Source organism: Flavobacterium sp. (genome assembly GCF_024305175.1).
Taxonomy (GTDB): domain Bacteria; phylum Bacteroidota; class Bacteroidia; order Flavobacteriales; family Flavobacteriaceae; genus Flavobacterium.
Map to the genome: position 1 here is coordinate 6,031 of NZ_JAMWYY010000005.1, position 57,671 is coordinate 63,701.

Genomic DNA, 57,671 nt, shown 5'->3' on the forward strand with positions numbered 1-57,671 from the left:
ACAAATTATAATATTAAAAGGATAGTTATCTTTACATCATAAAAATGAATCATGAAGTTAAACATACTTATCATTTTAAAGTTTGTACTACAGATAGGCGGGATAGCTGGTATACTGTTTATTGTAATGCCATTATATGATTCACATCACGAACTAATGAGCGAAAACGAACGGCTGAGAACATTGAACCGTTTTTATGAACAATTAGGGAGACCAGAGTTTAGCGATCCTAAAAATCAACTTGCAATTAGGGAAAATATTGCGATGTATAAATCTCCTAAAAAAGACATTGAAAATGAGATTGATTACTCAGATCGTATCACTACTCTAATTGTGTTTTTAGCTCTTTATTATGGAATAATTAATGGCTTAGACACTAAAATTGAAAATTTGAAAATAACAGCCAACAATAAACAAGAACTCTCTTAAGCAATATCTTCAACAATATATTTTGTTCCGTTAATCTCGAAACTGCCGCCGGCTTCCATTCCCAAAAGTTTAGCTCCTAAAGGCGACTGCGGCGAAAGTGCTATAACCGTAATACCTTCAACAGTTATTTTAGGAAGCGCGAGACTTACAAACAGATACATTCCGTTAGCTTTTACAAGACTGCCTGAAGCTACTTTTTTATGCACGGCATCAGCGTCCAGTTTGCTGAGAACAGCTTTTTGAGAGAGTATCTCTCCCAGCTTGGCATTGAGTTTTTCCTGCTCTAAATGCATCATAGACAGGGCAGTTTCGTGCTTATCGCCCGCCGAGCCTTTGGCATCGTTAGCGGCATCTTCGGTAAGTGCCGCTATCATGTCGCGAAAGGCATCTTCTTTATCCTGAACCTGCTGCCTGTAGTAGGCTATAACTTTTTGTTTTAAGTGCTGCATGGCTGTTAAACAAAAAACCTACAGGCTGTACCTGCAGGTTTTATTACTAATTTTTTACTGTTATACTATAAATTAAATTTGTAAGAGGCACCTACCATAAACTGGAATCCCTGCACAGGATAATTAACCCACCTTTCATAATCCTGGTTCGCTATATTGTTAAGCCTCAGGAAACCCGAAAGCCTTTCATTATACTGATACCCTACATGGGCGTTAAGGTCGAAAAAGCTTTTTAAGGTTATAAATTCAGGTGTATTAATTAATGGGTCGGTTGTGGGTACAAAAACAACATCATTTCTTTCTCCCACAAAAAACAGGTTAGTTCCGGCAGACCATTTTTCGGTGATTTTCACATCAAGGTTGGCTGAAGCCTTTAGCTCCGGAAGGTTCCATGCCTCAACCTGATCTGTATCGTAGCTGAAATAAGAAGCATTTATTCCGGCAGATACTTTATCTGAAAAATCAGCTTTCAGTTCGCCGAAGAAACTTATAGTACGCAACTCGCCATAGAATATACTAAATGAATTGGCATATTCAAAACCTTCATTATCCATAGCTGGATCAAAAGTGCTGTTGCTGTGTACGAAAAAGGCCCTGTCGTCTTCATTCATGTAAGAACCCTTGATGTTATAGGATACGTTACTGGCAAGCTTGCCTTTTAGCCCTACATAAATATCATATTGCTGGTTTGTAGGCGCTAAAGAAAGCATTGGCGAAATAAATGGGTTTTCTGTTGAAAACTGTTCGTATGAGTTTTGCTTTAGTGTACCCTCTGCCCCGGCATAGGCTACTACAATACCTTCCACTACTTTATATGAGGCTTTAACCTGCGGATACACAAAAAACTTATTGTCATTTTCATCATTTGCCTTACCCATACTGTAAAACAATCCTGCACCCAGGCTTACCGAGAAATCATCACGCTGGAAAAGCACACTTGGCTGTGCCCCAAGGTTAAAGTAATTGAACGTACGCTCTTCGATAATTGCTGCGTTATTAAAAGTAGCACCCACATAATCCATTACCAGGTCAAGCTTTATCTTCTCGTCCATCACACTAAGGTCGAAGGCAGGCTTTAGTATAAAACGGTTCTCTGCCGAATCAAAGCCATCCCAAAAACGCTTGTATTGTATAGAAGCATCGCTAAAAAACAGGCTTTCTTCCATAGTAATATCAGCCCCAACGGTTATAGTGTTATAACCCTGTTGCTCATCTATGCCTGCAATAACCTCATCCGAAAATCCATCAGGCAGCCCGTACCAGTTATACACCCGGTTTTCATAACCCAGGTCGGCATTCCAGCTGTAGCGTTTTTGCCTGTTGCCATAAGTAAGATCTATAGCGGTGTTGTAATATTTGTCATCAAGCACCACACCGTCTATACCACCCTGGCTGCTAAGGTGCCTTAACATACCGCCAACATACTGGTTACGGTCTATGTTTTCCGTTATAAATAATTCGGCGTTAACAGTACCATAATTGCCAATACCCAGTGTGGCATAATTATTATACAGCTTGTCACGCTTTTGAGGCTCTACACCCGCTGCCCTGCCCTTTGCAGGGGTAAATGTAGAAGCCACCGGAAAAGAAAAGATATTATATTCTATCTGTTCTTTCTGGGTGTTCTCGTCATCCTCTATAACAGGTGTTTCTTTTACCTTAAAGGCATCCGACACTGTGGGCGTGTATGGCTTTACCACATTTACTACCTCTGTACCTATATTTTCGTTCTTCTTCTGTGCAAAGGCCCCGCCTACGGCACCAAGCATAAGTGTTATGGCTAATGTATATTGAAATCGTATCTTCATGGCTAATTTAGATGGCTTATATTAAAACTAATTCTGGATAGATGAGTTACGTTTGGCCTCTTCGGCTTTAATGGCATCAAGCTCTTTCTGTGCCTCTTCCACTACATCCGGATAATCGGTAAAGTTCTTTATAACACTCTCTAGTATGTAGGTGGCCTGGAAGCTGTCTTTCATACTGTAAAAGTTTTTGGCCATTACAATAAGGCTCTTAGCACCGAAATACTTGTAACCCGAGTAATCTTTAGAAAGTTTTTGTACCGATGCGTTAGAGGCTTCATACTTGCCTTCTTTATTTTTAAAATAAGCGTCATAATAAAGCGCTTCGGCGGCAAGCTCGCCTTTGGCTATAGTTAGCAGTTTGGCATAGGCCGCCTTAGCTTTTTCTTCGTTATTGGTTTTTATGGCAGAACGTGCAATTATAATCTGCGCATCGCTCTTTATCCTGTCTTCAATCTTGTTGTTTGCCATTACCTTATCGGCATAGGCTACCGCATTGGCATAATCCTTCTGCTCATAATAGCTCTTCATGAGGTTGCTTTGCGCAAAGGTTACGTTCTGCGGAAACTCAGCCTCGGTTTCAAGCCTTTTCAGCACCGGTATTGCCTTTGCATAATCGTTTGCCTTAAGGTGTATCTGCGATAGCCTTGCCAGCGCCTGCTCTGTATATTCGCTCCTTGATTTGGATATTACATATTCATAATGCTCTACAGCGTTCTTCTCAAGCCCATCGGCAAAATATGCCTGTGCCAGGTAGAAGTGTGCTTTAAGTGCCGATATACCGTTAGGGAACTTCGCCAGATAACTGTTTAGTGACGATATAGCCTGCTTTAAGTTGTTTTGCAGGTATTGTTTTTCGGCTGCTTCAAAAGCGGTATTATCAAGGTCAGAATCGCTTACATCAACAAAATCGAGTGTTTTTACCCAAGCCGCATATTCATCAGTACGTCCGCTGTCTACATAAATAAGCCTTGCGGTAGATACCGCCTCCATAGCCTCAGGTGTATTAGGGAATTCGGCAACTACTTTTTTAAACTTATCGAGTGCTTTGGCATCCTGCTCGGCATTATAATAAATAAGGGCCTGCCTCATTATTGCCTTGCTTACATAAGAGCTGCCTTTATAATCGGCAATAAGCCTGTCATACGTTTGTAATGCTTTGGTAGTATTATTTTCGGCAACATAGGTATTACCCAGTTCGTACAACGCATCGTCCGCAAATTTAGATTTTGGGTATGATTGTATGAATTTGGTAAGATCTTCTATCTTCTTCTCATTCCTGTCAACAAAGCCGTAGCTTATCGCCTTTTGGTACAGGGCATAATCGGCATCAATGCCTTTCATCTCTATAGCTTTGTTATAAGCCTCCATTGCAGGCCAGTATTTAGCCGAAACGAAATGGCTGTCGCCCAGGCGCAGATAAGCATCATTTAGCCTTGTGTTGTCGTTCTTGGCTGTATCTATATACGACTGGAAGAACTGTGCAGCCTGCTCATACTCTTTCAGCTTAAAATAAGTATAGGCTATGTTGTAATTGATGTTTTTATATTCGGGTGTGGTTTTACCCTCGCTATACTGCTGGAACTGCTTAAAGCTAAGCAGTGCTTCGCTAAATTGGTCTAAAACATATTCTGTTTCACCTTTCCAAAACGTTGCACGGGCGGTAAAGCGGGCATCGCGCTGCTCTGCTATAGATTTCTTGAATAAAGCAAGCGCCTGCTGATAATTGCCATCTGTATAAAGCTCCATACCCCTGTAAAAAGCTACCTTCTGGTAAGCAAGCCTGTTTTCGGACGATTTGTTTTTCTCGAGTAGTGAAAGAGCCTCCGTATAATTCTTAGAGGTGATATAAGAACTAATGAGCAAATTCTGTATCTCCTGCTTAAACGGTGTTTGCGGGTACTTTGTAAGGAATGCGTTAAGTACTTCGGGCACGCTTTGGTAAGGGTTACCTATTTCATAACTCAGCTTGGCATAGTTAAGGTAAGCATCCTCCTGGATTTTAGCATCAAAATCCATTTCAGATGCATTCTTAAATGCGTTTAGCGCTTCCTGTTTTTTGCCGGTTTTTAAATAGCTTTCACCCAAATGGTAATAGGCATTTTGTGCCACACCATCGTTACCGCCCACTATTTTATTGAATTCCGCTATAGCGTTTTCATAATCGCCCTGCTTGTAATAGGCATAGCCCAACTGGTAAAAGTCGGTATTGTTCCAACGGCCTTTTTTACCTTTATATTCTTTAAGGTATGGTATGGCCTTATCATATTGTTTCAGGTTAAAGTAGCTTTCGCCGATAATCTTGTTTAATTCGCTGCGCTCCTGTGCGCTGCTTTTTGCCAGCTGCGGCTCGCCAAGTTCTATCGCTTTCTGGAAGTTACCCAGTTTAAAGTTCATATCCGCCTGAAAATAGGACATTTTTTCTTTGTACCTGTCCTGGTCTTCCACCTGCTCAAAATACTGTGTAGCTTCTTTGTAGTTATCACCTTCATAAGCAATATAGCCCAAGTAATATTTTGCCTGAGAGCCATATTCTTTGCTGTTAACCACTTTATTAAGATACTTTTCAGCCTGCTTTTTGTCGCCTGCGCTAAAGTAGCTGTACCCTTTCTGGAAGTTATAGCGTTCCCTGTCGGCATTGCTCATGGTGCTTTCCTCTACCCTGTCATACCACTTTAAAGCCTGTGCATATTGCCCCTGCCCAAAGTAGTAGCTTGCCACCTCAACATAAGCCTGGTTTTGCTTAGGGCTTGTGGGGTAGTCTTCCACAAAATCTTCCATAAGCACATCGGCATTCATCTGGTTAAGGCGTATGGCACAATTGGCTATGTAATAAGCACAGTCTGCCTGTACCTCTGTATCGGCCGACTCTTTTTGTGCTTTTTCAAAAAGTATCTGTGCAGCCTGATATTGTTGCTGGTTATAAAGGTCTACGCCTTTTTCAAATTCCTGAAGTTCGTGTGTGTAAATGGTAGATTGCTGTGCCGAGAGGCTCATGCCTATAAGCGGCACCGCAAAAAGAAGCAGCCTGTTTATCTTGCGCATATTTCTTGTTTTGTTAGGATAGCCAAATATATCAATTCTTAATGGTATTTAACGGATGTTTTGTGGCTTTTAGTATGATTTTAGCAATAGCTGCCACCTAAAAAATGCTTTAAAATAAAATTTTGAATACAGCCGCATACTTAGTATTTTTACCAAACTTAAAAAACCTATACCTTATGTACCAACCTGTATTAAAACTTGATGACGTTACCATTTACCAGGGTAATAATGCCGTGCTTACCAACATAAACCTTGAGGTAAACCCGGGTGAGTTTTTATACATAATTGGTAAAACGGGCACAGGTAAAAGCAGCTTTATGAAAACCCTGTATGGCGACCTTCAGCTTAAATCAGGTAAAGGCACTTTTGTAGATTATGACCTTGCCAAGCTGCGCGATAAGCACATACCCTACCTGCGCAGGAAAATTGGCATTGTTTTCCAGGATTTTAAATTGTTACCGGACAGGTCGGTTTACGATAACCTGCTGTTTGTGCTTAAAGCAACAGGGTGGAGCGAAAAGCGCGAAATGGATGTTAAGATAAATGAGGTGCTTGACAAGGTTGGTATGAAGAATGCCGTGCATAAAATGCCGCACCAAATATCAGGCGGCGAGCAGCAGCGTGTAGCCATAGCCCGTGCCCTGCTTAACGACCCTGAGGTTATACTTGCCGATGAGCCTACCGGAAACCTTGACCCGCAAACCAGTGTAGAGGTAATGCAACTGCTTAAAGAAATTAACCAGAACGGCAAAACTATAATCATGGCAACCCATGATTATGCATTGCTGATGAAATTTCCCAGTAAGACCCTTAAATGCGACAGCGGCTCTCTTTTTGAAGTGGTGCAGAAAACGGTTTAATCGTTTTTATCCTTTTTATATACATGGGGGTTTTCTACAATTCCCTTTGTAAATATTTTCCTGATGCCCATGCGCAGCCATGCATCAGCCCGGAGTATTTTATCTGTTAGCTTATTTTCGGGCCTGCCCCTGAATGATGTTACATGAAAGGTATCATCATCATGCACCGGGTTATGCGAAAAGTAATAATTAGACACACAGCACCTGTAGCCATTATGTGTAACAGGAGACACCGAATGTAATGACCTGTTGTGCGTTGCCATAACAGCAAGACGGTTAAATTTGCTGTGTATAGTTATTTGAGGGTTTTTCAAACCATCAGGCCATAGCTCCAGGTTACCGCCATAAGACTCTTCCCAATCAGGGGTAACATAATACAGCAGGTTTAATATACGCCACAGCTTTCGGTCTTTATCGTGTGAGTTATCAAGGTGCGGATTTAAAAACTGTTTGTACCCCATCATAGATATACCGCCGGCATACAGGTTTTCATCCGGTATAGCACCTTTAAGCCCGCAAATTTCGGCTACAAGGTCAACTATTTCCGCATCTTGAAAAGCATAGATTATCTCTTCGAGCAGCGGGTTGTATAAATTCATCTGCGCCGCAACATATTTATCTTCGCGTATGGATTTTTTCAGTACCATATCTTTAGCTTCAGGAAACGCATTATATACCTCTAAAGCAAGTTCTTCAGGCAACAGGTTATCTAGATAAAAATACCCTATACCGGCCTTACTGTATTCATATTGCTGCTTAAGCGTTTGTTTATGCTCTAAAATATTTTGGTATATAATTGCTGAATAATCCTGCCTTTTCATAAAATGAAAATATATGTTTTGCCAAAGATAACGGATAGCTGTGTATTTTTAAACAGTTAAGGCTTTAGTTTTATTACTTTTGCAGGGTATAAAACCCACGGATGCTCTCTGTACTGATACCCACATATAACTATAACATAGTAACGCTTGTAAAGCAGGTAAAGCAGCAATGTGATGCATTGGGTATTTTATATGAAATTATTGCCGCAGATGACTTTTCTGACAAAGAATACACATTAGATAACAGGGTAATAAACAGTCTGACAAACTGTAGGCTGATTGAAAACAGCAGTAATATGGGGCGGACGTACACCCGTCGTTTGCTTGCTGAAACCACTCAATATGATATGTTGCTTTTTCTTGATGCAGATGTACTACCGGTTAAAGAAACTTTCATAAAAGATTACCTTCCCTACATTACTGATAAAGCACTTGCTGTTTTCGGCGGCTACAGCTACACACCCGAACCACCTGAAAAAAACAGGATTTTACGCTATAAGTATGGCCGATGCCGCGAAGAAAAACCGGTTGACATAAGAAAGCAAAATCCGTATGGATTTGTTTTTTCAGGTAACATATTACTGCGCAAAGATGTTTTCATGGAAAATAACTTTAACGGCGAAGGCAAATTTTACGGGCTAGATGTATGGTTCAGCTACAGCCTTTTCAGGTCGGGAGTTCCGGTTATACAAATTCATAACCCAATCTACCATTTAGGAATAGAAGAAAATGAGGTTTTCTTTAAAAAAGCGCTCGACTCTGTTGCCACAAAAAAGCAACTGATGGAAAGCTTCCCTGAAATTGGAATGGTAAACCCATTGATGAAAAGCTACAGGCTACTGAAAAAATACAGGTTAACGGCAATTATTAAAGCAGGTTTTAAACTCACTGAGCCATTAATGCGGAAGATGATACTTAAAAATAATCCGAGCCTTTTTGTACTCGATATTTACCGTTTAGGTTACCTCTGTTCGCTTTAAAAACTTAAACAGCCTGTCCCATTGTTCCATAACAGGCACTATGGCATAACGCTGTGACATGACTATGGCTCCTTTTCCAAGCTCTGTTCTTAAAGACTGATCTTTTATAAGCATACACACCGCATCAGCAAAAGCTTTTATATCGCCATCAGGAATTAGTAAGCCATCCTTATTGTTGGTAATAATTTCCCCGGGGCCAACAGGACAGTCAAAGGCTACTGTAGGAACACCAAAGGCTGCGGCCTCTATTATAACAAGTCCAAACCCTTCGTAGCGGGAAGGTAACAGGTTAATTGCAGCATCGGCATAAGCAATAGCAACATCCTGTACAGTTTTTTTAAAAATAATCCTGTCAAGGCTCAATGCGGCGGCCATAGCTTTGATATCATAATCAGGGTTATCCTCTCCATAAATTTCAATTATCCAGTCAGGGTGTCTCGCCGAAATAATTTTCCAGGCTTCAAATAACCTGTCAAATCCTTTCTGGTAATTATGCCTGCTAAGTACCACAAGTTTTTTTGCTGATAATGAAGACTCTTCATCTGCGTTTATCCATAAAGGATTTGGGATAACATAAACGTTAAGTACGCTTAATTCTGCCGCTCCACATTTGGTTAAGGATACTACAGCATCAAATTTGCGAATTAGCCTGGCTGCAATTTTGTAACCTATTCGGGCTATTCCTTTGTTCTCATTTTCAACATTATATTGTGTAGTGTGGCTTTCGTAAACCAACGGTATATCCTTTACTATCAGAGGGAGCAAAAAACTTTTTATACCATTATCGCACATTACAACTACATCGGGCTTTTCTGTAGCTGCAAATTGCTGAATTAGCTTTTTATAAGAGAAAAAGTAAAACAACAGAGACCGTTTAGGATTAATAGTAATGGTATTAACTTTTGGACTTAAAGGATATTCAATCTTACTATTGCCAAACTGGTTGGTAGCAAGAATGGTAACATCATAACCGTAATGCTCTGCTAAGTAACTCGCCTTTACAGACAGAACACGCTGAATGCCCCCTACCCCTGCTATTTTATTTGTGATGTAAAGCAGTTTCATAGTTTTGACTGCCTGAACTCCTCAAAATCCCTGATATAGTCTTCTTCATTAAAAACATCAGAAGCTATGACAAGGCAAACAGCACCTGATGAAAAATCTTTAAGTTCACGCCATATACCCGTCGGGATAAGTAAGCCTCTGTCGGGTCTGTTGAGCATAAAAGTTTTCTCTTCTTTACCATCATTAACGATAACCTCAAAGCTACCACTAAGCGCTATTAAAAATTCGAGCTGCTCAATATGAGAATGCCCTCCGCGTTCGGCACCGGCAGGTATATCATATAAATAATATACCCTCTTAATATCGAATGGAACTATATCGCCTTCTATAACTGACAGGTTGCCACGGCGGTCTTCTATTTTAGGAAGCTGCATGATATTGCAACTCTCTACTTTATTATTTTTCATACTTCAAAAAATCTGCCCTGCCTTTTTTAGCGGCAGTAATTGCAGGTAAAACCTGGTTTAATCTTATTTTATGTTGCTTTAATTCGTACATAATTTTGCGCAGAACCCAATAGATATAATTGTACCTAAACAATTTAGAAAAGAAAGCCCCTTGTATATAGTATTTATCTTTAACCGCTACTTTTGTATGTGTACTTAAATGAGGATGCACAACAATTGTTTTGGGATAGCTGTAGATATCAATTTTTTTCTGCATAAGGCAACTTAGAAATATAGCTTCTTCTCCCATACCGAATTGCGCGCCTAAACCAAAACGCTCGTCAAACCTACATCCTGTACTTTTTACAATTTGGAGATTTACAGCTATTTCTACAGACATTACATTCAGGCAATCTTTTATATTGATTATCTTTTTTTTAAACTTGGGATATTTTTTAAAAGGACTGCCATTTTCATTCTCTGTTCTGAAGCTAATTAATCCGGCGTTTGGGATTTCATTGAACGCAAGAAGTATATTATCACTAAAATTTTCTTTAAATATTATATCATCATCTGTAAAAATACAAATTTTACCATTTGCATTTTTTAGTGCAAAGTTCCTGCTCTTTGAAAGTCCCTTTTCAAATACGTTAAAAACACGTATGTTATTATGCTGTATATGAAGTTTATTTTCTCCTGTAGTTTGGTTGACTATTAGTAATTTGTACTCCTGATAATCCATAAACGGAAACATGGATTTTAGAAAGACGTCATCCTGCCTGTCCATTGTGGCTATAAGAATTTCAATATCTTCTTTTGTGTACTCTCCCGCCAAAATGTTTTTATATTTACACAAATATAAAAGATTTAGCAGTACAGTTAATGAAAATACTTTTAATAGGCGAGTACAGCAGATTACACAACTCCCTTAAAGAGGGGCTAATAAAGCTTGGGCATGAAGTATATATACTTGGTACAGGTGATGGTTTTAAAAACTACAGTATTGATTTTGATATATCGCCCCGGTTTACTAACAAAAACAAATTCTTTAAAAAAAGCATAAATGTTTTAAAAAAGTTTACAGGAATTGACTTACATAAGGTTGAAACAGCAATACATTTTAAGCGCCTCATACCACAATTAAAAGGTTTTGACCACATACAGCTTATTAATTCTGACGCGCTGCAAACTTATCCCGCTTACCAGATTAAATTTTACAATAAGCTTTTACAAAATAATAGACAGATAAGCCTGTTGATATGCGGTGATGAAACACCTATTGTAGATTATAACCTTAGTGGTAAATTAAAATATTCGGTATTATCACCTTACCTTGAGGACAAAAGCCTTGGAAAGTATTTTCAATATTCCCTTAAATATGCTACTGAAAGCTACAGGAGGCTTTTTGAATATGTTTCGCAACTAAGCAATGTGCTTATAACATCCGATCTTGATTATGAGCTACCCATGCGTAAAATGGGATTTACAACTACATTTATACCCAACCCAATAAATACTGATAAGCTCAATTATATTGAAACCGTTATTAATGAAAAAATTATAATCTTTTTAGGCATAAACAGGCTTAGTTACTTAAAAAAAGGTATTGCATATTTTGAAGAAGCCCTAAAGATAATAAGTACAAAATATGCCGATAAAGTAGAGATAATTGTTACTGAAAATATTCCGTATGCAGAATACATAAAACTATATGACAGCGCCCATATATTACTGGATCAGGTGTATGGTTATGACCAGGGATATAATGCACTGGAAGCAATGGCAAAAGGTAAGGTTGTATTTACAGGAGCAGAGACTGAATTTACAGAACACTACAACTTAAAAGAAACGGTTGCAATTAATGCAGTGCCTGATGCAAAACAAATTGTTTATCAACTTTCTTACCTGATAGAAAACCCAAAAAAGATTATAGAAATTAGTAAAAATGCCCGCAGTTTTATTGAAAGGGAGCACGGTTACATTAAAATAGCAGAACAGTATTTAAAGGCATGGGGATTAAAATAGAACAGCCAGCATGAGCCGGCTGTTAGGATGATTAAAATAGCATAATTACTGCTTTATAAACTTAATTGTTTCTAAATAGTTATTTCCGGATAATTTCACAATATACATTCCTGAAGCTAAATCAGGTATAGCAACTGTAAAGTTACCCAGTTTACCTTTGTCAGCAAATACTCTTTTACCATACAAATCATAAACTTCAATTGAAACGTTTCCGGTAGCATCTCCGGCTAAGCTTATTTCAAATGTTCCGTTGTTGGGGTTAGGGTATAATTTAGTTTTTGTATTTGTTGCAGAAACTTTATCAATAGAGGATGACTTTTCAGCAAAACCTGCCGGCCTGCCACTACCTACACATACCTGAACAGCAGAATCAATTTTCAAATCAACATAACCATCTGCGTTAGGTTTTAAATCTGTATTAGTCAAAACTTCAATTTCATTTTTAGCAGTAAAATCTGCTGTACATTTATCCCTGAAGGTTTGATTAGAGATTGTAAGTTTATTATTGATATGAGCCAGGTTAAAATCAAACCTGTAAAAATCCTGACCATCAATCAAAGCATTACCGGTATCTGACTTCATTTCATAAGTAAACTCAACAGCATCACCTGTTTCCAGTTTACCTGAACCTGATTCTCCTGCAAATGGTTCATTTCCTTGTATACTTTCAAGATTCATAGAAGTTAATTGTAATATATCTTCAACTTCATCAGCTAATAAGCATTCATTTATTGAAAACATTAGTCCAACTGTACCTGCAACATGAGGCGCTGCAGCTGAAGTGCCTCCCGCTTCTTGATATTCGCCTACATTTTCTTCGACCCAAATACCATATCTAAAAATTCTATATCCAGGTGCACAAATATCAACTAGGTCGTTAGTAGTATGAGCATACTCAAGCCCTAAAGGTCCATTCCCTTGATAATCTGTGACAACATTCGGTGATATCATATCTTTAACAAATCTCGAGATTTCTCCATAATTATTCCAATCCCAATATTCTACCTCTTCGCTCCAGTCATTTTTATGGTTAACACTAAGAACAGAAATGACGTGATCGTAAGAAGCAGGTACTGCATAACACACACCACCGGGATACGTATATGAATTATAATTACCGGCACCAGCTACAATTACAACATTTTTATTATGAACTTCATTAATTATACTATTAGAAGTTTGTGGAGCTTGATTAGCAGCACTAAAAATCCAACTAACATTAATAACCTTTGCTCCTGCATACGCTAATTCTAACAAACCGTCTAATCCAGCCTTAGTTATTAATACTCCGCAGTCGGGGCAAACACCTGTAATTCCGTAATTATTATCTCCTTGAGCTGCAGCGATGCCTGTTACAGTTGTTCCATGTGTAGTATTTATGTCGTTATAATCATATGGATAATTTTGATATGGAGAAGGTGTAAGTATAACGGATTTATCTTTCAAGTCATCATCATTAATGTTAACTTTTCCTACTTCGGATATACCTATTAAAACATCATTACTGCCTTTTGTGTAAAACCATGCAAATGGTGCTCCAATATAATCTAGATTAGATAAGTGAGCAACACCATTATTTGCGTATGGGCTACTCGATCCATAATCATTAGTATAAACTTCAGATACTGATTCAATAGTTAAATCAGTTATATCCTCTGCCCATAAATATAGATTTGGAAAACTTTTAATGATATCACTAATGAGAGATTTATTATAGCTGCTAACTTGAAAAATACTTAAATTATCCTCTCTTCTGGATGAAGGAAAAGCCTGAGAAAATTCTATGACTTTATAATTTGAAAAAAAAGATTTCTCTTCAAGATTTGTACCTTTGTAAATTAATAGATTCCCTTCAGATTTAAATTTTGGAGCTTCAGAATAATGAGATAGCTGCACGTAAAAACTATATATTTTATTTTGGCTATACCCTGCTATACAGAATAAGCCAAAAATAATTATAAGTATACTTCTCATAATTATTGTTTTTTAATTTGACTCTTAAGCTCCTGAACCTGTTTGTTAAGCTCAATAGTATAAAGTGTAAGCTCTTCAATTTTTTGCAGTAAAAGCTTATTCATTTCTCCAAGCTCTATACCTTTTTCTTCAACTTCTGCTGCTGAAGGTATATCAATTAAATGTCCTTTCTCTACTATATGCTTTTCAACCTCTTCAAGTGTTGGCAGTTTATAATCTTCTTCAAATACATAGTCTGCCCATGTAGTATATACTTTAACACGATGTGCTCTTATATTACCATTTACAGATAGTCTGTATGTATCTGTACCATCTGAAAATGAAGTTGTACCTATACCTAGAAATGAATTTTCTTTTGGCAAAGTTACTTGTACTAAGTTATTTCCGTCATCTGTAATACTAAAGTTAGTTTGCTGGCTACCATCATACAGTGTCATATAAGAACTACCATTTACGTTAGCCCAAAATCTATATCTTGATTTATACGATTGATCCTGAACAGTAAAAAAAACAGCAGCAGGATTTAAATTAGAAGGAGGATATTCATAAAAACCAAAAGTACGTGCATTTGAGGTGGCATTTAGTAATGACCCAGCAGAAATAACTCTACACATATTACTCATTTCATCCCATGAATTAAAATTTTGCGTTTGAAGAGGGTTTGAAAAAGCAGTTGTAAAAATACCGCGTGTACTTTTTATATTTCCATTTACATCTAACATTTCAGATGGTGAGGTAGTATTAACTCCTACTAAACCTGTTGTGCCGTTAATAAACATCCCCCCAGCTGAAGAGGGCTGAAAATAAAGATAGTTCCCAGCAAGTCTGACCGTCCTGTTGGAATTTAGAGTACCGTTACCAGTGTAAATTGTAGTTTGTGCAGTAATTGCAAAAGCAGAGCCAAGCAGCATAGCTGCAAAGAGAAATTTTTTCATGTTTAATAATTTTAATTAGACTTCTCCAAAAGTAACAAATACATTTATAACACCTAATTAATGAAAGATTTTTTATGTTATTCTTTTGTAAATATTTTTTTTCTGAAGACAGCAACAAGTACAATTAAATATATAAAATACGTAACTGCATGGCCCATCACTGCACCTTCAGATCCATATTGGCTTATTAGGTGTGTACTCGAAAAGTAGAGTATTCCGAGTGAGAACAATTCAGCAAGTATAAATTGCCTTGTCATTTTTTTGGCAAAAAATTCATAACCAAGAATTAGTGAACATGCTTTAAAAAAATCTCCCAAAAGTTGCCACGAAAATAATTTTCCCATAGGTAGGAAATCGCCGTTAAAAAGTACTAGAATTATAAAGTGCCTTAATAAATAAATCATCAACAAGCCGAACGCAAATACCGGAATTATAGTGGTATAATAACTTTTAAAAACAGCGTTGGTTTCCTTATCAGTATTTGATGATGAAAGTTTTGGAAAAAAATATACTGTCAGCAATGTTGAAACAAACATGAAATAGAAGAATGAAATTCTATTGACAGCTTCCCAAAGCCCTGCTTCTTCACTGCTGTAATCAAACATAATCTGTGTTCGTATGGATATTATTACCAAAGGTGATATTAACGCCGTAACCAAACTCATTGCACTATAAGATAAAAGTCCTCTAAATACAGGCTTACTGAAATTCGATAACTTTAGATACTTCATTCCCCCTGTTTTTTTAGTTAATAGGTAAAAGGTTAGGAAAAAAAGTAATGACGGTGAAACTAAAAGACCTAAAAGGGCACCGGAGATAGCGAATTGCCATATTAAAAAACCTGAAATTATGACACCTGCCATATTTCCTGCTACGTTTATTTTTATAACATCTTTATAACGGCTCATGCCGTTTAGTACTCCAATAAAAACCAGATTACCTGCATACATAGGCAATGCAAATGCCATTACACGAAAAATCCAGACACAATTACTATTATTACCAAAAAAAACTTTGTTTAGTTCTGCTGCAAATAGTAAAATTAAAATACCTACTAATAAAACTGCTGCCAGCACTGAAAAAAATACTGTTGATATTACTTTGTATTGCTCAGTTTTATTTTTTTGATTTTCCGCAATGTATTTTATTATCCCATTTTCGAAACCAAGCATGCTGAATACTTCTGCCTGCCTGATAAAATTCCTGAAATTACCTACCAGTGCCAAACCCGAAGGGCCAATAAAAATTGCAATTATTTTTGAAGAAATAAGTCCGCCTGCTATTTTAACCAATACACTTAAAGCATTTAATGACGAAACTTTAAATACCGGGTTAGCAGTTATAGACTTTATAAATTTCAATTGAATCTATATTAAAACGTTATCAAGCAGCTTATACGAATCTGTTGTTACACTGTAAAAATCTTGGGGAAATATAGAGCAGCCAAGTTCTTCTTTCTGCTTTAGTAACCCGCTGTTATAACTTTCTCCATCATTTACAGTACCCATATCAAAAGCGTTTTTTTTGTCAGAAAAATACTTTATAAGAGTGATAAATAAATAATCTAGAGCTCTCAGTTTTTCTCCGGTTTCTGTTGTAGCACCATATTGAGATTTCACAACATTATCGGTTATAAACAATGTTATACCTGCCATAATACTATTTTCATGATATATATTATACTGAATAATATTTTCAGGAAATCTTCTATGCAACAGTTTAATTTCTTCAAGTGTATGTACAGGTTTAACATCATAACGAGATTTAAGCCTTGGAATGAGAACTTTATTCCAAAACACATCAAAATTATTATCAGCCTCAATTCTAAAACCTGATGTTGCAAGCCTCTTGAAGTGCTTAATTTTACTTTTAGATATTATATATTCTTTGGTGTAATCAATTGCAAGATTCATTAATCTTTTTTCAAATCTTGCATCATTATAATTCAGCAGAAGTTCACTCTCAAAACTTGGTGTTTTATGATATATCGATGGAATACTTTTTATATAAATTAATCTAATTTGATTTTCCTGTAAAAATTTAAGAAGTAATGCATAGAGATATTTAACTTTTTCATATCCGTAGTTTTTCGTCAATACTATACCCCCATACGTTAACCCTTGGTGAGAATATACAACACCCCCTACCCTGTTGGCGGGTAAAACGGCGACAAGTTTGTTCTTTTCAAACACAAGCAAGGAGAAATCAGTAAATCTGTCGCTGTGATACTCCATATAATCACGGTGGAATAAAAAAGTCCCATTCTTGGAGTTGGCCACAAAATCATTCCATTGCGTATAATATGTCGGGGTGTATTGCGCTATGCTATACATTAAGCTTTGGTTTAAGATGTAAAAATATACCTTTTCTTTTAATAACTCAACCTGATTGCTTTATGTTGTTTTAGCTTAAAAAATTTGGTTTTAGTAAATAATTGCTAATTTTAAGCAAAAATCGCTAACCAACGTGAAAATAAGACTATTATACACTATACTATTACTGCTTTCAGGGTACTTCGCTAATGCGCAGGATATATCATTATACCAGCAATTTAACGGACGGTACGACTTTACATTTGTAGGCAACACGCTTAACCCGGCCGAAAACAACCCAACGGCTACATGCACTATAAATACATCATCATCGGAAGATTTAAACCTTAATCCCGATGATGAAGTTATTGCTGCTTACCTGTACTGGGCAGGCTCGGGTTTGGGCGATTTTGATATAAAGCTTAACGGCACTGATATAACTGCTGAACGCGATTTTCCGCTAATGGCGCTGAATACCGACGGGCAGACACGGGCTTATTTCAGCGCCTTTGCAGATGTTACCGATTTAGTACAGGCAACCGGAAACGGAACCTATACAGTTTCAGAATTAGATCTTACTGCAGTAGTTGCAGAGCAGCTTTATTGCGGCATTAAAACCAACTTTGGCGGCTGGGCCATTATAGTATTTTACTACAACCCAAACCTGCCGCTTAACCAGCTTAACCTTTACGATGGGCTTCAATATGTACCGACAGCAATTAATATAACACTGCCAAGCCTTAATGTTATTGATAATGTTGGGGCCAAGATTGGTTTCCTTGCTTGGGAAGGCGACTCTTCATTAGCTGTAACCGAAACCCTAAGTATCAATGGTAACCCGCTTAGTAATGCGCTTAATCCTGTAAATAATGCTTTTAACGGCACAAATAGTGTTACCGGGTCAAACACGCTGTATAACATGGACCTGGACATTTATGATATACAAAACAATATAAACATTGGCGATGAAACTGCCGATATAACCCTGCAATCCGGTCAGGATTTTGTAATGATAAATGCAATTGTTACCAAATTAAACAGCCAGTTACCCGATGCCACCATAACCATAGATAATGCAACAACAAGCTGTAATGCAGGTTTTTTTGAAGTAAGCTATACTGTATATAACACTAATAGTACTGATGTTCTACCGGCAGGTACCCCCATAACATTCTATGCTGACGGGCAACAGGCAGGCTCAGCCGTAACAGTGGGGGCACTGCCCATAGGAGGCAGTGAAAGTGGTACGGCAATAATTACCGTGCCGGCAGGCACACCACAGGATTTCGAGTTATTGGCTGTAGTAGATGACCAGGGCAACGGGCAGGGCGGTGTAGTAACTGAAACCGACGAAGAAAATAACTTGTTTATACTGGAAGTGTCACAAATACTTTCACCACCGCTACCGGCGGTAATACCAAATGTTATAGGCTGTGATGATGGCTCAGGTTTAGCTGTTTTTGATTTTTCGGGTTATGAAGAGTCGCTTAAAACAGAACCGGAAGATGTAGTTACATTCTATAATTCTGAAGCTGATGCAGGCGTACCACAAAATCCTATTACAAATACCTCAGCATTCCAGTCCACAACTAACCCACAGGAAATATTTGTAAGGGTTATAAATGAGGAAGGCTGTGTTTCTATTGGTTCTTTCCTTTTAGTAACAGACGATTGCCTTTATCCCGATGGGACTATTGTAATCAATAACTTAGACCAAAGCTGCGATTCGCGTACCATAACCCTATCCTATACCGTAAATAATTTTGACAGCCAGGATATACTGCCTGCCGGAACTCCTATCGCTATTTATAATAACGGTATATTAATAGCAACTGCCGCTACTTTGGCAGATATGCCAATTGGCGGTTCAGAGAGTGGTACGGTTACAGTAACCATACCGGGCAGCAATTTAAACCTGAATATTACAATTGTTGTTGACGATACAGGAAACGGGCAGGGCATAGAAACGGAAACCGACGAAACCAATAATACCGCAACATTATCCGGTACGCTATTCGTGAGTCCTGTTATAACAGAAGTACTGCCTAACCTGACCGAGTGTGAAACGGATAATGGAACTAACATAGGTATATTCGATTTTTCAGGTTACATAGCGCTGCTTCAAAATAACCCCTCAGATATGGTTACATTCCATACTACACAAAATGATGCCAACACGGGAGATAATGATATTGCAGACCCTTCCGCTTATATTTCTGACGGCAATAATCCGCAAACCATTTACGTTAGGCTGGAAAATGAAAGCGGTTGCTACGACACCACCAGTTTTACTCTTACTGCCATTGACTGCCTTTTCCCTGACGCTACCATAACCATAGCGGATATTATTTTGCAGTGCGACAGCCGCATTGTAACAGTAGAATTTACGGTAAATAACTTCAATAGTTTTGATATACTTCCCGGCGGGCTGCCAATATCAATTTATATAAACGGTACTTTTTTAGAATATGCCGAAACAATACTTGATATTCCTATTGGGGGCAGCGAGAGCAGCACTATCAGCCTTGTGATACCTGATGACATCCCACTCAATTTTGATTTGCTCTTTGTTGCAGATGATATTGGTGACGGTACAGGTATGGTGGTTGAAACGAATGAAATGAATAATACCGATTCGTCACTTGTATTGCTTCCGCTTTCACCAAGCCTGCAACAGCCGGAAAGTTTAGTATCCTGCAACATAGGCTTCGGGCTGGGAATATTCGACTTTTCCGCTTATGAAGAAACGCTTAAAACCCAACCGGGCGATACTGTTTATTTTTATGCCTCAGAAGCTGATGCCAACCAGGACAGCAACCGTATTTTAAATACTTCGGCTTATAATAGTACCGCTAACCCCCAGGAAATTTTTGTAAGGGTAGATAACCAGACCTGCTACAGCTTAACCTCATTCATGCTCAGTACTAAAAAGTGCCCTCCTACCACTTACAACTATGTTACCCCTAACGGAGACGGCTATAATGATGCATTTTTTGTAGAAGGATTGCGTAATATCTTCCTCAACTTTAAAATGAGTATCTACAACCGTTGGGGCAGCCTGGTATGGACGGGTAACCACAGTACCGCCGACTGGGATGGTATTGCAAGCGTAGATAAAGTAGGGCCTGAAGGAAACACAGTGCCTGTTGGCACCTACTATTTTGTTTTAGAATTGAACGACCCAGAGTACCCTGAACCGATTGTAGGGTGGGTTTATGTAACAAAATAAATCATCTGCTTAACGGTGGTAAGGCCCATTTATAATAAACTGCCATTAGCCTTACGGCAATTATAATACCCGAAGTAAGCAGGTACACAAGTGTTTGCGGCACGTTGAGCCATAACAGTAAAAAGAAAAGCATACCGCCCAGCAGGCAAATGGTTGCATAAATCTCTTTTCGGAAAATAACGGGTATTTCGTTACATAGTATATCGCGTATTACACCGCCAAAGCAGGCCGTCATGGTACCAAGCGCAATGCATATAACCGGGTGCAGGGCTGCCTCCAGTCCTTTTTCGAGGCCTATCAGCGTAAAAACACCAAGACCGATAGTATCAAACAAAAATAAAGAAGTACGAAGCCTGTCCAGCTTTCTGCGGAACAGCAAAGCAATAAAAAAACCTGCAATAATAACATATACATACGTCAGGTCGCGCATCCACCCTACGGGTGTACGCCCAATCAGGACATCGCGTAGTGTACCCCCACCCACTGCTGTTACAAAGGCAATGACGAAAACGCCAAACGGATCCATTTTTTTATTAATAGCCGTTAGCACGCCCGATATGGCAAACGCCATAGTACCCAAAACATCCAGCAGGTGGAACATTACATTTTTTGTGTATAGTAGTTATAATCGTTCAGCACGGTTTCTATAAAAGCAGTAGCGTTAGCAGAAACCGATTTTATACCTGTAACCTTTTCAATCTTGTCCTGCAGTTTTTCTATCATGGCCCAGTCGGTTGTTTTCAGGCTGGTTTCATAGGTTTCCTTAATAATCCGCATATCATTATCACTCAGCTTTATAACCATCGGGTAAACCGGAATATAGCGGTCGTCAAGCTCACGCAGTATGGTATGGTTAATGTTAATATTATTTTTAAGGCTTATTACGGCTGTACCGGCTGCCATATCGCCCAGGCGCTGCGATTTTTTATTAACCATCATGGCTATAACAGCAACAAAAGACAATGGGAACGTAACCTCTACCAACCTGAAAATCCAACGGATCAGGTAGTCGCCAAACCCGGCCTGGTAACCGTCTATCTTTATCACTTTAATTTTCATGATGCGCTTGCCAAGCGTTTGCCCTTCCATAAGGCTTTCCAGCACAAGGGTATAAAACATTACAGGCAGGTAAAAAATAAGTGAAATAGCTCTGGCCGACCATGTATCCATTTCATTTAAAAGATCATTAAGTCCCGTAACCCTGAAAAGTACTCCGTATATTATAACACAGTAGGCTATCCAGATAACCAGATCGAGCAGGTAGGCAAGAATGCGTTCTCCTACGGTTGCCGCATTAAAATTTATATTAACATTTTGTGTGGTGGTTATTGATAGTTCTGACATATTTTATATTTTAGCCTTTGTATGAGAGAAGCTGCGTTTATAAAACAAAATAAAGAAAAATGGCTTGAATTTGAGCAGGCTATTTTCGGTAAAACTAAAAAAAAACCGGATGAGCTTGCCAGCCTCTACATCCATCTGGTAAACGACCTATCATACGCACAGACCTATTACCCTAAAAGCAAGACAGTTACCTATCTTAATCATCTTGCTTCTGTCATATACCAGAAAATCTATAAAACCAAACGTGAAGAGACCAACAGGCTGGTGCATTTCTTTAAAACCGAAGCCCCGCTTATTGTGTACCGCAACAGGCGCTATGTACTTTATGCGTTTATTCTTTTCTTTTTGTTTACGGCCATAGGGGCAGTATCTGCCGCTAACGATGGCTCTTTCGTAAGGCTTATCATGGGTGATTATTACGTAAACATGACACTCGAAAACATTAAAGAAGGAAACCCGGTTGCCGTATATAAAAGCGGCAGCAACTGGGGCAGCGCCATAGGTATAACACTAAATAACCTAAAGGTTGGGCTGTTGTCTTTTGCGGCAGGTATTTTTGCAGGATTTGGTACGGGCTATATATTGCTGCAAAACTGCATTATGCTGGGTTCATTCCAGTATTTCTTTTATGAGCAGGATGTGTTTTGGGAAAGTGTTCGCGGTATTTGGATACACGGCGCAATGGAAATATTTGCCATAGTGATAGAAGCGGCGGCAGGTTTTGTATTAGGGGCATCTATATTATTTCCTAAAACCTACTCACGCACTGCCTCATTAAAAACCGGATTTAAAGACGGTGTAAAAATAGTACTGAGCACAATGCCCTTTACATTTGCCGCCGGCATGCTGGAAGGCTTTGTTACGCGCTACTCGCTGGATATGCCACGGGCACTTAATATATTTATAATATTGTTTACACTCTCGGTTATATCCTGGTATTTCCTGATATATCCTTTCCGGGTAAATAAAAAAATGAAAGCTAATGTTCCAGCTATTTAAAAAGAGGAATTTTAATAGTATTTTTAATGACACCTTTAGTTTTTTCAGGGTTACAGGTAAAAACTACTTTAGCAATTACATAAAAATTGCCGGCGGCTTTTTGCTGGTGCTTATCGTGCTTGTTTACCTGGGTGCCAAGGTATTTTTTGAAGGGCTCTTTACAAGGTTTACCAACCCGCAGCAGGATCAGTTACTGGAAAGCTATTTTTACGACAATACTGGCTTTTTTATAGCTGCAGCTATTTTTTGCGGTATCCTTATCTTGGTATTAAGCGCTATAAACTATGCCTTCCCGGTGGTTTACCTGCGTATTATGGAAACAAAACCCTCTCCCACAACAGGTGAGCTTGTTAGCGGCATTAAAAAAAGTTTTGGTAAGGTCATTATCTTCTCACTGCTTTCACTAATTACATTTTTACCTATAGCAGCTATACTGGGTGTTATTTGCGTGTTACTGATAATGATACTTATAGGCATACCTGTTGCATTGTTTGTTTTTGCTTTTATGAGTTGCTGGGTGTTGCAGTCGTTCTATGACTATCTTAACAATAACAACGGCTTTTTTACCGCCATGAGAAATGGCTATAATAATGTGTTTTCTAACTTTTGGGCACACACAGGCTCTACCGCAATATTTATTATAATTCTTTATGTGGTACAAACCATAACATCGCTCATCCCATATATAATTGGTGGTTTTCTTACCCTTACAGAAGTACAGGGGCCGGAAGACCAGACTGATGCACTGTCAACTTTAGGTGTGCTGATGCTGGTTTCCTTTCTTATATCGTCGGTGGTGGGTTACCTGCTTACCAATGTGCTTTTAATAAACCAGGGAATGATATATTACAGCAGCAGGGAAAATATAGAGAATAACTCGCTGCACTCTGACATTGACCTAATAGGAACAGACATTGAATAAATATTTTATATATATACTGCTGCTATTTGCAGCTACCGCATATCCTTCGCCACAATTACAGGTTGCCGACTCTGTTGCAACCTATACTGCAGTAGCAGCCGATAGTGCTGCTGTGGCTTCACCTCCCGCTTTTACCCCGCGAAGCTTTAATGATGATTTTAAAGATACCTATAGCGATGGCGAGTTTAGGTATGAAACCAAAACAAGGGCTAAATCGGCATGGGATCGCTTTTGGGAAGCAGTTGGCAAATTTTTACGCGATCTTTTCGGAGCCGGTGAAGAAGGTGCCAATTCAGGTATTATGTCGTACCTCGGTTATTTACTTGCAGGGGGTATAGTGCTTTTTGCGGTATATATGATTGTAAAAGCCGTTCTTAACAAAGAAAGCGGATGGATATTTGGTAGGTCAGCTAAGAATATAGCCACACATGACCTTACTGAAGAAGATATCCGACAGATGGATTTCCCTTCACTGATAGAAGAAACACGCCAGTCTGCCAACTACCGCCTTGCCATACGCTATTATTACCTGTGGCTGCTTAAAAAAATGTCGGTAAAAGAAATAATAAACTGGCACTGGGATAAGACCAACTCTGAGTATGCCTATGAAATTAAAGACAGCAGCCTGAGAAAGGAGTTTGAGTACCTTTCCTACCTATATGATTACAGTTGGTATGGAGAATTCCCTATAGATGAAACTGCATTTATTAAAGCGGAGAAAGCGTTCCGTAAAACTATAAATACAATATAAAGATGAACAGGAAAGTCAGTATTTATGTTGTATTAATTGTAGTCGTGCTCGCGATAATAATAATTATTGATGCAACCCGCCCAAAACCTGTTGACTGGTCACAAACTTATGACCCAAATGATAAAATACCTTTCGGCCTGTTTGTGTTTGATAAAGAGTTGCCTGCCCTTTTTGACGGGCATGATGTAAATAAATTCAATATTACGCCATACGAGTATTTTGATGGGCAGTATGATTATGAAACAAAAGAATATACTGCACACGGCTCTTTTATAGCTATTTCTGCCCTTAACAATCTGGATGCAGAATCGGCAATGGAACTAATCTATTTTGCAGAACATGGCAACACGGTTTTTCTGAGCATGCATGAGTTCCCGCAAAAAATTTTAGATACGCTGAAAGTTGAAACACAATCTGTTTATTATTTAACAGATTCAATTTCAACTTACATTAACACGGCAAAGGCTGGCAAATATTATTTAAAAGAAGGAGCATCGCCTGTTTATTTTAAATCAATAGACACTGCCGCTACAACTGTTTTAGGCTATCAGGAAATCATTGATCAGAAACAGGTTAACTATATAAGCGTGCCGTTTGGCGATGGTAATTTTTTACTGCACACACAGCCTGCCGCTTTCAGTAATTTCCACCTGCTGAAAGACGACCATTATAAATATGCACAGGATATATTGTCTTATATGCCGGAGGCAGATGTGTACTGGAACACCGGCAGTAACTTAAACGAACGTATATCGGGTTCGCCACTGCGTTACATATTAAACCAGCCTGCGCTGCATGCGGCTTTCTGGGTTGCCTTCTGGAGCCTTATTATCTTTATGTTCTTTAACGCCAAAAGAAAGCAACGCATAGTGCCCGAAACAGAGCCGCTTAAAAACACCACGATAGATTTTACAAAAACAATAGGTAACCTGTACTACCAGGAAAAAGACCACCGCAACATTATAGATAAAAAAATTATCTATTTTCTTGAGAAGATACGCAATGAATACCTTATAGATACTTATTCGCTTGATGATGCATTTGCTGAAAAGCTGCACCTTAAGTCGGGCAAACCATTAGAGGACATTGAGAAAATTATTAATTTAATAAAGAAACACCGCCGGCAGTTTGCAAGTACTGAGGCTGATGTAATAGAAATTAACAAAGCAATTGAAAAACTGAGGTTATGACAGAATTTGAAAATAACAATCCTGAAACAAACGGATATAACGACCCGATACCACAACAGCCTGAAAACACCGGAGGTGAAGCTGTTACAGGCAATGACGAAAATATTAACTTTGAGTCGCGCCTCGACCTTGCCGAACTGCAGCAGGGCATAGAAGCTATAAGGCAGGAAATAAGCACTGTTATTGTGGGTCAGCAAAAAATGATAGACAGGCTGCTTGTTGCCATACTGGCAAACGGGCATGTATTGCTTGAGGGTGTTCCCGGCGTGGCAAAAACCATAACGGCAAAACTCCTTGCAAAGACATTGTCGCTGGATTTTAGCAGGATACAGTTTACGCCCGATTTAATGCCTTCGGATATCCTGGGTACATCGGTATTTGACCTTTCCAAGTCAACATTTGATTTTAAAAAAGGCCCTATTTTCTCCAATTTTGTACTGATTGACGAGATTAACCGTGCGCCTGCAAAAACCCAGGCTGCACTGTTTGAAGTAATGGAAGAAAGGCAGATAACCGTAGAGGGTACCTGCTACGAGATGGAAGCCCCTTTCCTTACCATTGCCACGCAAAACCCAATTGAGCAGGAAGGTACTTACAGGCTGCCGGAAGCACAGTTAGACCGTTTCCTTTTTAAAATTACCATTGAGTATCCTAACCTTGAGGAGGAAATATCCATACTGCAACGCGAAAATGCATTGCAGGAACGCAGCAAGCTCGAAAATATTAAGCCCATACTGAACAGCGAACAGATAGTTAAGTACCAGGCACTGGTTAAGCACATTGTCGTAGAGCCGCAGCTGATACAGTATATCGCCCGCATAGTAACCAATACGCGTGAAAATGCATTCCTGTACCTGGGTGCTTCTCCGCGTGCTTCTATTGCTATACTAAACGCGGCAAAAGGCTATGCGGCATTAAGGGGCAGGGACTTTGTAACCCCAGAAGATATTAAAGAAGCAGCAGTGCCTGTATTGCAGCACCGTGTTGTGGTAGCACCGGAACGTGAAATGGAGGGCCTTACCAGCCAGGAAATTATAAAGCAGATAATTGATACTGTAGAAATACCGCGCTAATGAAGTTTTTCAGGAGCTTATACCTAACCAATTTCTTTTTCTATGTGCTTTGCGGCATTATAGCGGGATTTATTATTGCTTATTTTTTCCCTGCTTTCTATAATGCATTATGGCTGCTGCTATACATACTGGCTGCCTTTACGCTTATAGACATACTGCTGCTTTTTGCAGGTAATGAGCGCTTTAAGGCACAGCGTACGGCACCCGAAAAATTTTCTAACGGAGACCAAAACCCTGTACAGGTAAAGGCCGAAAGCAGCTACGGCTTTCCGGTAAACCTGAAGGTTATAGATGAGGTACCCGTACAGTTCCAGATGCGTAATTTCAGTATTAAAAGGCACCTGAAAGCAGGAGCAACAGACACTTTTGAATACAGCCTGCGCCCTGTTGAAAGGGGCGAATATTATTTCGGTAAGCTAAACATTTATGTTTCTTCGCCATTGCACCTTGTGTCGCGCAGGTACGCGTTTGGTGAGGGGCAAATGGTGCCTACCTATCCTTCTTATATCCAGTTACGAAAGTATGACCTGATGGCTTTTTCGAACAGGCTTTTTCAGTATGGCCTCAAAAAAATCAGGCGTATTGGGCATACCATGGAGTTTGAGCAGATAAAAGAATATGTTTCGGGAGATGACATCCGCACTATAAACTGGAAGGCCACAGCTAAGAAAAATGAGCTGATGGTAAACCAGTTTCAGGATGAGCGCTCGCAGAATGTGTATATGGTTATAGATAAAGGGCGTGTAATGAAAATGCCTTTTGAAGGGCTGAGCCTTTTAGATTATGCGATAAACGCTACGCTTGTGCTGAGTAATGTAATTTTAAAAAAACAGGATAAAGCCGGTATGCTTGCTTTTAGCAAGCGTGTAGAAAACAGGGTGGCAGCCGAGAGGCGTACTTCTCAGATGCAGCGCATACTGGAAAGCCTGTATAACATTAAAACCGATTTCTTTGAAAGTGATTACAGCAGGCTTTATGCTGATATTAAAAAGAATATAACCCAGCGCAGCCTGATCTTGCTCTATACCAACTTCGAAACGCTGGATGGTTTAAACAGGCAACTGCCCTATCTTAAAGGCATTGCTAAAAACCACCTGCTTGTGGTGGTGTTTTTCGAAAATACAGAGCTTGATGCTTTTATCCATAAAAAAGCTGATTCTATAAAAGAAGTTTATGACCAGGTGATTGCCGAAAAATTTGCGTTTGAGAAAAGGCTTATTGTAAATGAGCTCCGCAAATATGGTATTTACTCAGTGCTAACAAAACCCGAGAACCTGACTATAGAGAGTATTAATAAGTATCTTGAAATTAAGGCGCGCGGAATTTTATAGATTGCCATGAAACAGATAAGCAGCATACAGAACCCATTTATAAAATCGTTGGTGCAACTGCAGGAAAAAGCAAAAGCACGCAGGCAAAGCGGCACTTTTTTAATAGAAGGCCGGCGTGAGGTAATGCTGGCACGCAAGGGCGGCTATACTATACAAACCTTGCTTTTTGTACCGGAACTGCTAACAGAAAATCAGGTACGGGAACTGGCAGGTACACAGGCAGAACTGATAGGAATAACAAAAGAAGTTTACCAAAAACTGGCTTACCGCGACAGTACCGAAGGCCTTATGGCAGTAGCGGCTTTAAAAGATCATTCGCTTGAAAAGCTTGTATTGGGAGAGAACCCCTTACTACTGGTAACTGAAGCGCCTGAAAAACCCGGTAATATAGGTGCCTTACTCCGCACTGCTGATGCCGCAGGGCTTGATGCTGTTATTATAGCCAACCCAAAAAGCGACCTGTACAGTCCTAATATTATACGTTCGGGTGTGGGTTGCCTTTTTACCAATACCGTTGCTACAGGCACTACACAAGAGGTTGTAGCTTATCTTAATAAGAAAGGCATCAGCATTTACAGCGCTACGCTTCAAAATTCCGTAAGCTACCACACGCAGGATTACACACAGCCCACCGCACTTGTGGTTGGCACCGAAGATGCAGGATTAACACAGCAATGGCGCGATGCCGCAAAGCAAAATATCATTATACCCATGCATGGCGAAATCGACTCGATGAACGTTTCGGTGGCGGCTGCAATACTTATTTTCGAAGCAAAAAGACAAAGAGGATTTAATTTACCATAAACAATGAACCAGGTTACCGTCTCTAAAGATTTTAAACAGAAAGCTACAAAGGCTATTTTATCTGTTATACTTTTTGTTATATCCTATATTATACTTATTGCAATGGCAGTGGCATTAACCGTTGCTTGCGCTTATGCCGGCTTTTATATTATTGTAAGTGGGCGCCACGGTATCACTCTTATGCTTGGTATCGGTGTTATGAGCCTTGGTTTGCTGGTACTCTTTTTCCTGCTTAAGTTCGTAGTATCTTCCTCTAAAGAAAGCAGGGATGACCTTACTGAAATAACCCGCGAGCAGGAACCTAAAATCTTTGCACTGATAGAAGATATTGTTATGCAGACAGGAACGCAGTTTCCTAAACATGTTTACCTTACACCCAATGTAAATGCGGCTGTATTTTACAGTTCAGGGTTTTGGAGCATGTTCCTGCCCGTACGCAAAAACCTGATGATAGGCATAGGGCTAATGAATACCACTACTGTAGATGAGTTTAAAGGCATCCTTGCACATGAATTCGGGCACTTTTCTCAGCGCAGCATGAAGGTGGGCAGCTATGTGCACAATGTAAACCGCATTATCCACAACATGCTTTTTGAAAATACCGGGTACAGCAAAGCAATAAGCCGTTGGGCAAGCTTTAGTGGGTTCTTTGCAATTTTTGTGGCAATTGGTGTTACAGTAGTAACAGGCATACAGTGGGTACTTAAGCAGGTTTATCAAGTGTTAAATATAAATTACTTAGCCCTTTCGCGCGAAATGGAATTTCATGCCGATGAAGTTGCGGCAAACGTTGCAGGCTCTCAGGCGCTTGCAACATCATTATTGCGTGCAGGCCTTTCGGACAGTGCATACAACAGCGTGCTCAACTTTTACGGAGAAAAAATTCGCGATAACCAAAAGCCTGTCAACATCTATCCGCAACAGCACATAGTGATTGAAAGGGTAATACACAACCTGCAACTGCCTGTAAGGCACGGTTTGCCCCATATAGCAGTATCTGATATTAAGAAACTCAATAAATCTAAGCTGGAGTTTGACGACCAGTGGTCGTCACACCCGAGTGATGCCGACAGGGTGGCACGCCTTGACAGCCTTAATATTGTAAAGCCTGACACGGATAATGCTAATGCGCTGACTTTGTTTACGGATAAGGAAGCCACACAACGGATGGTTACCGAAAAGCTCTTCTCTAATGTTTATTACCCCGGCAACACAACCACCCATATCGAAGAGCATTTCAGGAGTGAATATAATGAGGGCATAGCCAAATATACTTTCAACAAAAAGTATAACGGCTTTTATGATGAGCTTAATCTGGGCATTGTGGCTTTAGAGTCGCTTGCAGGAGAAGAGCATGTAACAGAAGAAGAGCTGTTTGGTGAGAACAGTATAAGCAGTGTTAATGAATGCATAGGCCTTGAAGGTGATATTGCCATACTAAACCAGATAGCTGCCGGTGGTACACCGGTAAAAACGTATGACTATGACGGTAACCGCTACAAGGCAAAAGACACCAGGACGTTGCTTGAAACCCTAAATATAAAGCTTACTGATTACAGGAATAACATTACCGCCAACGAAACAAAAATATTTGGCTATTACTACCATCTTGCTGTAAAGCATGGAAAACAGGACGAGTATAAGAATAAATATGAGGCTTACCTGAAAACAATGCAGGATTCGGATACATTAGCAAAAACACTTGTGCCACTGCACGATGCCACTGCATTTTTAAATTCAAGTAATGAGGCAGATACCATACCCGCAAAAATGCAGAAGCTTTACAACTCCGAAAAACCATTTAAAGAAGCCGTAAAGCAAATAGCTGAAAAACCTTTTTATGAGCATGTAAACGTAAACAGCAAAGATGCTTTTGAAAAATACCTTTCGCAGGAATGGGTGTATTTTGAATATGATATGTTTAACGAGGCCGCTTTAACTATCTTTTTTAATACCCTGAACAATTTTAGTGTGGCACTTTCTAACATGCAGTTTGCCGCTAAGAAAGATTTTCTCGACTATCAGGCCGCGCTATCGCCTGCTGTAGCAATGCAAACCGATAAAGCTGATGCAGTTTAAGATAAATTATTTAATTTAGGCTGAACAAAAAAATCCCCATGAAGCTACTAACCGTATTTATATTGCTTTTTACACTCTGTGCAACAGCACAGAAAAACGAGTATATGTCATGGGAAGATTTAAGTATAAACCAAAAGATACCGCTTACCATATCTAAAAAGGATTTCGATAAAAAATACAGTGGTGATTATGAAGTTACTGACCCTATGCCCGGTGAAAGCTGCTCTACCGGAAATAGTGTTACAGTAGCAGACTATAAAGGGGCGCGGTATGAAATAGTAAACGATACGCTTCAATTCCGGAGTATCGATTTCAGCCGCAGGCGCAATATGTACATCCAGTTTAAAAATGACTGGTTCGACCACACCACAACTTTTAAATATTTTAAAAAGGTGTATCCCATAGCAGCAGGTATGGCAGAAGAGTATGTAGATGAAAACGGCGAAGCCGGGCAGATCATTACTTTTTTCCCGAAAGATGAAAATGCGCTTTACGAATGGCGGCTGTATTTTAAAGAAGGTAAGCTCGAAACTTTTGAGTGCTTTTTATATTGCTTTTAGTATCCTCTGAACATAAACCAAATGTTAAGTTATTTTTAGCTGTGGTTATTTATTGATAAATTTGCATTTTTCAATACTATGACGGCAAAAGAATTTGAGCGCATATCTAAAGCCCTGGGCGACCCCCACCGGCTAAAGATCTTACAGGAGATAAAGAAGAACAAGTGCATGGCGTGTGCCTGCATAAGAGAAATGATAGACCTTGCTCAGCCATCTGTTTCGCACCACCTTAAGCAGCTTATAGATGCAGGTCTTGTTATACCCGAAAAAGAAGGCAGGGAAATGCGCTATTCTATTGACGATAAAGTTTTTACTGACTATATAAACTACCTTTCAGCTTTCGCGCAGTAAAAAACATATCGAAATATTTCAATGTATTTATTTTTTTCGTAATATTGTACCAGCAATCTGAGATATATAAATCTCAAATTAAAAACATCTAAAAATTTAAATATATAAATATGAATTCAAATCTAAAAGGTAAAGTGGCGGTGGTAACCGGCGCTTCTAAAGGAATAGGTGTTGCAATAGCAAAAAAACTTGCTGCGCATGGTGCTACTGTGGCTGTAAATTATGCCTCTGATAAGGCAGGAGCCGAAAAAACAGTAAGGGATATACAAGCCGACGGCGGAACCGCAATTGCAGTGCAGGGAAGCGTGGCTAACGCAGAAGACGTGGTGCGCCTATTCAGCGAAACAGCAAATGCATTCGGCAAAATCGATATACTGGTAAATAATGCCGGTGTATATGGTTTCCAGATGCTTGAAGAAATTACTATAGACGAATACAACAGGCAGTTTGGTATTAATGTGCTCGGCCCGATACTTACTGCTAAGGAAGCCTTAAAATATTTCCCGGCAGAGGGTGGCAGTATCATTAATATTAGTTCTGTAATTGCCGTTAGCCCGAGCGCCGGCACAGCCGTATATTCGGCTACAAAAGGCGCATTAGATACACTTACGCGCGGCCTTGCGGCAGAACTTGCTCCAAAAAACATTCGTGTAAATACGGTATCGCCCGGGCTTACCCGTACCGAAGGAGGAGACGCTGCGGGTATTAAAGGCAGCGATATGGAGAAAAATATTGTTGCTGCCACACCACTGGGCCGCGTGGGATATCCTGAAGATATTGCCGGGGCGGTGGCGTTCCTTGCAAGCGATGATGCTGCATGGATAACCGGTGAAAGGATTAATGCTGCAGGCGGGTTACGTTAATGTTTAATTTTTTGTGGGTTTACTAAAGGCGGGAGCATAAAGCTTCCGCCTTTTTTTGTTTGTCATTGGAGTTAATATTGGCTTTCTGCATATTGTTAATAACAAATCTTTTCTGTAACTTTAGGCTATACTAAACAGTTGTATGACAGAGATAGATCTTGAGCAGGAAAACAAGGCAATAGCCAAAGAATATAAGGAGTTACTCCGCATCAGTTACCAGACACTTACCGAAGAAGACAAAAAGCTGATACGAAAAGCTTTTGATGTTGCTGTTGATGCACATAAAGAACAACGGAGAAAATCGGGAGAAGCCTACATCTTCCACCCTATTGCCGTCGCAAAAATCGTAGCCTCAGAAATTGGCCTGGGTGCAACGTCTATCGCTTCGGCGCTTTTGCATGACGTAGTTGAAGATACCGAGCTAACGGTTGAGGATATAGAAAATATGTTTAACCCTAAAATAGCCCAGATTGTAGAGGGGTTAACCAAAATAGCACAGGTAAAAACAGACCAGGAGATATCCATGCAGGCGGAGAATTTCCGCAAGATGCTGCTTACACTTAATGATGATGTAAGGGTTATACTTATCAAGATTGCCGACAGGCTGCACAACATGCAGACGATGGACTCTATGGCTGATTATAAGCAGGCCAAAATAGCATCTGAAACGTTATACATATATGCACCACTTGCGCACAGGCTGGGGCTTTACAACATAAAAAACCAGCTTGAGGACTTAGGGCTTAAATATACCGAGCCTGATGTTTACCATGGCATAGTAAGCAAAATTAAAGAAAGTAAAGAAGAGCAGGATGCCTATATAAAATCCATATCGGACGTACTACAGAAATCGCTGGATGCCGAAGGGATAGAATATACTATTAAAGGCAGGCCGAAATCTATCTATTCCATACGCCGCAAAATGCTGAACCAGGGTGTAAGCTTTGAAGAGGTGTATGATAAGTTTGCACTGCGCATCATCTATAAAGCAAACCAGAATGACGAGAAATTCCTGGCCTGGAAAATATATTCTATTGTAACCGACCATTACCGCCCAAGCCCGAGCAGGCTGCGCGACTGGATATCTTCGCCAAAATCTACAGGATATGAGGCGCTGCACATTACCGTAATGGGCCCTAAAGGGCGTTGGGTAGAAATACAGGTGCGCAGTGAAAGGATGGACGAGGTAGCCGAAAAAGGCTATGCAGCGCACTATAAATACAAACAGGGAAGCAGCGAAGAGCATGGGCTTGAAACATGGCTTAACCTGCTTAAAGAAGCATTAGAGAATACATCGGGCAATGCGGTAGATTTTGTAGAAGACTTTAAGCTGAACCTGTACAGCAAAGAAATTTATGTTTTTACCCCTAAAGGTGAGATAAAATCGTTGCCCAAAGGTGCCACCTCTTTAGATTTTGCTTTTAGCATACACTCAGAAATTGGGGTGCATACACGCGGTACACGTGTAAACGGAAAGCTGGTACCGCTTAACCATGTGCTTAACAGCGGCGACCAGGTAGAGGTTATAACCTCGGCCAACCAAAAACCAAACTCGCACTGGCTCGACTATGTAACTACATCCCGTGCGCGCAACAAAATAAAGAATGTCCTTAACGAAAACACCAAAAAAATAGCCGAAGAAGGTAAAGAACTGCTTACCCGTAAGCTACGTCATTTAAAGGTTACGCTAAACGAATCTACCGTTAATGAGCTTGTAAGCTACTTTAAGCTAAAAACAAGCCTCGACCTGTTTTACCGCGTTGGCGTTGGCACTATAGATAACCAGCAGCTTAAGGATTTTGCGGCTATGAAGGGCAACACACTAATGAACTTCTTTAAAAACCGTATCAAGCGTTCGCCGCAGGTTTCACAGGAACAAATTCATAAAGATGAGATAAGCCGAAATTATGACCTGCTTGTTTTCGGTAAGAATGAAGATAAGCTCGATTATAAACTGGCTAACTGCTGTAACCCTATACCGGGTGATGATGTGTTTGGTTTTATTACTATAAATGAAGGTATTAAAGTCCATAAAAAAGATTGTCCTAATGCGATAAGGCTGCAAAGCAATTATGCCTATCGCATAATACCTGCCAAATGGATCGACTCATCTCAGGAAGAATTTAAGGCTACCCTTAAAATTACGGGTATGGATACATTGGGGCTTACTAATGAGCTTACCAAGGTAATAAGTAACAATATGAATGTAAACATACAAAGCATAAGCCTTAACGGTAATGCAGGGGTTTTTAACGGGCAGGTAACGGTAGTGGTGCAAAACAACACCATCCTGAAAAAACTTATCGACAACATTAAAAAGATAGACGGGATAGATAAAGTAACACGGATAGCGAATGCGTAACTAAAACTTTATGTTCAGGAAAAAATAGATTATCTTTGCATTTTGACAGACAGGCAAATGGATAATAATAAAAATCAGGATATTGTAAAAAATGTCTTCACCAAATTTCTGGAAGACAAGGGCCACAGGAAAACTCCTGAACGCTATGCCATACTCCAGGAAATATATAACAGCCAGGAACATTTTGATATTGAGTCGCTCTATATAAAGATGAAGAACAAGAACTATCGTGTTAGCCGTGCCACGCTGTATAACACAATAGAGCTGCTGCTGGATTGCGGCCTGGTGCGCCGCCACCAGTTCGGGCAAAACCAGTCGCATTATGAAAAATCATATTTCGACAAGCAGCACGACCATATCATTATGACCGATACCGGCGAGGTGATAGAGTTTTGCGACCCGCGTATACAGTCCATTAAAAAGACGATAGAAGAAATATTCGGTATAGAGATACACAACCACTCACTATACCTGTACGGGCAGAAGAAACAACAGCCTGCACCCGAAAATTAAAATATAGCTGATTGCAGCAACACCAAACCAACCCTAAACAAGGATTGGTTTTTGTTTTTAAGGAATTATATAAACTACATAACACAAAACAACAATACAACAAATGACAGTAGATTTGCTGCTTGGCTTACAGTGGGGCGACGAAGGAAAAGGAAAGATCGTTGACGTACTTACATCTAAATATGATATCATTGCCCGTTTTCAGGGTGGGCCCAACGCCGGGCACACTTTAGAGTTTGACGGTATTAAGCATGTGCTGCGCACAGTACCTTCGGGCATATTCCATAAAAATTCGGTAAATATTATTGGCAACGGCGTGGTGATGGACCCTGTGGTTTTTCAGAAAGAACTGGAGGGCCTCGAAAAATTTAATATTGATGTTAAAACAAGGCTGCTGATATCGCGCAAGGCACACCTTATACTGCCTACACACCGCCTTTTGGATGCAGCATCTGAAGCGAGCAAAGGCAAAGCTAAAATAGGCTCTACATTAAAAGGGATTGGCCCGACTTATATGGATAAAACCGGCAGAAACGGTATCCGTGTGGGCGATATTGAAATGGACGATTTTAAAGAGCGTTACCGTGCTCTTGCAGATAAGCACCAGGCAATGATCGACTTTTATAATGTGGACCTGCAATATGACCTTAAAGAGCTTGAAGAGGAGTTTTTTACAGCCGTTGAGGTTTTAAAGGAACTTACTTTTATAGACAGTGAAGAATACCTTAACAAAGCCATGAAAGAAGGCAAATCTATACTTGCAGAGGGCGCACAGGGCTCATTGCTGGATATAGATTTTGGTACGTACCCCTTTGTAACCTCATCTAACACTACTGCGGCAGGAGCCTGTACAGGTTTGGGTATTGCACCAAACAGGGTAAAAGAGGTTTTTGGTATATTTAAGGCTTATACTACCCGTGTGGGCAGTGGCCCCTTCCCTACCGAACTTTTTGACGAAGTTGGGGCAACTATGGCTAAAGTGGGTAATGAGTTTGGCTCTGTTACGGGCAGGGCAAGGCGCTGCGGCTGGTTAGACCTTGTTGCGCTTAAATATGCCGTTCAGGTTAATGGTGTTACACAGCTTTATATGATGAAGGGCGATGTACTGTCAGGATTTGAAACACTTAAGGTTTGTACAGCTTATGAGTATAAGGGAGAAAAGATAAACCACCTGCCTTATAACATAGAACCTGAAAATGTTACCCCTGTATATGTAGAGAAAAAAGGTTGGGAAGCCGACCTTACCGGTATGAGTACTTATGACGAACTACCGCAGGAACTTAAAGAATATATTGAGTTTATTGAGAAAGAACTGGAAGTGCCTATTAAAGTAATATCTGTAGGGCCGGACAGGAAACAGACAATAATGAAATAGTAAAAAGCCGCACATTAAAGTGCGGCTTTTTTGTTAAACAGGTTTAGTTTAGGTTAGTTACTGTTATGAAACAGTTATGGTAGGATCCCAGTAAAAGTATCCGTAAAGTTGCTGCGTTTCACCGTCAGCGGCAAGCGTGTAAAGGCCAAAAAGCACATAAAAGTTTTCTGTACCCTGCTTGCTTACCCTTGAGTCAAGCGAAATAAAACTGGCTGGGCCTGTTAATGCAGGCAACCCGTTTGCAGTACCGGTATTAGGAAACACTACATTTGTGCGAGAAACGGTATCTACCTGAAAGTTATTAAACACCTGGTCGCCGTTCCAGTACTTAAGGCCATATATTATTACCGCATCATCAGCATTGGCATAAATAGACTGCCCGAATACAGAAAGATAATCGCCCGGGTTGGCTTTAAAGTTCAGGTCAGCAGTACCCTGCCCGCTGATTACACCGCGTGTACCGGTGCATATCATAAACTGGCTGTTATGGTCTATTCCGGTAGGATTGTTAGGATCCTGGCTTGGGCTTGGGTAATTAGCCTTTACATATTCTGTATCTATCACAATCAGCAAGTTCATTGACTGTGCCGATACTTCTAAGTTATTTTTTTTAAACATGATAAGTAATTTTTTAGTTTAACGTTATTAAAGTTTATTAAGCTTCCCCTACAGCAGCAGGGGAAATATTTTTTAGTGATTACAGTTACAGCTATTCATAGCACCACTGGCATGCAGCGCAAGTAATGCAGCGAACTGGTTGTCGTCAAGCTTGCTGGCATGCAAAGCATCTGCCGCAAACGGTAGTGGTATATCAAAGTGGTGTGACAGGCCAACACATTTCCAGCCCAAGAAAGGCACATCTACACATATTTGCCCGCTAAGATCAAAGCTTACTGTATTATTAGCCTCTGTAAGGTTAGCGATGGCGATAACCAGTTTAACCCTTGGTATTGGCTGCCAGGTAAAGCTGGTATTGGTATCAAACTGGAAACTTTTTGTCCAGTTGCCAAACGGCGTGTTAAATGTAATGGTTAGTGTAACAATACCTCCCTGTGCGCTTGCACCTATACAGGCGCTGCATCCTAATACTGAAGGTGTACACCACTGTGCTGCAGTTGCATAATCAAAATCGTTGTAAACTGCTCCGTTTTCTACTTTTAAAGCTTTCATAAATTGTAATTTTTATAGTTGTTACCTACTCTGTTTTTAAGATGGATTTTCGGTTTCCTCCGTTTTTAAATAATTGGTTTAACAGGTTAAAATGGCCATTTTTACTGCTTTATTGATGTAAATTTATACTTCAAAAAAGCCATATAGTAGAAAAATGCCACGAAGCAGCAATACCTTGTCATGAAACCGATATTTACAGGCATAAAAAAAGCCACCTGTTAATAAAGGCAGCTTTTTGTATGGGCTAAAGTCAGGTTATTTAAAGATAATGGTGTCTTTAAGAAAGTCCTTATACTTATCGCTGAGTATAACTTTATACCCTCCCTGCATTAGTATAAGATTGTCTGAAGGCATTATTTCTAAAGCGTGACTGATATTGATAATAAAATTCCTGTGGGTTTTAAAAAACACCGCAGGATTTAAATATTCAGCTATGCGGTTTAATGACATCATTACCACAAATTTTTCCTGCTGTGTAATCACATTACAGTACCGCTCTTCTACTTCTATATATACAATATCTGCTATTGCTACTTTTTTAAGCGACTTATTTTTCTTTATAAACAAATACTCCTGGCTTACCGTTGTATTTGTTTCTTCTTCAGTAACCTCATGTTGGCCGTAAAATTTTTCGATTGCCATTTCTATGGCGTACAGTACTTCAAGTTCATTAAAGGGTTTCAGCAGAAAACTAAACGGGTGGGTTAGCTTTGCCCTTTCAAATATTTGCCTGTCATTAGAACTTGTTAAAAAAATAAAGGGTTTTACGGCTCCCGGCACAGCACTGATGGCTTCGGCAAATGTGATGCCCTCGGGGTTGCCATTAAGGAATATATCTACAATAGCAATATCAGGCTCAACTGAATAATATAAAGCTAATGCATCTTTAAACGAGGCAGCAACACCTACAACCTCAAAGTTGTCAGCTTGCAATACAGCCAAAAGCTTTTCACTTTCGGCAGGTGTATCTTCTATTATTAAAACTTTAAGTTTATCCATTTTTTTGTGGCTTTTGTAAAGTGATAATCATGGCAGTACCCTTTCCCGGTTCGCTTTCTATAGCTAAAGCCGCGTTGTTTTTAAGCAGTATTGATTTACATAACTGAAGCCCGAGACCGGCTCCTGTGCCGTTCTTTTTATTAATAAGCACATCCGATTCTTTTAATACTTCTTCTATAACCTCAGCAGTCATGCCTTTACCAGTATCCGTTATCCTAAGCTTTACTTTATTATCTTTTTTAACCTCTGAATCTATTTTTATAAATCCTCCGGCAACAGTGTATTTAATGGCGTTATCCAGTATGTTCCGCAATACCAGCTTCAGGCTCTCGCAGTCTGCAAACACAACAGCCCTTGCAGGCACATCAATAGTAAAATGTATGTCTTTGGCATGCATAATCGCAGTATAGTTATAAGCCACCTGCTCTACCAGTAGCAGCAGTCGCAAAGCTTCTATATTAAAATAAGACTGCTTTGTTTGCAGCAATGCCCAGTTAAGCAGGTTATCCAGTAAATTATATGTGCTGTTGGCTATTTCGCTGCTGTTATGTAGCTGCTTATCAAGCGCTTCATATTCTTTTTTCTCATAATGCCTCAGCAAAGAGGCATTACTGCTTTTTAAAGCGCTTACAGAGGTGCGCAGGTCATGGCTTACTATAGAAAAAAGCCTGTCTTTGGCAGCATTAAGATCATTTAGTTTTGCCTTTTGCGCTTCTATTATCCGGTTAATTTTTATTTTTTGCCTGTAAAAGTAAATAAGCACTGCAACCAGTACCAATAATATACCCGATGTATAAACAAGCCTGTCGCGCTCTGCCTTCTTAACTTTGTTTTCGCTTATAAGCTGGTTTACCTCTTTTTGCTTTTGGGCAACGGCAAACCTTTTCTCAAGGCCTGCAAGCTCCCATACTTTATTGCGGTTGTTTAAAGAATCACGCCATGCTTCATACTCTTTACGGTATATAATAGCCTGATTATAGTTTTCACGGTTCTCTTCCACCACTGCCATATTAAGGGCAGCGTTTTGCTTAAGTGCAAAATCATTTACCTTTTTAGAAAGCTCATAGGCTTTTATAAAATTGGGTATGGCTTTATCATCCTGATACTGTTCATAATATAATGTGGCAATATCCATATAAGAGCCAATAAGCGCAAGAGTGTCTTTTGCCTGCTCCTGCATTTTAAATCCTTTAAAAAGGCATTGTTCCGCCTCGTTAAACCTGCCCAGGTGCAGGTAGCAAAGCCCCAGGTTGTGCAGCACGCTGCTCACTTTAAAACCAAGTGCAGGGGCATCTTGCAGTGCTTCAATTTCCTGAAAATAAGGTATAGCAAGGTTAAACTTGTTCTGCTCCAGCAGTATTTCGCCTATAGAGAGCCGTACTTTATAATAAAAATCAAATTCTTTGCTAATAGCATTATACTCTTTTAACGCCTCATCTAAAAGCCCTTTCCTTGCAAAAGCCGTAGCACGAAAGTAACAGGAATAATCTTTAACTTCTTTATTGTTGTCTTTTTCAAGCTGCCGCATGGAATAGACCATAACAGAATCCCATTCTTTCGCAAGGAAAAAAGTATGGGCTTTATAAAAGTCAGGCTGTTGTTTATGCTGTATGCCCTTTTCCTTTATTGTTTTATTAAGCAGTGATATAGTTGTATCTGCCTGCGAAAAAGCCAAAACAGGCAGGCAAAATGTTATATACAATAAGTATATCCTTAATGGTATTTTATACATTGTGCCTGCTGTTTATTTTAAAAAAGCTTAACTTAATTACGCTGTACATTGGTTACAGTACCCCGCGATGCCTTAGGGTCGGTATCCCATAAAAAAGTTTCAATTTCATTAATTTTATTCACCTCTATACCGTGTATAGCAGCAGGATCTAGTGAGAAGTTTACCTGATAAGCATTAAATTCTGTTGCCATTGTTCGTTTATGATCATAGCACACATAAAACTTTACAGGCGGCTCACCTTCTACATAGGGCTGGCATTCCTGAAAGACTTCAAAAGAAGGAGAAACAATAGCTGCATCAAGAAACACTACCGCACTTATTCTCATTTCATCAGATTCAGTAAAATAGGTTGCTTCTACAAGCGGAGAAAGCGGGATGTCGGGGCATTTGTTCTCAAAATTTATTTTACCGGCAGGTCTTACCGATATAATAGTAATTTTTTGCCCCGGAGGGTTAACAGTGTAAGGTGTTGTCATCATAATTAGTCATATTAAGTAATTGTTTATATTTTTTTGGATGTATAAATATAAAGACTTTTTTAGGAATAATTAACGATTACCTTATCATACTTGAATATCTGAAGAAGCAGATAATAATATATTTATACACAACGTTACAGATTGAACCCCTTTTTAGCTGATTTTACGTAAATTTGCACTAAATTTTTTAGAATTTGAAAAAGCACTTATTATACACAGCTTTACTGTTCTTAGCCTGCTTTTGCGCGACTGCCCAAAATGATAAGAAAATAAAGCTGGTAAAAAATGAATACCTGAATGCCGACGAGAATGAAGTGCCGGGTGCCGTGGTATTTATCGGCAATGTGCAGTTTGAGCATAATGGTGCTAACATATACTGCAATAAAGCCTACCTGTTTGAACAGGAAAACTACGCCAAGTTATTCGGTAATGTACGCATAACGCAGGGCGACACCCTGCACATGAACAGCGAATATGCTGAATATAACGGCAATAAGAATTTTGCTTTTGCAAGTGGCAAAGTGGTAATGCGATCTCCTGATATGCGACTCATGACTGATACAGTATATTTTGACAGGGCAGCGCAGCAGGCTTATTACAACTCATATGGCACTATAGTAAATAACGAAAATACATTAAAGAGTAAATCAGGGCGTTATTATGTAAACCAAAAGAAATACCAGTTTCTTACTGCCGTTACACTTACCAACCCTAAGTATGTATTAAAATCTAACTACCTTGATTATTATACTAACTCCGGGCATGCCTATGTATTCGGGCCATCATCAATAACAGGGAAAACAAACTACATTTATACTGAGAACGGGTTTTATGATACCAAAAAGAATTATGCGCACCTGCTCGATAATTCATATATAAAATATGATACCCAGTATATTAAAGGCGACAGTATTTATTATGACAGGAACCGTGAGTTTTCTTCGGCTACCAATAATGTAAGTGTTACCGATACCATTAATAAATTCAACGTGCGGGGCCATTATGCCGAAGTTTATAAACAAAAAGACTCACTTTTTATAACCAAACACGCCCTGGCTGTTACGCTGGTAGAGCAGGATTCACTTTACACACACGCCAAGCGTATTGTAGTTACTGGCAAAGAAGGACAACGTATTGTGAGGGGCTATAATGATGCACGTTTTTATAAAGTGGATATGAGTGGCAAGTGTGATTCCATTCATTCAGATGAGGCTAAGGGGCTTACTCAGCTTATACGCCGCCCGGTGGTTTGGAATGGCGAGAGCCAGCTAACGGGTGATGTTATCCATCTGATATCGAATAGCCAGACCGAGCAGATAGATTCACTCAAGGTGTTAAACAATGCTTTTATAGTGCAAAAAGATACTCTGGGCACCGGGTACAACCAGGTAAAAGGGCAAAATTTATATGGCAAATTCCGTGATAACAAGCTTTATGAGGTTGACCTGATAAAGAACACCGAGAAGATTTATTACATGTATGACGACCTTGAGCTTGTGGGGATAGATAAAGGGCTTAGCAGTAAAATACACCTTAAGCTTAAAGATAACGCCATAACATCTGTACGCTCTATAAACAGGCCTGATAATACCTCATACCCTCCCGATGCGCTTCCTGAGAATGCCCGTAAGCTAAGAGGCTTTATCTGGCGCGGAGACGAACGTATAAGGAGTATTGAGGACCTCTTCCCTCCTGAAGAGCAGCAACTGCACGAGGAGATACTCAAAAAAACAAGGGCTGTTAAAAATGAAGAGGTAAAACCTATGGAAGTTTTACAGGAAACGCTGGACTACGACAAAAATAACCCTAAGCCCAAACCTTTAGAGCCGGTAGAACAGCCGGCCCCGAAACCGGAAAAGCAACAATAAGCAACCCTGAGATTATATGATCCGTGATTTTTATAAGTACCAGGCACAAACCTCTCCCCACCCGTTGGGAATGGAGGTTTCCCATGCTGATGGTTCTTACATTTATGATACAGCCAATAACGCCTACCTCGATTTTGTGGCAGGTGTATCGGCAGCAAGTCTGGGCCACAGGCACCCGCGCGTAAACCAGGCTATAATTAACCAGTTAGATAAATACAGCCATGTAATGGTATATGGCGAATATGCACAGCACCCGGCTACCGAGTTTTGCAGGCTGCTGGCGCAGCACATGCCGCCGCAGTTAAGCAAAACCTACCTTACCAACTCAGGTACCGAGGCTACAGAGGGCGCATTAAAACTGGCACGCCGTGTTACAGGCCGCAGCCAGCTTATCTCCTGCTATAATGCTTATCATGGCAATACTATGGGTAGTATGAGCGTAATGGGTTTTGAAGAGCGCAAACAAATTTTCAGGCCACTGGTGCCCGATGTAGATTTTATCACCTTTAACAATGAGGCCGACCTTGAAAAAATTACCGATAAAACTGCTGGTATTATATTAGAAACCATACAGGGCGGTGCAGGGTTTATAGAGCCGCATAATAACTTCCTGAAAAAAGTGCGCGAGCGCTGCAATGAAACAGGGACAGTTATGATTCTCGACGAGATACAGCCTGGCTTTGGGCGCACAGGCAAGCTCTTTGGTTTTGAGAATTATGATGTTGTGCCCGATGTTGTGGTTATGGGCAAGGGCATGGGTGGCGGTATGCCTGTGGGCGCTTTTACCGCCTCGGCAGAAATGATGGATTTACTAAGCCACGACCCAAAACTGGGGCATATAACTACTTTTGGCGGACATCCTGTTATAGCGGCAGCGTGCCTTGCCACATTACAGGAAATTACCGAAACTGACATAATGGCGCAGGCGCTGCAAAAGGAAAAACTGTTCCGTGAGCTGCTGATGCACCCGCTGATTAAAGAAGTACGTGGGCGCGGCTTAATGCTTGCCGCAATGACGGAAAGGCCTGATATTACAGACAAGGTGATACTTAAATGCCATGAAAGGGGCTTAATATTGTTCTGGCTGCTGTTTGAAGGTTGTGCCATCCGTATTACGCCGCCGCTAACCATATCTGAAAATGAAATAAGGAAAGGGTGTGGCATTATTATTGAAGTTATGAATGAGATTCTTAATGAACAGTAAAAACACGTGAAAACGTGTTAATTAAATTGTTTAAAAGAATACAAAATAAATTCTTTTAGAGCGAAACATTTAGTAACTTTAAGAAGGATAATAAAAACAAAGGAGTATGAATTTGAGCCACGAAGAAGAAGATAACAGTTTATCCTTATCAAAGTTCGAATCGATGTTGAAAACCAACAAAGTGCTGTTTTTTGACTCTGAAGAGTTTGAAGATATCATTTTGCATTACCTCGATACCGGAAAAATCAATTTAGCTAAAAAGGCCTTAAAACTCGGCCTGGAACAGCATCCCAGGTCAACAGGCTTAAAATTAGTGCAGGTAGAACTTTTAGTTTTTGATGACAAGCTCGACCTGGCAGAGCGACTTTTAAATGAGCTTTATGCCATAGAGCCTACCAACGAAGAAATTTACATACAAAAAGCCAATATATACAGTAAGCGAGACCAGCATGACAAAGCAGTAGAGCTGCTTAAAACAGCATTAGAATATACTGATGATTATGCCGATGTATATTCGCTTATAGGTATGGAGTACCTTTTTATGGACAACCTTGAGATGGCCAAAGAAAGCTTTATCAAGTGTCTTGAAGAAGATACCGAAGACCATTCTGCACTGTATAATGTGGTGTATTGCTTCGATTTCCTTGACCAGAACACCGAAGCTATTGAGTTCTTAAATGGCTTTATAGACCGCAACCCTTACAGCGAAGTGGCATGGCACCAGCTTGGCAGGCAGCACTATACTTTAAAGCAGTATGAACCTGCCCTGCGCGCATTTGATTATGCCACCCTGATAGACGATAGCTTTTTAGGGGCATTCCTCGAAAAAGCCAAAACACTGGAAAGGCTTAAACGTTATGAAGATGCCATCGAGTGCTACAACATAACTATGGAGCTTGATGACCCTACCTCTTTTGCATTACTACGTGTAGGCAAATGCCATGAACGTTTAGGCAATCATGAAAAGGCGCTAAAATTCTATTTAAAAACGGTGCATGAAGACCCATTGCTGGATAAGGCCTGGATAGCCATTACCGATTTTTACATACGCCGCAAGAATTTCCAGAAAGCGCTGTACTATGTTAACAAAGCCATTGGCATAGATAACGAGAACAAGCTGTACTGGAAACGTTATGCAATTATCAATAAAGCTCTCCATTTTCATGAAGAGGCCGAAGAAGGTTACAGAAAGGCGGTAGAGTTTGGCGATCATCAGTTAGACACATGGCTTTTTTGGGTAGATACGCTACAGTTTTTAGGTGAAAATGATTCGGCTATCAATACGCTGCTGCAGGCTACAGAATATTTTCCGGAAGAATATGAGATTGAATACAGGCTTGCAGGACTATACTTTATGAGCAGCCAGAACGACAAAGCCATATTTCATCTTAGCAATGGCTTAAGGCTAAATTACAGGAATCATGTAATGTTAGAGGAATTTTTCCCTACCATCTGGGATTCTGAGATTGTGCAGGAAGCTATTGCACACCACAGGAAACAGTAATAACTTTTTTATCATAATTAAATGCCGCCTTTACTAAACAGGGCGGCATTTTTATTTATTATCCTTACCTTACAGCCAACTAAAAATTATTTGTAATGAAAGAGGTAAACTACGGACTTGTAGGCTCTGATATCAGTTATTCCTTCTCTCCCGGCTATTTTAAAGAAAAATTTAAAAAGGAAGGGCTGAAAAATTACAGGTATAACCTTTATGATATACCTGATATTAACCACTTACAGGATATAATTGCTGAAACCAAAAAACTAAGGGGCCTCAATGTGACCATTCCTTATAAGGAAGCCATTATACCTTTATTAAACTCAACTTCTAAAACAGCAAAAAAAATTGGTGCTGTAAACACGGTTACTGTTTCTAAGAAAGGAAAACTTAAAGGCTTCAATACAGACCATTACGGGTTCAGGAAATCATTAAAGCCATTACTTAAAGAGCACCACGAAAAAGCACTTATACTGGGTACCGGCGGGGCATCTAAAGCGGTTGCCTATGCGTTACGGAAGCTGGGCATAGAATATGATTTTGTTTCAAGAAACGGAGACGAAGTTATTTACTCATATACCGACCTTGATAAAGAAATCTTTGATGAATACCATATCATCATCAACACTACCCCACTGGGTACCTACCCTGATACCGAAGAATGCCCGCCTTTGGACTACAGCCTGTTTACCGATAAACATATTGCTTTCGACCTGGTGTATAACCCTGAAGTGAGTACCTTCCTTAAAAAAGCGGGAGAGCACGGCGCGGTAACTAAAAACGGGTATGAAATGCTTGTTTACCAGGCAGAAAAAGCATGGGAAATCTGGAACAAGTAACTACCTGAAACTGCTGATGTTGAAGATATTATTGTGATTACATTAAAAAATTGCAGTTTATCTTGGAAATTAATCTTTTTCTTTGAATTTTAAACTTGCTTTCTTATCTTTCGGCATTAAAGCAGTACAAACCTTAAGCATTTACACAATGTCAGAAGAAAAGAATGATAACCTGCAATTAGCAGACGGAGGTGCCATAAGCGGCGCGGGAGATACCTTTGAAAATGGTTACATGCCCGATAACAAAGTGGTTGATAACAGCGAATTGCCTGATGATCTGGAAGATATAACCAAGATTCATGAAACAGAGGGGCAATTACCTTTTGCACCGGTAGAAGTACTTAGCGGCGGCAAAAAAACTGCTGTGGATGCCATTGAGGAAAGTAATGCCGAAGAAGGTGAAAATGATTCTGCTGACAAACATGATTTGCCCGAGGTGAATTATGAAACGCTTTCTATGGAACAGTTAACAGACGAACTTGAAAAGCTAACATCTGCTGAAAAGGTAATGTCGGTTAAGGACCACGTAGAAGAAATACGGAAAGAATTTTATACGAAATACCATGATTTTATAGAAGAAAAGAAAGAAGAATACAGCCATGATAATGATGGAGATACTTCAGGATTCGACTATAATTTCCCTTTGAAGAACAGGTTCGACCAGATATATAACCAGTACAGGGACAGGAAAAACAGCCATTTTAAAAAGCTGCAAAATGACCTTAAAAGCAACCTTGATAGCAGGCTTGCCATAATTGATGAGCTAAAGAACCTTGTTGACAGCGATGAAACCATGAAAGATGCCTTAAAGCATGTTAATGAGCTTCGTGAGCGCTGGAAAAATGCAGGCCCTATACCACGTGATAAGTACAATCACGTATGGAATAACTTCCACTTTCACATGGAAAGGTTTTACGACCACCTGCACCTTGACAGGGAAACCCGCGATATGGACTTTAAGCACAATCTTGAGCAGAAGCAAAAAATTATAGCACGTGCCGAAGAGTTGCTACAGGAAGAGGACATTGTAAAAGCATTCAGGGAGCTGCAATCGCTCCATAAAATGTGGAAGGAAGAAATAGGTCCTGTTTCACGCGAGCACCGTGAGGAAATATGGAACCGTTTCAGTGAGCTTACTAAGCAGCTGCATGACAAACGTGAAGCCTTTAACTCGCAGATAAAAGAGAGAGAGCAGGAAAACCTGCGTAAAAAACAGGAAATAACGGCAATGATAAATGAAATTGCCGCTGAAACTGTAAGCAGCCACAACGGCTGGCAAGGCCAGATACGCAAGGTAGAAACGCTTCGCAATGAATTTTTTAATGCTGGCAAAGTACCCCTTGAGGTAAATGAAGATACCTGGGCAGCATTTAAAGCTGCCGTCAGGAACTTTAACAGCTCTAAAAACTCATTCTATAAAGAAATTAAAAAGGAGCAACAGGATAACCTTACCAAGAAACAGGAACTGGTAGAAAAGGCGCGATCACTTAAAGACAGCGAAGATTATGCTGCCACAACACCTGTAATGAAACAGATACAGGAAGACTGGAAGAAAGTTGGGCATGTGCCGCGTAAATATTCTGATGAACTCTGGAAGGAGTTTAAAGCGGCATGTAATCATTACTTTGACAAGATGCACGCACACCGCAACGAAGCCAATAAAGAAGAGGTGGATGCATTTGAAAAGAAAAAAGATTACCTTGACACCTTAAAGGATTTTGAACTTACAGGAGAACATAAAACCGACCTTGACGCCATTAAAAAGCACATTGAGAACTGGAAGGCTATAGGCCGTGTACCTCAGAATAAGAGACATATAGAAGGTAAATTCAATAAGATACTGGATGCATTATTTGATAAACTGAGCCTGTCTAAAAAAGATGCTGAAATGGTTAAATTCAGCAACAGGCTGGAACAGCTTGCCGACAGCGATGACAGCCGCAGGCTTGAAAATGAGCAGATATTTATAATGCGTAAAATTGATGAAGTGCAGAGCGAGATATTACAGCTTGAAAACAACATTCAGTTTATATCTAACGCAAAAGCCGATAATCCTTTTGTAAAAGAAGTAATGAAGAGTATAGACCGCCATAAAGAAGAACTGAATACCTGGAAAGAAAAGCTTAAGCAGATAAGGACTATTAACCAGGGAAATGAATAATTACTTTTACACCAACTAAAATGCAGGCATTATTATTAATTGCGGGAGTACTCATCATTGTATATAACCTGTTCGTAAACATTTCCAATCTCAGTACACTGGCTTCGGAGGCTTTGCGCCTAAATACCGTTAACGGGTACTGGGATGCTTATTTTAAAAGCTGTGTGAGCGCCCGTGCAATTATTTCGAGCATTATCGGGATGATATTTGCATTTTTGCTGTACCTGGCACTTACCGTGATTATTGCTTTCAGGGGCGAAGCGGTTAAAAAAGAAATTGCTTTAGCAAAAAGCACCGGTTACAAGTTTTATTATGAAAATATACCTTCGCTTTCAGAGCAAAAAAAGAATTTTCAAAGCAACGTAAATATTTGCGGCATAGCAGAAACAGATATAATTGCTACTGGTATTGTAAGGCTGGACCTTGCACAAATAATGGCACACATACAAAAAGAGTGTGAGGCAAAAAACATGACGCTGCGTTATGAAGTAATGCAGGAGATACAATTGGGTAACGATACTGCCACACTGCCTTTTCTATTTACAATAAACAATGTGGATTACCCGCTGTATGTTATTTATACTGAAGAACACAAAAAACAGTTCAGCGCAGTTAGTGAAAAACTGAAAGCTGCTGGCATTAATGATGTGCTGTACTATTCACTTTTACCAATAGAAGAACCCGAGGTTATTGTAACTGATACTGTAGAAATAACCCCCGGACTGGTTTAAAGCTTTTTAGCTTCATTCCAAAAAACATCCATTTCGGCAAGTGTCATGTCTGCAAGTGGCTTGCCCAGTTCGGCAGCCTTGCCTTCAAGGTACTGAAAGCGCTTTATAAACTTCTTATTAGTCCTTTCCAGTGCGTCTTCGGGGTTAATATTAAGAAAACGGGCATAGTTTATCATCGAGAATAAAACATCGCCAAATTCTGCCTCAATCTTTTCTGTGTTACCGCCCTTAACCTCATCCTGAAACTCGGAAAGTTCTTCCTGTACCTTATCCCAAACCTGGTGCGGCTCATCCCAATCAAAGCCCACGCCTTTAGCCTTATCCTGTATGCGGCTTGCTTTAACAAGTGCCGGCAGACTCTTGGGCACGCCTTCCAGTACCGATTTTTTTCCTTCTTTCAACTTTAGTTTTTCCCAGTTTTGCTTTACCTGCTCTTCATTCTCCACCTTAACATCACCATATATGTGCGGGTGGCGGTGTATCAGCTTATCACAAATAGTGTTAGCAACATCTGCAATATCAAAATCGCCCGTTTCACTGCCAATTTTTGAATAGAAAACAATGTGTAATAATATATCGCCAAGCTCCTTTTTAATTTCCTGCAGGTCGTTATCCAGTATGGCATCGCCCAATTCATATGTTTCCTCAATGGTAAGGTGCCTCAGGCTTTCCATTGTCTGCTTCATATCCCATGGGCATTTTGCCCTCAGGTCATCCATAATATCCAACAGTCTGCTAAAAGCCTGTAATTGTTCCTGGCGTGTATTCATAAAATGGCATTTTTTGTAAAAATAAAAAATCCTGCCGCTTTAAAGCAGTGGCAGGATAATTATTATTAGTAAGATAATAAATTACTTTTCTGTTTTAGCCTCTTCTTCTGCCGGGGCTTCAGCTTCCTCAGTACTGATTTCTTCATCTTTGCTTACAAGCCCTTTAGCCTGGAGCATGTTATACCAGTTCAGTATCTTCTTTATGTCAGATGCATATACCCTGTTTTCATCAAATTCAGGAAGCACCTCACGAAAATATGCCTCAAGTGTGGCATTATCTTCTTTATGCGAAATGGCTGCCCCATTATCTTCTTTTTCGGCTATGGCTTTAAATACCTCAGCAAGGCGTACTTCACCATCATAGGTATAAACCGATATTTCGGACAGCAGGCTGACGTTGCTTCTCAAACCTACAGTTATCTTTTTGCCATCTGTAAGCGATTCTGCCACAAAACCTGTCCTGGTTTGTAATTTAAGTGCATATAATCCCGGCTTTCCGGAAATGGCTAATATTTTTTCTATACTCATTCCTGTATTTTTTTTAAAGGGACACAAATATCACATCTTTGGCCTAAAAAACAAAAATTATCTGCCTTTTTTGGCAACAAATTTCATCTTGTAGTCCGGCCTTGTCTTCCCTTCAATTATGTTTTGAAGTTTCTTTTGTATCAGGCGCTTTTTAAGCGGCGATATTTTATCAGTAAACAATACACCCTCAATATGGTCATACTCATGCTGTATAACCCTCGCAATTATACCGTCATGCACTTCTGTGTGCTTATTAAAATCTTCATCAAAGTATTCTATGGTAATTGTTTCTTTGCGGTAAACATCTTCGCGCACTTCGGGTATGCTAAGGCAGCCTTCATTAAAGCCCCACTCCTCGCCTTCCTCTTTCGTGATAACCGGATTTATAAAGGTCCTCTTAAACTTACTCAGTTTTTCCTGCTCTTCCTTGCTTAGGTCTTCATCTTCACTAAAAGGCTGAGTATCTACTATAAACAACCTGATGGCCAAGCCTACCTGTGGCGCTGCAAGCCCAACCCCATAAGCATTATACATAGTTTCATACATATCGGCAATTACCTTTTTAAGGTCAGGATAGTCCTTGCTTATCTCCTCCCCTTTTTTGCGTAGTACCGGGTCGCCATATCCTACAATAGGTAAAATCATTTCTCAGGGTTTTACTAAAGGCATCATTACCGCCTTATTTCATTAATATCGTGCCGCAAAAGTAGTAAATAAAAAATTAACCGCTTTGTGCAGCAGCTTTGGCAAATGCTAAATTTTTGTGAGAAAAACCCCTGCCGGGACTTAATGCCTTTACCATTGCTTACCTTTGCGGAAGATTAAAAATGGTAATGATACAGCGAATAAAGCAGTTTGCCGACAGCACTAATTTTACAAAAGCCGTAGTTGTTACGGTTGCTGCGGTAGTACCCGTACTTATACTGGCGCATTTCGGCTTTTTTGAAACCGGGTTTGCTATTGCTATTGGCGCTGTGCTTACTTATCCTGCCGATATACAAAGTAACCTTAGCCACCGCATTAAAGGGTTGCTATCTGCTACTGCTATAATAACACTCTGCACGCTAACAGTAAACCTGTTGCATGATTTGCCACTGCTTTTTTACCCGGTTGTGCTGCTGCTTGTTTTTTTCCTGAGCATGATATCGGTTTACGGACAAAGGGCTACCATGGTTTCCTTTTCGGGGCTTTTGGCTATTGCACTTGCTACAGGCCATATCCACAAAGGTTTTGAAATATGGGAATATTGCGGGCTAATAGTAAGTGGCGGATTATTCTATACGATAATATCGGTAATATTCAATTATTTTAGCCCCCACCGCTATACCGAATTACAGGTTGCCGAATGCCTTAAACTTACCGGGAGGTATATGAAACAGCGCGGGCATTTATGGAAGCCTGATGCCGACAGGGAAAAAATTATAGAAAAGCAGCTTTTCATTCAGGTTGAACTGAACACCATACACCAAAACCTGCGCGAAATGCTGCTTCGCACCCGCAGTAATGCCGGGAACTCTAACCGCAGCAGAAAGATGCTGCTTGTTTTTATTTCCCTTATGGAGGTGCTGGAGCTGGCGCTGTCCAACTCGTTTGACCATGACAAGATACAAGGCAAGTTCAGTAATTACCCCAAAGTGCTTACCACCTACCAGAACCTGGCTTATAACTTAGCGGCAGCACTGAAAAATATTTCAAAAAGCCTGGAGAATAAAAAGAAATATGTATCGGCACACCATCTTCTGGAAGATTTGGAATATTTTGAGAGAGCTATTGCCGAATATGAGCATGAAGTTGGGTATGAAGCCGCAGCAGAGGGTGTTATAATGCTTACCAACATGCTGCACTATGCCGAAAAGCAAATAGAAAAAATCAAGGTTATAGAGCGGGCTCTTACCCTAAACGTCAATTTTAAAGATATGCAGGGCCGCGATAAGGATCTGGAGAAGTTTCTTGCACCCGAATATTATCCACTGCACACACTAAAAGAAAACCTGAGCTTTTCTTCAACTATCTTCAGGCTGTCATTACGGCTTACCATAACAATTGCTCTTGGCTTTATTATTGGTGCGTTATTACCACTGCAAAATGTGTATTGGATATTACTTACAGTTATTGTTATTATGCGCCCCGGTTACGGGCTTACCAAGCAGCGCTCTTACCAGCGTATTATTGGTACCGTTCTGGGTTGCATTATTGCTTTCGGGATATTGTATTTGGTGAGCCACCCCGCAATAATTGCCACACTTGCCATTGTATGCATGCTGATGGGCTTTACATTTACCGCCATTAACTACCGCATAGGGGCAACCTTTGTTACCATTTATGTAGTTTTTGTATACAGCATGTTAAACCCCGACATAAACCATGTTATACAATACCGCATTTTAGATACTGCCGTGGGGGCATTACTTGCCTTTGGCGCCAACTATTTTTTTTGGCCTGCATGGGAGTTTATACAACTGCCTGTATATATTAAAAAGGCGGTATCTGCCAACAGGGATTACCTCGCAGAAATAGCTGATTTATATAATAAAAAAGGGAGCGTGCCAACGTCCTACAGGGTGGCGCGCAAAAACGCATTTATAGAAGTGGGTAACCTGACTGCTTCTTACCAGCGTATGACACAGGAACCAAAATCGAAACAAAGGCAACAGGCACAGGCTTACAAGCTTGCATTGCTTAACCACACGTTATTATCGTCACTTGCTTCGTTAGGGGCATATATACAGTCGCACCACACCAGTAAGGCTTCAGAGGCTTTTAATGTGGTGGTACAGGCTGTAACGCGTAACCTTAACAATGCCATTGCCATGCTTGCACACGAAGATACCATACAAGCCCCTGTAGAGCAAAAAGAAGAACTCGCGGCCCGCTTTACCGAATTAAAAAACATAAGGGCACGCGAGCTGCACGAACGTTACAGCAATGACGAAGAAACCCTTAAGTTGAAACTACAGGAAGCCCAGCTAATAATAGAACAATTGGTGTGGCTAACCAATATTTCGGAAAAGATTGTAAAAGCAGCAAGGCAGTTGGAGGGTGTAAAGTAGTTAGTAATCAAATCTTTTTGCCGGGCTGTAACCATGCCTTTTCATAATTGCAGTGAATTCATGCGCTTCACTTTGAGTCATTATTCCGTTTTTAAAGGCAAGCCTGCAAAAGGTATATTCTATTTCAGTTAAATTCCCTTTTCTGTTTTCTTCTTTAATTAACGGATAAAAAATTTTCTTCCAGTCATCTGAAGCTTTTTGAATAATAAAAGTGGCGCGAAAGGGATTAATCTTTACGTATTTATCCAGTTTGGTTGTTGTAGGATAGCCATAGCGCTTTATTATTGTATGTAGGTTAAGTGCATTTCTGTTATAGACCCTTACTATAAAATCTGCTGCTGTAGGAGGTACTTCATTAAGCTGATAATCAAGATAAGAAGATATATTGGTAGATGGATACGGATTTGGGGCTACTATTGAGTCATTATAGTATGAATAAAAGGGTATTTCTAAATCACCCCCTCCCCTTCTTATATGTCCTTCAAGCTTCATCGTAACGTCATTAAGATAATCCATAAACTTAAGGCGCTCTATAAGCTGTTCATGGTCTCTTTCAAGTAAAATATCTTTACTACTTTGCGGGAATAGGTTTAATGCGAACAGCATACAATGAATCAGAAGCAATTTTTTCATGATTTAAAAATTGGTGAAGTAAATTGTAATAATATTAAAGGGCTGTCTCAAAAGGTTTAGGTGGAAGCTCGCATATCATTCTGATGTGATAAAGAATCTCTTAACATCAATGTTAGGATTTATAGCTTCAATACATTTCGCTCAAAATAACACTTTTAAGACAGCCAATTTTATTTCTTCAACATACTATACACTAATCTTAAAATCAATACTCCAGCAAATACATAAAGTATATATAAAGCTATAGTAAAAAAATTTATAATATAGTATGTATCACCAATATTAAGAACAACATCATTCTCTCGTAAAACGTAGCCTATTATTAAAATCACTATTAATAAGATAGCCAAAAAAAATTTACTTGAGTTCATTATAGCTTATTATTATAAAATTAAGATACGGTATACAGTATTATCTATCTTCTTTTAATTTTTTAATCTTAAGTTTAAGGTACGTCCTTAATAACAGATATAAGTATATACCTAGTATTATAGGTATTAACATAAAAATAGAGGGTAGAATGGTTAAAAAAATTTCTTTCATGTCTTGTCGGTTAATTAATGCTCTTTAGTTGTGCATAAATAATCGAACCAGTATTTTTATTTACTCTAATAATTATTTGTTTCCTGCTTATTATACCAATTTACATGTCGCCTATGCTAATGCCCATAAGGATATAACTTCTTTATAGTAATTTCAGCAAACATAGTTATTATATAAAAACTATTAATAAGTAAATATGGCTATTTTTATAATCTAAGTTAAATATGGTATAAATTTTAGATGTAACTTCCATTTACCACTTATTTTTTCATACACATAACCATATCCTTCCCCCTCCCATGAAGTATTATTAGAAAGCATATTAACAATTATTACGGCATATTTGCCGTCTTCTGAGTATATAGGTCTTGAAAGTGAAACATATATTTTACCATCATTATTGACTTTAATAACTTCTCCAAAATTTTTTATGATTTGTAATTTATCCTTAACATCGGATGGACTAAAAAGATGTTTCTTCCATTTTTCTTTACTAAAGCTTTTATAATGAAATTTTTGTGGAAATTCAATCAATTCCATAGTCGTAAAACCTTCCAAATAATCATCTGTTGTTGATACATCCGGAATCTCCAATAATCGGTATGCATCCCATTTGGTATAATTACCTAAAGCAAGCTGCGCTATTTCATAGTCACTACTATCTTCTAATTGAATTCCTTGTTTAGATGAACAACTCAATAAGATAATTATTATGAATGTGGAAAGAAATGTTTTCATTATATATAATTATTAGTTGCAAGAGTTTGAATTACTATGAGGTAACTGTCCATTCCACTCCGAATTTTTTTCTTCAGCAGTAATAATATCTCTAATTATCTGTCGCTCGTTACTGCTTGGAATTAGATTAATGAATTCTGGATTTGTAACATATCCTCCATTCATACCAATATCTGTAAGTCCCTGCCATGCCATTGCATTGTAAAAAGAATCAGGTAAATTGTATCCTTTACCTACTGCATAAGCTTTCAAAGCATCTCCTAAGTTCTGAATATATTGAGTCATAAAAGCATGATGTTGTTGCGGCCCAACAGCGACTTCATTTAAATATGCTTGTATCAATTGGGCGTAAGTGGGATTATCTTCGATTGTATGAATACAATTATTATATTCGAAATATAATAATATCGCATGTAAGTTTTCATGTATTATAGTCATAGCAATTGATAAGTCAGTAGAAGTAGTGATATAATCATGATTCAATTCAATAATCAAATTATAAGCTGGCTCATTTAAACTATTCGTTGTTACAGGGTTTGGTTGTTTAAAACGTGTACGACCCTTTGTTAATTGAGGTAATTCATGTGAAACCTTATAATGTATATTATGAGAACCTGTTGCTAAAGGATTAGCAAAAATTGCGTTGAAAATCTGACTCATATCTGAAGCTGAATTATATATATCTTTCACGATATTATTTTGACAAGCTGGGTATACAGTATTTAAAATATTATTTGGTATATCACCATTCTCAATATCTTCTATAGCATTTTCGGCAGCCTCTATACTCTCATGTGAGTACTCTTCATCTTCCAAAAATTCAAGTATTTGTTTAGCAAATTCATTGTTATTTGAATTCTGCATAGCAAAATCAAGTATCTGGTGTGCCAATTGCTCCCTATCCTCGTCAAATGGTATGCGGTTACCCAGCAGGTTCATTAGCCCGTCCTTTACTTTTTTATTAAAAATCCTGCTCAGCCAAAATTTTTCTGCTTCAGTTAAATCAAATTTAAAGGTTTCATAAGTTAAATCTATAACTGGTAATGTTACAACAGGGGGGGGCAAATTCAGGATCGTTACCGCCACCCCCTCCACCAGGCCCTCCGGGGTTAGGCACGGGGCCGGGAGCATCAAAATCAGGTACCATTATTATTATATTCGGACCTCCCCCGCCAACGCTACCACCATTTCCGTTTTCTGTTACAGATAAAGAAGTTGGGCATTCTATATAAACTTCATAGTAAAATTCACCCCCACTGTATTGCTCAGTTATTGGATGATAAAAAGTGCGATAAAAACAATTGCCATTTTCATCTCTGTGGATAACATGCTGTCCACGTCCATTAGAACTTTTTACAATATATTTATTTTCTAAATTATCGATAGACACATCATTGTTTAAATCTTTTACATCTATATAGTCAAGCCTATAATCAAATATATAAGATGATGTATTTTGTGCATCATCTTCTAATATCACAAGATTTTCAAATCGTTCAGACACTACACCATCCCTGTAAATCTGAAAAGTATAGGTTTTATACTTATCATATTCAATTACCTTTACCTGCCTGTCATCATAAAAGAATCCGTTAATAGTATCATTAACAATAGCTTTTGATGACATTGAGCTTCTATCAGCCGCTCTGTTCAATTCGGCATAAGCCTTAGAATTCTTTTTAAATTCTTCAAAAGAAATGGTTTTAACATTAATAGCGCCGGATTGGGTACTGCCAGAGGTGGTAATATCATTGTCGTCATTTTGGCAGTTAGTAAAAATCAGCAACACGCATGTTGCCATAGCAGCAGTAAGCAGCCTGAGAAATTTTTTCATTGTTTGTAATTTTAGTTGGACAAAAATAATCCTTCGATTATTATTTACAATTATAACAA

The 57,671-nt window shown here is 39.3% G+C and carries 51 protein-coding genes; 26 read left to right on the top strand and 25 right to left on the bottom strand.

What is annotated here, in order from left to right; genetic code table 11:
* Positions 1 to 51: 51 nt before the first annotated feature.
* On the top strand, positions 52 to 429 hold the full coding sequence (locus tag Q0K96_RS02085; RefSeq protein WP_297332352.1) for a hypothetical protein: 378 nt from the start codon (positions 52 to 54) through the stop codon (positions 427 to 429).
* Here Q0K96_RS02085 and Q0K96_RS02090 read toward each other — a convergent pair.
* The 3 genes from Q0K96_RS02090 to Q0K96_RS02100 all read right to left on the bottom strand — a co-directional run bounded on the left by Q0K96_RS02090 (position 426) and on the right by Q0K96_RS02100 (position 5,728).
* On the bottom strand, positions 426 to 878 hold the full coding sequence (locus tag Q0K96_RS02090; protein WP_297332353.1) for a hypothetical protein: 453 nt from the start codon (positions 876 to 878) through the stop codon (positions 426 to 428). The two genes, Q0K96_RS02085 and Q0K96_RS02090, sit on opposite strands and share 4 nt — an antisense overlap.
* Before the next feature lie 65 nt (positions 879 to 943).
* Complete coding sequence (locus Q0K96_RS02095; RefSeq protein ID WP_297332354.1) at positions 944 to 2,686, bottom strand: TonB-dependent receptor; 1,743 nt, start codon at positions 2,684 to 2,686, stop codon at positions 944 to 946.
* Positions 2,687 to 2,713: 27 nt separating this feature from the next.
* A complete protein-coding gene (locus Q0K96_RS02100; protein ID WP_297332355.1) occupies positions 2,714 to 5,728 on the bottom strand; it encodes a tetratricopeptide repeat protein in 3,015 nt (1,004 codons plus the stop codon).
* Positions 5,729 to 5,904: 176 nt separating this feature from the next.
* Here Q0K96_RS02100 and Q0K96_RS02105 point away from each other — a divergent pair, with 176 nt between their 5' ends.
* Positions 5,905 to 6,588, top strand: coding sequence for an ATP-binding cassette domain-containing protein (locus tag Q0K96_RS02105; RefSeq protein WP_297332356.1), 684 nt, complete (start codon positions 5,905 to 5,907; stop codon positions 6,586 to 6,588).
* Here Q0K96_RS02105 and Q0K96_RS02110 read toward each other — a convergent pair.
* Entirely contained in the window at positions 6,585 to 7,409 is an 825-nt protein-coding gene (locus tag Q0K96_RS02110) for a 2OG-Fe(II) oxygenase (RefSeq protein WP_297332357.1), read from the bottom strand. The two genes, Q0K96_RS02105 and Q0K96_RS02110, sit on opposite strands and share 4 nt — an antisense overlap.
* Positions 7,410 to 7,510: 101 nt before the next feature.
* On the opposite strand from Q0K96_RS02110, the gene Q0K96_RS02115 reads away from it, so the two are divergent.
* Positions 7,511 to 8,389: a glycosyltransferase gene (locus Q0K96_RS02115; RefSeq protein WP_297332358.1), complete on the top strand. Its 879-nt coding sequence runs from the start codon at positions 7,511 to 7,513 to the stop codon at positions 8,387 to 8,389.
* On the opposite strand, the gene Q0K96_RS02120 is transcribed toward Q0K96_RS02115, so the two are convergent.
* From Q0K96_RS02120 to Q0K96_RS02130, 3 genes are read right to left on the bottom strand one after another with little or no spacing between them, the layout of a single operon-like run.
* Entirely contained in the window at positions 8,366 to 9,454 is a 1,089-nt protein-coding gene (locus tag Q0K96_RS02120) for a glycosyltransferase (protein WP_297332359.1), read from the bottom strand. The two genes, Q0K96_RS02115 and Q0K96_RS02120, sit on opposite strands and share 24 nt — an antisense overlap.
* Positions 9,451 to 9,861, bottom strand: a complete 411-nt coding sequence (locus Q0K96_RS02125; RefSeq protein WP_297332360.1) for an FdtA/QdtA family cupin domain-containing protein — start codon at positions 9,859 to 9,861, stop codon at positions 9,451 to 9,453. Before Q0K96_RS02125 ends, Q0K96_RS02120 begins: the two co-directional genes overlap by 4 nt.
* Positions 9,851 to 10,675 carry a glycosyltransferase family A protein gene (locus Q0K96_RS02130; RefSeq protein ID WP_297332361.1) on the bottom strand — a complete coding sequence of 275 codons (825 nt, stop codon included), beginning with the start codon at positions 10,673 to 10,675 and terminating at the stop codon, positions 9,851 to 9,853. The genes Q0K96_RS02125 and Q0K96_RS02130 overlap by 11 nt, the downstream gene beginning before the upstream one ends.
* Before the next feature lie 47 nt (positions 10,676 to 10,722).
* Between Q0K96_RS02130 and Q0K96_RS02135 the strand changes: the two genes are divergently transcribed.
* The gene (locus tag Q0K96_RS02135; RefSeq protein ID WP_297332362.1) at positions 10,723 to 11,865 is read left to right on the top strand and encodes a glycosyltransferase; all 1,143 of its coding nucleotides are present in this window, start codon (positions 10,723 to 10,725) and stop codon (positions 11,863 to 11,865) included.
* Between the two features lie 45 nt (positions 11,866 to 11,910).
* On the opposite strand, the gene Q0K96_RS02140 is transcribed toward Q0K96_RS02135, so the two are convergent.
* From Q0K96_RS02140 to Q0K96_RS02155, 4 genes are all read right to left on the bottom strand, one after another.
* Positions 11,911 to 13,839: a S8/S53 family peptidase gene (locus Q0K96_RS02140; RefSeq protein WP_297332363.1), complete on the bottom strand. Its 1,929-nt coding sequence runs from the start codon at positions 13,837 to 13,839 to the stop codon at positions 11,911 to 11,913.
* 2 nt (positions 13,840 to 13,841) lie between these two features.
* Complete coding sequence (locus Q0K96_RS02145; RefSeq protein WP_297332364.1) at positions 13,842 to 14,774, bottom strand: hypothetical protein; 933 nt, start codon at positions 14,772 to 14,774, stop codon at positions 13,842 to 13,844.
* Between the two features lie 77 nt (positions 14,775 to 14,851).
* On the bottom strand, positions 14,852 to 16,135 hold the full coding sequence (locus Q0K96_RS02150) for an O-antigen translocase (protein ID WP_297332365.1): 1,284 nt from the start codon (positions 16,133 to 16,135) through the stop codon (positions 14,852 to 14,854).
* A 6-nt stretch (positions 16,136 to 16,141) separates the two neighbouring features.
* Complete coding sequence (locus tag Q0K96_RS02155; RefSeq protein ID WP_297332366.1) at positions 16,142 to 17,107, bottom strand: FemAB family protein; 966 nt, start codon at positions 17,105 to 17,107, stop codon at positions 16,142 to 16,144.
* Between the two features lie 133 nt (positions 17,108 to 17,240).
* On the opposite strand from Q0K96_RS02155, the gene Q0K96_RS02160 reads away from it, so the two are divergent.
* Complete coding sequence (locus Q0K96_RS02160) at positions 17,241 to 20,315, top strand: gliding motility-associated C-terminal domain-containing protein (protein WP_297332367.1); 3,075 nt, start codon at positions 17,241 to 17,243, stop codon at positions 20,313 to 20,315.
* Between the two features lies 1 nt (position 20,316).
* Here the strand turns inward: Q0K96_RS02160 and Q0K96_RS02165 are convergent, their stop codons facing one another.
* On the bottom strand, positions 20,317 to 20,916 hold the full coding sequence (locus Q0K96_RS02165) for a trimeric intracellular cation channel family protein (protein WP_297332368.1): 600 nt from the start codon (positions 20,914 to 20,916) through the stop codon (positions 20,317 to 20,319).
* Positions 20,916 to 21,659, bottom strand: a complete 744-nt coding sequence (locus Q0K96_RS02170; protein WP_297332369.1) for an RDD family protein — start codon at positions 21,657 to 21,659, stop codon at positions 20,916 to 20,918. The genes Q0K96_RS02165 and Q0K96_RS02170 overlap by 1 nt, the downstream gene beginning before the upstream one ends.
* A gap of 21 nt (positions 21,660 to 21,680) precedes the next feature.
* Here Q0K96_RS02170 and Q0K96_RS02175 point away from each other — a divergent pair, with 21 nt between their 5' ends.
* From Q0K96_RS02175 to Q0K96_RS02240, 14 genes are all read left to right on the top strand, one after another.
* Positions 21,681 to 22,658, top strand: a complete 978-nt coding sequence (locus Q0K96_RS02175; RefSeq protein ID WP_297332370.1) for a stage II sporulation protein M — start codon at positions 21,681 to 21,683, stop codon at positions 22,656 to 22,658.
* Positions 22,642 to 23,580 (top strand): hypothetical protein, encoded by a 939-nt coding sequence (locus Q0K96_RS02180; RefSeq protein ID WP_297332371.1) that lies wholly within the window; start codon positions 22,642 to 22,644, stop codon positions 23,578 to 23,580. Before Q0K96_RS02175 ends, Q0K96_RS02180 begins: the two co-directional genes overlap by 17 nt.
* A complete protein-coding gene (locus Q0K96_RS02185) occupies positions 23,573 to 24,331 on the top strand; it encodes a DUF4129 domain-containing protein (protein WP_297332372.1) in 759 nt (252 codons plus the stop codon). The genes Q0K96_RS02180 and Q0K96_RS02185 overlap by 8 nt, the downstream gene beginning before the upstream one ends.
* A 2-nt stretch (positions 24,332 to 24,333) precedes the next feature.
* A complete protein-coding gene (locus tag Q0K96_RS02190; RefSeq protein ID WP_297332373.1) occupies positions 24,334 to 25,521 on the top strand; it encodes a DUF4350 domain-containing protein in 1,188 nt (395 codons plus the stop codon).
* Positions 25,518 to 26,594, top strand: coding sequence for a MoxR family ATPase (locus Q0K96_RS02195; protein ID WP_297332374.1), 1,077 nt, complete (start codon positions 25,518 to 25,520; stop codon positions 26,592 to 26,594). Before Q0K96_RS02190 ends, Q0K96_RS02195 begins: the two co-directional genes overlap by 4 nt.
* Complete coding sequence (locus Q0K96_RS02200; protein ID WP_297332375.1) at positions 26,594 to 27,925, top strand: DUF58 domain-containing protein; 1,332 nt, start codon at positions 26,594 to 26,596, stop codon at positions 27,923 to 27,925. Before Q0K96_RS02195 ends, Q0K96_RS02200 begins: the two co-directional genes overlap by 1 nt.
* A 6-nt stretch (positions 27,926 to 27,931) precedes the next feature.
* On the top strand, positions 27,932 to 28,729 hold the full coding sequence (locus Q0K96_RS02205) for an RNA methyltransferase (RefSeq protein ID WP_297332376.1): 798 nt from the start codon (positions 27,932 to 27,934) through the stop codon (positions 28,727 to 28,729).
* Between the two features lie 3 nt (positions 28,730 to 28,732).
* Positions 28,733 to 30,808, top strand: coding sequence for a M48 family metallopeptidase (locus Q0K96_RS02210; RefSeq protein WP_297332377.1), 2,076 nt, complete (start codon positions 28,733 to 28,735; stop codon positions 30,806 to 30,808).
* Between the two features lie 38 nt (positions 30,809 to 30,846).
* Positions 30,847 to 31,368, top strand: a complete 522-nt coding sequence (locus Q0K96_RS02215; protein ID WP_297332378.1) for a hypothetical protein — start codon at positions 30,847 to 30,849, stop codon at positions 31,366 to 31,368.
* A 78-nt stretch (positions 31,369 to 31,446) separates the two neighbouring features.
* Positions 31,447 to 31,719: a metalloregulator ArsR/SmtB family transcription factor gene (locus Q0K96_RS02220; RefSeq protein ID WP_297332379.1), complete on the top strand. Its 273-nt coding sequence runs from the start codon at positions 31,447 to 31,449 to the stop codon at positions 31,717 to 31,719.
* 110 nt (positions 31,720 to 31,829) lie between these two features.
* Positions 31,830 to 32,582 carry a glucose 1-dehydrogenase gene (locus Q0K96_RS02225; protein ID WP_297332380.1) on the top strand — a complete coding sequence of 251 codons (753 nt, stop codon included), beginning with the start codon at positions 31,830 to 31,832 and terminating at the stop codon, positions 32,580 to 32,582.
* 142 nt (positions 32,583 to 32,724) lie between these two features.
* Complete coding sequence (locus tag Q0K96_RS02230; protein ID WP_297332381.1) at positions 32,725 to 34,944, top strand: RelA/SpoT family protein; 2,220 nt, start codon at positions 32,725 to 32,727, stop codon at positions 34,942 to 34,944.
* Between the two features lie 57 nt (positions 34,945 to 35,001).
* Complete coding sequence (locus Q0K96_RS02235) at positions 35,002 to 35,457, top strand: transcriptional repressor (RefSeq protein ID WP_223054572.1); 456 nt, start codon at positions 35,002 to 35,004, stop codon at positions 35,455 to 35,457.
* A 103-nt stretch (positions 35,458 to 35,560) separates the two neighbouring features.
* On the top strand, positions 35,561 to 36,832 hold the full coding sequence (locus Q0K96_RS02240) for an adenylosuccinate synthase (protein WP_297332382.1): 1,272 nt from the start codon (positions 35,561 to 35,563) through the stop codon (positions 36,830 to 36,832).
* 63 nt (positions 36,833 to 36,895) lie between these two features.
* On the opposite strand, the gene Q0K96_RS02245 is transcribed toward Q0K96_RS02240, so the two are convergent.
* From Q0K96_RS02245 to Q0K96_RS02265, 5 genes are all read right to left on the bottom strand, one after another.
* The gene (locus tag Q0K96_RS02245) at positions 36,896 to 37,450 is read right to left on the bottom strand and encodes an inclusion body family protein (RefSeq protein ID WP_297332383.1); all 555 of its coding nucleotides are present in this window, start codon (positions 37,448 to 37,450) and stop codon (positions 36,896 to 36,898) included.
* A 72-nt stretch (positions 37,451 to 37,522) separates the two neighbouring features.
* Complete coding sequence (locus Q0K96_RS02250; protein ID WP_297332384.1) at positions 37,523 to 38,002, bottom strand: hypothetical protein; 480 nt, start codon at positions 38,000 to 38,002, stop codon at positions 37,523 to 37,525.
* Between the two features lie 255 nt (positions 38,003 to 38,257).
* Positions 38,258 to 39,001, bottom strand: a complete 744-nt coding sequence (locus tag Q0K96_RS02255; protein WP_297332385.1) for a response regulator transcription factor — start codon at positions 38,999 to 39,001, stop codon at positions 38,258 to 38,260.
* The gene (locus Q0K96_RS02260; RefSeq protein ID WP_297332386.1) at positions 38,994 to 40,733 is read right to left on the bottom strand and encodes an ATP-binding protein; all 1,740 of its coding nucleotides are present in this window, start codon (positions 40,731 to 40,733) and stop codon (positions 38,994 to 38,996) included. Before Q0K96_RS02260 ends, Q0K96_RS02255 begins: the two co-directional genes overlap by 8 nt.
* Before the next feature lie 32 nt (positions 40,734 to 40,765).
* Entirely contained in the window at positions 40,766 to 41,212 is a 447-nt protein-coding gene (locus tag Q0K96_RS02265; RefSeq protein WP_297332387.1) for a hypothetical protein, read from the bottom strand.
* Positions 41,213 to 41,406: 194 nt separating this feature from the next.
* Between Q0K96_RS02265 and Q0K96_RS02270 the strand changes: the two genes are divergently transcribed.
* The 6 genes from Q0K96_RS02270 (at position 41,407) to Q0K96_RS02295 (ending at position 49,516) form a co-directional block, all read left to right on the top strand.
* Positions 41,407 to 43,080 (top strand): OstA-like protein, encoded by a 1,674-nt coding sequence (locus tag Q0K96_RS02270; RefSeq protein ID WP_297332388.1) that lies wholly within the window; start codon positions 41,407 to 41,409, stop codon positions 43,078 to 43,080.
* A gap of 16 nt (positions 43,081 to 43,096) precedes the next feature.
* Entirely contained in the window at positions 43,097 to 44,284 is a 1,188-nt protein-coding gene (locus Q0K96_RS02275) for an aspartate aminotransferase family protein (protein ID WP_297332389.1), read from the top strand.
* Positions 44,285 to 44,390: 106 nt separating this feature from the next.
* Complete coding sequence (locus Q0K96_RS02280; protein ID WP_297332390.1) at positions 44,391 to 45,788, top strand: tetratricopeptide repeat protein; 1,398 nt, start codon at positions 44,391 to 44,393, stop codon at positions 45,786 to 45,788.
* 95 nt (positions 45,789 to 45,883) lie between these two features.
* Complete coding sequence (locus Q0K96_RS02285; protein ID WP_297332391.1) at positions 45,884 to 46,624, top strand: shikimate dehydrogenase; 741 nt, start codon at positions 45,884 to 45,886, stop codon at positions 46,622 to 46,624.
* Between the two features lie 148 nt (positions 46,625 to 46,772).
* The gene (locus Q0K96_RS02290) at positions 46,773 to 48,785 is read left to right on the top strand and encodes a DUF349 domain-containing protein (RefSeq protein ID WP_297332392.1); all 2,013 of its coding nucleotides are present in this window, start codon (positions 46,773 to 46,775) and stop codon (positions 48,783 to 48,785) included.
* A gap of 20 nt (positions 48,786 to 48,805) precedes the next feature.
* Positions 48,806 to 49,516, top strand: coding sequence for a hypothetical protein (locus tag Q0K96_RS02295; RefSeq protein WP_297332393.1), 711 nt, complete (start codon positions 48,806 to 48,808; stop codon positions 49,514 to 49,516).
* Here the strand turns inward: Q0K96_RS02295 and mazG are convergent.
* The 3 genes from mazG to def form a co-directional block, all read right to left on the bottom strand.
* Positions 49,513 to 50,286: a nucleoside triphosphate pyrophosphohydrolase gene (gene mazG / locus Q0K96_RS02300; RefSeq protein WP_297332394.1), complete on the bottom strand. Its 774-nt coding sequence runs from the start codon at positions 50,284 to 50,286 to the stop codon at positions 49,513 to 49,515. The two genes, Q0K96_RS02295 and mazG, sit on opposite strands and share 4 nt — an antisense overlap.
* Positions 50,287 to 50,367: 81 nt before the next feature.
* Positions 50,368 to 50,814: a DUF5606 domain-containing protein gene (locus Q0K96_RS02305; RefSeq protein WP_297332395.1), complete on the bottom strand. Its 447-nt coding sequence runs from the start codon at positions 50,812 to 50,814 to the stop codon at positions 50,368 to 50,370.
* A 57-nt stretch (positions 50,815 to 50,871) separates the two neighbouring features.
* Entirely contained in the window at positions 50,872 to 51,459 is a 588-nt protein-coding gene (def, locus tag Q0K96_RS02310; protein WP_297332396.1) for a peptide deformylase, read from the bottom strand.
* 188 nt (positions 51,460 to 51,647) lie between these two features.
* Between def and Q0K96_RS02315 the strand changes: the two genes are divergently transcribed.
* A complete protein-coding gene (locus tag Q0K96_RS02315; protein ID WP_297332397.1) occupies positions 51,648 to 53,864 on the top strand; it encodes an FUSC family membrane protein in 2,217 nt (738 codons plus the stop codon).
* On the opposite strand, the gene Q0K96_RS02320 is transcribed toward Q0K96_RS02315, so the two are convergent.
* From Q0K96_RS02320 to Q0K96_RS02335, 4 genes are all read right to left on the bottom strand, one after another.
* The gene (locus Q0K96_RS02320; protein WP_297332398.1) at positions 53,865 to 54,497 is read right to left on the bottom strand and encodes a hypothetical protein; all 633 of its coding nucleotides are present in this window, start codon (positions 54,495 to 54,497) and stop codon (positions 53,865 to 53,867) included.
* 756 nt (positions 54,498 to 55,253) lie between these two features.
* Positions 55,254 to 55,778, bottom strand: coding sequence for a hypothetical protein (locus tag Q0K96_RS02325; protein ID WP_297332399.1), 525 nt, complete (start codon positions 55,776 to 55,778; stop codon positions 55,254 to 55,256).
* Positions 55,779 to 55,790: 12 nt separating this feature from the next.
* Positions 55,791 to 56,843 carry a hypothetical protein gene (locus tag Q0K96_RS02330; protein ID WP_297332400.1) on the bottom strand — a complete coding sequence of 351 codons (1,053 nt, stop codon included), beginning with the start codon at positions 56,841 to 56,843 and terminating at the stop codon, positions 55,791 to 55,793.
* Positions 56,797 to 57,612, bottom strand: a complete 816-nt coding sequence (locus Q0K96_RS02335; RefSeq protein ID WP_297332401.1) for a hypothetical protein — start codon at positions 57,610 to 57,612, stop codon at positions 56,797 to 56,799. The genes Q0K96_RS02330 and Q0K96_RS02335 overlap by 47 nt, the downstream gene beginning before the upstream one ends.
* Between the last annotated feature and the right edge of the window lie 59 nt (positions 57,613 to 57,671).

Coding starts and splice junctions, on each gene's coding strand:
- Q0K96_RS02120 (WP_297332359.1), bottom strand. CDS start 9,454: ATGAAACTGCTTTACATCACAAATAAAATAGCAGGGGTAGGGGGCATT.
- Q0K96_RS02225 (WP_297332380.1), top strand. CDS start 31,830: ATGAATTCAAATCTAAAAGGTAAAGTGGCGGTGGTAACCGGCGCTTCT.
- mazG (WP_297332394.1), bottom strand. CDS start 50,286: ATGAATACACGCCAGGAACAATTACAGGCTTTTAGCAGACTGTTGGAT.
- Q0K96_RS02335 (WP_297332401.1), bottom strand. CDS start 57,612: ATGAAAAAATTTCTCAGGCTGCTTACTGCTGCTATGGCAACATGCGTG.
- Q0K96_RS02275 (WP_297332389.1), top strand. CDS start 43,097: ATGATCCGTGATTTTTATAAGTACCAGGCACAAACCTCTCCCCACCCG.
- Q0K96_RS02205 (WP_297332376.1), top strand. CDS start 27,932: ATGAAACAGATAAGCAGCATACAGAACCCATTTATAAAATCGTTGGTG.
- Q0K96_RS02315 (WP_297332397.1), top strand. CDS start 51,648: ATGATACAGCGAATAAAGCAGTTTGCCGACAGCACTAATTTTACAAAA.
- Q0K96_RS02230 (WP_297332381.1), top strand. CDS start 32,725: ATGACAGAGATAGATCTTGAGCAGGAAAACAAGGCAATAGCCAAAGAA.
- Q0K96_RS02290 (WP_297332392.1), top strand. CDS start 46,773: ATGTCAGAAGAAAAGAATGATAACCTGCAATTAGCAGACGGAGGTGCC.
- Q0K96_RS02190 (WP_297332373.1), top strand. CDS start 24,334: ATGAACAGGAAAGTCAGTATTTATGTTGTATTAATTGTAGTCGTGCTC.
- Q0K96_RS02105 (WP_297332356.1), top strand. CDS start 5,905: ATGTACCAACCTGTATTAAAACTTGATGACGTTACCATTTACCAGGGT.
- Q0K96_RS02305 (WP_297332395.1), bottom strand. CDS start 50,814: ATGAGTATAGAAAAAATATTAGCCATTTCCGGAAAGCCGGGATTATAT.
- Q0K96_RS02155 (WP_297332366.1), bottom strand. CDS start 17,107: ATGTATAGCATAGCGCAATACACCCCGACATATTATACGCAATGGAAT.
- Q0K96_RS02195 (WP_297332374.1), top strand. CDS start 25,518: ATGACAGAATTTGAAAATAACAATCCTGAAACAAACGGATATAACGAC.
- Q0K96_RS02200 (WP_297332375.1), top strand. CDS start 26,594: ATGAAGTTTTTCAGGAGCTTATACCTAACCAATTTCTTTTTCTATGTG.
- Q0K96_RS02090 (WP_297332353.1), bottom strand. CDS start 878: ATGCAGCACTTAAAACAAAAAGTTATAGCCTACTACAGGCAGCAGGTT.
- Q0K96_RS02235 (WP_223054572.1), top strand. CDS start 35,002: ATGGATAATAATAAAAATCAGGATATTGTAAAAAATGTCTTCACCAAA.
- Q0K96_RS02180 (WP_297332371.1), top strand. CDS start 22,642: ATGTTCCAGCTATTTAAAAAGAGGAATTTTAATAGTATTTTTAATGAC.
- Q0K96_RS02295 (WP_297332393.1), top strand. CDS start 48,806: ATGCAGGCATTATTATTAATTGCGGGAGTACTCATCATTGTATATAAC.
- Q0K96_RS02260 (WP_297332386.1), bottom strand. CDS start 40,733: ATGTATAAAATACCATTAAGGATATACTTATTGTATATAACATTTTGC.
- Q0K96_RS02125 (WP_297332360.1), bottom strand. CDS start 9,861: ATGAAAAATAATAAAGTAGAGAGTTGCAATATCATGCAGCTTCCTAAA.
- Q0K96_RS02215 (WP_297332378.1), top strand. CDS start 30,847: ATGAAGCTACTAACCGTATTTATATTGCTTTTTACACTCTGTGCAACA.
- Q0K96_RS02250 (WP_297332384.1), bottom strand. CDS start 38,002: ATGAAAGCTTTAAAAGTAGAAAACGGAGCAGTTTACAACGATTTTGAT.
- Q0K96_RS02285 (WP_297332391.1), top strand. CDS start 45,884: ATGAAAGAGGTAAACTACGGACTTGTAGGCTCTGATATCAGTTATTCC.
- Q0K96_RS02240 (WP_297332382.1), top strand. CDS start 35,561: ATGACAGTAGATTTGCTGCTTGGCTTACAGTGGGGCGACGAAGGAAAA.
- Q0K96_RS02140 (WP_297332363.1), bottom strand. CDS start 13,839: ATGAGAAGTATACTTATAATTATTTTTGGCTTATTCTGTATAGCAGGG.
- Q0K96_RS02115 (WP_297332358.1), top strand. CDS start 7,511: ATGCTCTCTGTACTGATACCCACATATAACTATAACATAGTAACGCTT.
- Q0K96_RS02135 (WP_297332362.1), top strand. CDS start 10,723: ATGAAAATACTTTTAATAGGCGAGTACAGCAGATTACACAACTCCCTT.
- Q0K96_RS02175 (WP_297332370.1), top strand. CDS start 21,681: ATGAGAGAAGCTGCGTTTATAAAACAAAATAAAGAAAAATGGCTTGAA.
- Q0K96_RS02245 (WP_297332383.1), bottom strand. CDS start 37,450: ATGTTTAAAAAAAATAACTTAGAAGTATCGGCACAGTCAATGAACTTG.
- Q0K96_RS02265 (WP_297332387.1), bottom strand. CDS start 41,212: ATGATGACAACACCTTACACTGTTAACCCTCCGGGGCAAAAAATTACT.
- Q0K96_RS02320 (WP_297332398.1), bottom strand. CDS start 54,497: ATGAAAAAATTGCTTCTGATTCATTGTATGCTGTTCGCATTAAACCTA.
- Q0K96_RS02145 (WP_297332364.1), bottom strand. CDS start 14,774: ATGAAAAAATTTCTCTTTGCAGCTATGCTGCTTGGCTCTGCTTTTGCA.
- def (WP_297332396.1), bottom strand. CDS start 51,459: ATGATTTTACCTATTGTAGGATATGGCGACCCGGTACTACGCAAAAAA.
- Q0K96_RS02085 (WP_297332352.1), top strand. CDS start 52: ATGAAGTTAAACATACTTATCATTTTAAAGTTTGTACTACAGATAGGC.
- Q0K96_RS02325 (WP_297332399.1), bottom strand. CDS start 55,778: ATGAAAACATTTCTTTCCACATTCATAATAATTATCTTATTGAGTTGT.
- Q0K96_RS02110 (WP_297332357.1), bottom strand. CDS start 7,409: ATGAAAAGGCAGGATTATTCAGCAATTATATACCAAAATATTTTAGAG.
- Q0K96_RS02165 (WP_297332368.1), bottom strand. CDS start 20,916: ATGTTCCACCTGCTGGATGTTTTGGGTACTATGGCGTTTGCCATATCG.
- Q0K96_RS02100 (WP_297332355.1), bottom strand. CDS start 5,728: ATGCGCAAGATAAACAGGCTGCTTCTTTTTGCGGTGCCGCTTATAGGC.
- Q0K96_RS02280 (WP_297332390.1), top strand. CDS start 44,391: ATGAATTTGAGCCACGAAGAAGAAGATAACAGTTTATCCTTATCAAAG.
- Q0K96_RS02170 (WP_297332369.1), bottom strand. CDS start 21,659: ATGTCAGAACTATCAATAACCACCACACAAAATGTTAATATAAATTTT.
- Q0K96_RS02255 (WP_297332385.1), bottom strand. CDS start 39,001: ATGGATAAACTTAAAGTTTTAATAATAGAAGATACACCTGCCGAAAGT.
- Q0K96_RS02095 (WP_297332354.1), bottom strand. CDS start 2,686: ATGAAGATACGATTTCAATATACATTAGCCATAACACTTATGCTTGGT.
- Q0K96_RS02210 (WP_297332377.1), top strand. CDS start 28,733: ATGAACCAGGTTACCGTCTCTAAAGATTTTAAACAGAAAGCTACAAAG.
- Q0K96_RS02220 (WP_297332379.1), top strand. CDS start 31,447: ATGACGGCAAAAGAATTTGAGCGCATATCTAAAGCCCTGGGCGACCCC.